The following is a 56,555-nucleotide window of genomic DNA, read 5'->3' as shown; positions in this document are numbered from 1 at the left end:
GCAAAAAAAACCAGCAGGCCCAGGAAGTGGGCGCGCAGTTCAGGGTCCATCGGGTCCAGGAAGAGCACCAGGACCAGTGGGGGCAAAATGGCGGTGAGGCCATGGATCAATTTGACGAAAACAACAAAGAACTCAACAAAACCGGCGCGCGTTAGAAACAGGCTGTCAACGGACGACTTTTCTCGCATACAAACATCCCTCATTGCACTCCAGGCATCAGTGTTCGAGTGTTTGTTCAATTAAGCAGAAGGCTGCTTAGAACACGGGTCGAACGACTACGCTGGGTAATACGCAACTTTCCGATCCAAATGCACAATCCAAATGCAGTTATCCATTTGAGTGGATTTCGCGGGTGTAGTGGCTTAAGGAGTGTTTCCTTTGGGTGTTCAGTCAACTAATTGACGGTGGTGCGGAGGCGGCATGCTAGACAGGTTAATCAGTCTTTTTTGCGGCATTTTATTGACGTTCCTTGTCCGGACACTCGGTCATTGGCTGTGTTTTTGAGTGTAGGAACAAATGTGAGATTTTTCCTGCTTAAAGGAAAAACCTTTTTTGAGGCGAGGTAGGAAAGGGGGACAAAGAGGGTGTGGCAGGGCGCACTTAGTGCCCTGCCACCGGGGCTTTCGCCGGATCAGAAGTTGCCTTTCAAACTAACGGTGAAATTGCGTGGTTCACCGTAGAAGTTGCCCCAGGAGGCGGTGCCGACCGTGTTGTAATAGCTTTTGTCGAACAAATTGTTGCCGTTTAGCGCGACCGTCCAAGTGTCGTCGATGCGGTATGCCACGCGAGTGCTCCAGGTCGCGTAACCGGCCTGTTCCAGCTTGATGGTCTGCACGCGGTAGTTGCTGCTCTGGGCATTGACCCCGGCACCGACGCTCCATTTCGACAGCGTACCGTCAAGCTGGTAGTCACCCCACACGCGCAGCATATGCCGAGGCACGTAGGTGTTGGATGAGCCGCCTTCGACCTTGCTGTCGATGTTTTTCAGGGACTTGGTCTGGGTGTAAGTGTAGCCGCCGAAAAGCTGCAGGCGTTCGAGCAATTCGCCGCTGATTTCGGTCTCCACACCTTGGGCGCGCACCTTGCCCGTGTCGGTGTAGCAATAGCCATCGGCGGAGGTCGGGCACATCGTGGTGTAGTCGGACTCGGCGCCGTTTTTCTCGATGGCGCGGAACAATGCCAGGGAGCTGTTGAGGCGCCCGTCAAACCATTCACCCTTGATCCCCAGCTCGTAGTTGTCACCGATCTTGGGCTTGAGCGCCGCGCCATCGACGGTGGCGTAGGAGCTTTGCGGTTGGAAGATATCCGCGTAGCTGGCGTACACCGACAGGTGCTCGTCAAGGTCGTAGATCAGTGCGGCAAATGGTGTGACTTCGCCGGTTTCCTTGGTTCGTGCGTCCTGCACAGCCCATTCGCCCCAGGCCAGGTTGTTGGACTGGCGACGGTTTTCGTACCAGCTCACGCGGCTGCCGACGATAAACATCAAGGGCTCGGCCAGGCGCAGGCGCAAGGTGGCGTAGGTGCCGTATTGCGTGGCGGTTTCCTTGACCGTGCCACCGCGGTACATGTTCGGCCAGAAGGTGTTGTCGGCCGGTTCCGGGAAGTGGTGGTCGGGTTGGTAGATGCTCTGGCGCTTGGGCAGGTTCTGGATCGCGTATACGTCGTCCTGGGTGCCACGGCTGCCGTTGGCGCCGAGGATCAGTTCGTGTTGCAGGCCGAAGGCTTCGAACTTGCCGTCCACGTAGGCGTCGAGGCCGAAATCCTTGTGGTCGTAGTCCATCAACGCTGCATAGGAGTTGGCCGTGGGCGCCGGGTTGCCATAGTTGATGGTGCCTTCGCTGGCGGCATACTTGGTGTCTTGCAGGTTGCGGCTGTGGACCGCCGCGACCTTGAGTTTCCAGTCATCGTTGAAGTGGTGGGTGACGTCGGCGAAGAATGTGGTGCGCCGGCTCTGCCAGTCATTCCAGGATTGGCCCAGGCAGGTCGAGCGGCTCAGGTTGGCGCTTTTGCCATCGGCATAGCGCGGCAGGCCGCCCCAGCACGGGGTCGCGTCGACATCTTCATAGCTGGCACCGACGCCCAGGGTGGTGTCCGGCGTGAGGTCGAAATCCAGCGCGCCATAGAAAGCCTGGTCCTGGCGCTTGGCGATGTCCATGTAGGAGCCGCGCGTCTGCTGGCTGACGGCCGCGCGTCCACGCAGGGTGCCGCTGTCATTCAGCGGGCCGCCGGTGTCGACGTCGGCGCGGTAGTTGTCCCAGGTGCCGGCGGACAACGACAGGCTGGTGGTGGGCTTGGCCTGTGGCCGCTTGCGCACGAAGTTCACCGCGCCGCTGGCGGTGCCGGCCCCCTTGAGCATACCGGCGGCGCCCTTGAGCACTTCCACGCGGTCATAAATCGCCATGTTCGCGCTGAAACTGTCGGCTTGGACGTAGTCTTTGCCCATGTCCAGGGGGACGCCGTCGTACTGGTACTGGCCGAGCATCTTGAAACCACGGGAATAGAAATACTTGCCGCCCATGGGCGACTCGTAAGTGGTGATGCCGGGTGTGCGTTCCATCACGTCATCGATGGTGGTGACGTTCTGGTCGTCCATGAATTGGCGGGTCATCACGCTGACCGATTGCGGGGTTTCCCGCAGGCTGTGTTCGCCCTTGCCAATAGTGACCGCGCCGGTGGTATAGGAACCGGTGCCGTCGGTGGTGGCGCCCAGGCGTTCAGCGTTGATGAGGGTGGCGCCGAGGTTCAGCGAGCCGCTGTCGGCCACTTGCGGCAATAACAGCCATGTGCTGTTGCTCTGGCGCTGGGCTTGCAGGCCCTGGCCGCGCAGCAACTGTTCGAGTGCCTGCTGAGCATCGAAGCGGCCGCTCAAACCCGGGCTGGTCTTGCCGGCAACGCTGGTGGCATCGTACGACAGGCTGATGCCGGCCTGGCGCGCGAACTGGTCCAACGTACTGGCCAGGGGGCCCGGCGCGATGGTCCAGTCGCGGGCCTGGGTGTCGCTGGCCGGTGTGTCGGCCATCACCGCCAGTGGCGCGGCGCCGCTCAGGCAGACGCCAAGCAAGGCGGCCTGTACCGCGCGCTTGAGGGGAGAACGGGGGGAGGGGAACGCTTGCATGACCGCGGAATGCTCCTGAAGGAAGTGGACAGATCCGGCCTGTTGATCGGCCTTTCCTTACAGGTCGAGCGGCAATCGGCATTCACCTCATTTATTTTTGAGAAATTACACGCGCGGTGAAACGGTCACCCAGTAGCGGCTGCGGTAGGTGACATCAAGCTTGAGCGATTGCGCCACCAGGCCCAGTACTTGATCGGTGTCCTCCAACTGATAAGTCCCCGACACGCGCAAGCCGGCCACGGCTTCGCTGCAGCGCAACAGGCCGTTGCGGTAGCGGCCCAGTTCGGCGAGGAAGTCGTCCAGGCGCATGTTGCGGGCGCTGATCACGCCGTCGCTCCAGGCCCATGGATCAAGGCCATTGGCGACTGCCGGGCGAATGCCGTTGCGGTTGAACACCACGTGCTCGCCGGGATTGAGTACCTGGCGGGCGTTGGTTTCATTGCCATTGGCAAACACCGCCACCGCGCCCTGTTGCACCGCCAACAGCGTGCCCTGGGCCTCCTCGCGTACCAGAAAACGCGTGCCAAGGGCGCGCAGGTGCCCGTCGCGGGTCTGCACCCAGAAAGGGCGTTTGTCGACCCCGGTATCCACGAGTATTTCACCCTGGCGCAACTGCACCAGGCGGCGTTCGGAGGTGAACGCCGTGTCGATCGCACTGGCGCTGTTAAGCTGGATCCGGCTGCCGTCGCTCAACCCCACCCAGCGTCGCTCGCCGGTGGCGGTGCGGTGCTCGGCCATCAGGGCGGGCAGGGGCGTGTAGTCGCGGCCAAGCCAGGTCAAGCCGGCGGCCCCGGCAACCAGACCCAGCAGTTTCAGGCCTTCACGGCGGCTGATGCGTTGGCGCGCGCCGCGCAGGGCATGCCGGCCGACCTGCGCCGGCAGTTGATTGAAATCGTCATTCATGGTCGCCACCCGCTGCCACACCTGCTGGTGCTCGGCGCTGGTGTGCAGCCAGCGCTCGAACGCGGCGGTGCTGGCGTCGTCAGCCACATTGAAGCGCAGCGTGATCATCCACTGGATGGCCTGGTCCACCAGGCGTGGGTCAGCATTCGGCATAACGCAACCGGTAACAGGCGTGCAGCGCTTTGGACAGGTCGCGCTCCACCGTGGCCTTGGACACCCCGAGGCGCAGGGCGATCTGCGCGCAGGTCAGGCCGTCCAGTTGCGCGAGCAGGAAGGCTTCGCGCACCCGAGGCTTGAGCTGGTCGAGCAGACGGTCGATGCGCTCCAGGCTATCGAGGATCAGCAGGCGGGTTTCTTCCGACGGCACCTCGACTTGCGGGAAATGCGCGAGGCTTTCCAGGTAGGCGCGTTCCAGCTCACGGCGCCGGTATTGGTCGATCATCAAGCTGCGGGCGATGCTGCTCAGGTACGCGCGCGGTTGCTGCAAGCTCTGTTGCTTGCGCGCGTTGAGCAGGCGCACGAAAGTTTCCTGGGCCAGGTCGGCGGCGTGTTCACGGCAACCGGTGCGCCGGCTCAGCCAGCCGCGCAGCCATGAATGATGGGCTTGGTAAAGCTGGCCGATGGCGGCATGGTCCAGTGGGTGATCGCTCGACATGGGCATCCTGGCGCAGCTGTCTTAATTGATAATGTTTCGCATTCTAGTCGTTGCTCGTGACCCTTCGCAATTGCCGCAGCGCAATGTATCCAGCACAATTTTCTGTCAGCCCTGGATGCTCGGACTAATCTGCAGGCTTTTCCCGGTGGAAGGCTTGAGCATGATCGACTTGGCGACCCTGGCGGTTTTTTCCGGTGCTGTGCTGTTGTTGCTGTTGTTCCCGGCGCCGAACATGGCCTTTGTGATCAGCCATGGCGTCACCCACGGTTGGCGACGGTGTTGACGGTGTTGGCGGTGCGTTTGGCGGTGATGTCTCGCCCGGCCTGATTTGATGAGCGTACGACTGATCAAAATGTAGGAGCTGGCTTGCCTGCGAAAGCGGCCTGACAGCCGACCACAATCTAACTGTCACCCGCAATTCAAATGTGGGAGCTGGCTTGCCTGCGAAAGCGGCCTAACAGCCGACCACTCTCTAACTGCCACCCCGCGATCCAAAATGTGGGAGCTGGCTTGCCTGCGAAGACGGCCTGACAGCCGGCCGCTCTCTAACTGTCACCCTGCGATCCAAAATGTGGGAGCTGGCTTGCCTGCGAAAGCAGCCTAACAGCCGACCACTCTCTGACTGTTGCCCCGCGATCCAAATGTGGGCGCTGGCTTGCCTGCGAAGACGGCCTGACAGCCGACCAATCTCTGACTGTCGCCCCGCGATCCAAAATGTGGGAGCTGGCTTGCCTGCGAAGGCGGCCTGACAGCCGACCTGGATGTTGGATCTGATCGAGTACATATCCGTTATTTGGGTAACGGCCGCTTATGGTTCCGCCCTTACGGCGGCTCACTTTTGAAAAGCCCAAAAGTAAGCAAAAGGCTCTTGCCCCAACACTCGGCACCTCGCCTAGGCTCGGTGTGCCCGTAATCCGACAGGTATTTGGGGGGCCGCCGCCACGCGCCATCCATGGCGCGGGGCGGCTAAACCGGCATCCCTGCCGGTTTACCCCCCAAATCCCTGTCGAATTCCGGCCAGCGTGTTTGACGGGGCGCCTGAGATCAAAAGCAAGTCAAGATCAAGATCAAGATCAAGATCAAGATCAAGATCAAGATCAAGATCAAGATCAAGATCAAGATCAAGAGCGGCTCGCTTCGCATCGTGGTTAGCTTGGGGGATGCGTGTCTAACGCCGGCAGGTGCTTTGCAGAATCAGCCCAACCGAGCAGCCGCGCGTGCGACGATCTCGCCGCGCACTCTGCGCGATTCGGCGGTGCGTTTGTTGGCTTCTTCCAGTACGTGCTGGGGCGCGGTGTCCGGGCGGCCGGAGTCGAAGGGGGGCGCGGGGGCGTATTCAATCTGCAACTGCACCAGTTGCGCCGCCGCTTCGCTGTACAACTCGGCCGCCAGGGTGAGGGCGAAGTCGATGCCGGCGGTGATGCCGCCGCCGGTCAGCAGGTTGCCGTCACGGACCACGCGTTCCTGGACGGGGATGGCGCCGAGCGGGGCGAGCAGGTCGTGGTAGGCCCAGTGTGTCGTCGCCTTGCGTCCACGTAGCAAACCAGCCGCACCCAGCACCAGCGCGCCGGTGCACACCGAGGTCACGTAGCGCGCGGTCTGTGCCTGGGCCTTGAGGAAGTCCAGGGTCTGCGGGTCTTCCATCAGTGCGCCCACGCCGGAACCGCCGGGTACGCAGATCACATCCAGGCGCGGGCAGTCGGCGTAGGTCATGGTCGGGGCGAACACCAGGCCAGTGCTGGAGGTCACGGGTTCCAGGTCTTTCCACACCAGGTGCAGTTTCACCTCCGGCAGTGAACCCAGCACGTCGTAGGGGCCCGTGAGGTCCAGCTGCTGGATGCCGGGGAACAACAGAAAGCCGATCTGCAAGGTCATGAATGAAGCTCCGTGAAAGGGGTGGACGGCTTCACTCTAGAGGCCTAGGCTTTGGCGAATACGCCATTGAACCCACGAATCACGCCAATCATGCCTCGAATCGTTCACGTCCTCGCTTTCGATAACGCCCAGGTGCTTGATGTGACCGGGCCGCTGCAAGTCTTCGCCTCCACCAATGACCTGGCGCGCCAGCGCGGTGAACCCTTGCCTTACGCGGTCTCGGTGATCGCCGCTCAAGCGGAGCCGGTGAGGACCTCCGCCGGCCTGGCCCTGGTGGCCGAGCCGTTGCCCGCTGCGGACGCGCCGTGCGACACATTGGTGATTGCCGGCGGTTGGGGTGTGTACGGTGCTGCCGAAGACCCGGCGCTGGTGGACTGGGTGCGCGAGAAAGCCAGGCACACCCGGCGCATGACGTCAGTGTGCACCGGCGCGTTCCTGCTGGCCGCCAGCGGCATGCTCGACGGTTGTCGCGTGGCCACTCACTGGACCCGTTGCGAAGAGCTGGCGCGCAAATTTCCGTCGCTGACGGTGGAGTCCAACCCGATTTTCATCCAGCAGGGCGCCGTCTGGACGTCCGCCGGTGTCACCGCTGGTATCGACCTGTGCCTGGCGCTGGTGGAGGAAGACCTGGGTCGCGCCGTTGCCCTGGAAGTGGCGCGGCACCTGGTGGTGTTCCTCAAGCGCCCCGGCGGCCAATCGCAATTCAGCGTGACCTTGTCCCTGCAAAAAGACGACAGCCGCTTCGCCGAACTCCACGCCTGGATGGCCGAAAACCTGACCCTCGATCTGAACATCCCCACCCTGGCCGCCCAGGCCGGCATGAGCGAGCGCAGCTTCGTGCGCCACTACCGCGCCGAAACCGGCCAGACCCCGGCACGCGCCGTCGAGTTGATCCGGGTTGAAACCGCGCGCCGCCAACTGGCGGACAGCACGGCGTCGATCAAACGTATTGCTGTGCAATGCGGGTTTGGCTGTGAAGAGACCTTGCGACGCAGCTTTCTGCGCGCGCTGGACGTCACGCCCCAGGCCTACCGCGAGCGCTTTTCGCCAAGCAGTTCCAGCAGCGCATCAAGTGTGGCCTGCGGCGCTTCCTGAGGCATATTGTGGCCCACGCCCGGCAGCACTTGGCGCCGGTAAAACCCGCTGAAATGCTCGATGTCGTCATCCACGTCGGACGGCGGACCCACGCCATCATCGGCGCCGCACAACGAAATGCTCGGCACTGAAATTGCCGGTTGCAGGGCCAGCGCGGCTTCAATGGATTCCAGCGCCGGGTCGCCGGGCGCGTACATGAAACGATGGCGATACGAGTGAATCACCACCTCGACAAAATCCGGGTTATCGAACGACGGCGCCGTCTGGTCATACAGGCTCGGCCCCTCGGCCCAGGACGGCGACCACAGTGCCCACAACAGCTTGCACAGTTCACGCCGGTTGGCGGTCAAGCCGTCCACGCCGCGCTGGGTATGGAAGTAGAACTGGTACCACAAGCGATGCTCCGTGACAGGCGCCCGTGGCTTGAGGGATTTGGCAATGTCCTGGATGTTGTAGCCATCCGCGGTCACCAACCCGCGCACCCGCTCGGGCCACAGCGCTGCGACGATACACGCGGCACGCCCACCCCAGTCATAGCCCGCGAGGGTCGCCTGGGGAATGTGCAGCGCGTCCATGAAATCCAGCAAGTCCTTGGCCAACGCCGCCTGCTGTCCGGAACGCATCACCTGCGCATTGATAAAGCGCGTCGGGCCATAACCGCGCAGGTACGGCACCAACACCCGGCACCCGCGCGCGGCCAGTACCGGCGCGATCTCATCATAGCCGCGCGGGTCATAGGGGAAGCCATGCAGCAGGATCACAGGCGTACCGTCGACGGGGCCGTGGGCTTCATAAGCCACGTCGAGCATGGAGGTGCGCACGAAGTGCAGGGGGAAGGCGGTGGTCATGGTGGGCTCCTGTCAGGTGCTGGAACTCTAGTCGAAGGGCGTGACGGGATGGGGTGGGATTGAAGGCAGTGGGGTTACTTGTCCAGGCCGAGGTCGGCGCGGCTTGCCACGTGCTTGAAGTGATGCCGCCACAAATCCACCCCCAGTTGCCCCGACCGGTCCAGTGACGAGCCCACTGTCAGGTCGCTGATCAAGGTTGGCTGCAGCCCCGCATCAAACAACGCAAACCCTGCCGCCAGCACGCAGGTTTCGGTCTGGATGCCGCACACCAGTACGCGCTCTGGCCCGAGGCTTTTGAGGTAGGCAACGGTCTCGGGTGTCGGCGCGTAGCCGTGCTTGATGAAGATGCGGTCGGCTGCAATCAGGCTCTGGTCATTCGGCGCCGGCTGCCAGCCGAGTTGCCGGACGAAGGGGGTGACGCTTTCGTCATGGCGCTCCACGGTGGCGACTGACGGCATGCGACCCAGCAGGGAGTTGATGCCGTCCACCAGCCACGCCGGCGGGTTGAAGGAGGGTTGCACGTCGATGATCAGCAGTACCTGGCGCATGGCGTTCCTGTCCGTGGTCGAGGGGCTGCCCATTGTGCACACGCCTCCTCAGGGTTGCCAGGTGGTTTTCTCGCCGCTGAGCTTGCGGTCCAGGAACGTCGCCGCGCTGATCAACGCCAGGTGGCTCAAGGCCTGGGGCGTGTTGCCCAAGTGGCGGGCCTGGCTGTCGAATTCCTCTGCGTACAAACCCAGGGGGTTGGCGTAGCGCAGCAGTTGTTCGAATTCCAGGTGAGCTTTTTCCACTTGGCCGGCGCGGGCCAGGCATTCGACATACCAGAAGGAGCAGGCCGCGAACGCGCCTTCGGTGCCTTGCAGGCCGTCGATCTGGCTGTCGTCGTTGCGATAGCGGTAGACCATGCCGTCGCGTACCAGGCTTTTCTGGATGGCTTCCAAGGTCGAGAGCCAGCGCGGATCGCTCGCCGCGACAAACCGCACCAACGGCATCAGTAACATCGAGCCGTCGAGCGCGGTGCTACCGGTGTGCTGCACGAAATGCCCGCGTTCCTCGTTCCAGAAGTTGCTCCAGATATCGGCGTAGATCGCTTGGCGGGTCTGGTCCCAGCGCGCGAATGGCGCCGGCAGCGACCGCTTGGACGCCAGGCGGATGGCACGGTCCAGCGCCACCCAGCACATCAGCCTCGAGTGCAGGAAGTGATGCTGCTCGCCGCGCATTTCCCAGATGCCCACATCTTGGGTATTCCAGATCTCGCAAACCTGGTCGGCGACTTCCACGGTGTGTTTCCAGCCTTCGTGGGAAATGGCTTCCCCGTACTTATTGACCAAGTACACCGCGTCCATCAGCTCGCCGTAGATGTCCAACTGGATCTGGTCGAACGCCTCGTTGCCGATGCGTACCGGCTTGGCGCCGCCGTGGCCGCTGAAGTGATCGAGTTCGGCCTCCGGCAATTCCTGGCGGCCGTCGATGCCGTACAGGATATTGATCTTGGTCGGCTGGCTGCAGCAGTCGCTGACCCGGCCTTTGAGCCAGCGCATATAGGCGTTGGCTTCTTCGATAAAGCCCAGGCGCATGAAGGCGTAGACGGTGAACGATGCATCGCGGATCCAGGTGTAGCGGTAGTCCCAGTTGCGCTCGCCACCGGGCGTTTCGGGCAGGCCGAAGGTGGCGGCGGCGATGATTGCGCCGTGTTTGCGCGAGGTCAACAGCTTGAGGGCCAGCGCCGAGCGGTTGACCATTTCGCGCCAGCGTCCGCGGTAATTCGATTGCGCGATCCAGCCGCGCCAGAACTTCAAGGTATGGGCCAGCGCCAGGTCGGTGCAGCCGCAGTCCACGCGTTCATCCTCCTGGCCGCCGAGAACGAACTCGGCACCTTCTTCCTGGCCCAGGGCAAAACTGGCCACGGCGGCGTTGTCCTCGATTTGCAGCGCGTGGCTGCCGGACAGGCGCAGTCCGGGTTGGCCGTCGGCACTGAAGACAACGGAGCCGTTATCCATGTCGGCGTGCGTCGGCGTGCGGGCGTAGTCATGCCGCACCGCGCAGCGCAGATGAAGCGTGGCCTTGCCACTGACCACCCGCACGCGGCGGATCAGCAGGGGCAAGTCATCGATTTCTTCGCTGATGACCAGCAGGTCGGTGATCTCGACCACGGCGTCGTCGCTGAGCCAACGGGTCTGCAGCACGTTGGTGTCGGGCAGGTAAATCTGTTCGCGGCGCGCGTTGGGCAGGTCCGGGGTGAGCTGGAAGATCCCGGCGTCGGGGCTGTCCAGCAGTGCGCAGAAGATCGACGGGCTGTCGAATTCCGGCCAGCAGAAAAAGTCGATACTGCCTTTGTCATTCACCAAGGCGGCACTGCGCATATCGCCAATAATGCCGTGGGCATCGATGGCGCTCTGTTGTTCGTTCTTCAAATCAACCATTGCCACGAAACTCCGGATATAGACTCATGCCGCCGTCAATAAAAAGCGTGCTGCCGACGACATAGTCGGACGCATCACTGGCCAGCCACACAACGGCGTTGGCCACATCTTCCACATCGCCTACTCGACCGTAGGGGATCAGCTTGAGCAGTTCCTGTTCCGCCGCGCCTTGGGTGGCCGCCCGGTTAATCGCCGTACGGATCGCCCCCGGCGCAATGCCGTTGATGCGGATGCGCTGTTCGCTGACTTCCTGGGCGAGGGTTCGCATCAACATTTCCACGCCGCCCTTGGATGCTGCGTAATTCACGTGCCCGGCCCAGGGGATCAACTGGTGCACCGAGCTCATATGAATGATTTTGCCGGCAGCCCGCGACACGCCTTCGCGCACGCCCTGGCGGTTGAAAATGCGCACGGCCGCACGGGCGCACAAGAACTGGCCAGTGAGGTTGACGCCAATCACCGTATTCCAGTCCTCGAGACTCATGTCCACCAGGTTGGCGTCCTTCTGCATACCGGAGTTGGCCACCAGGATATCGAGGTGGCCGAAGGCATCCAGGGTCTGGGCAAACAGCCGTTCCACGTCTTCTTCTATTGATACGTTGGCGCCGATGGCAATCGCTCGGCCACCCTCGGCGTTGATCTGCTCGGCCAACGCCTCGGCCGGGGCGGCCTGGCTGTTGTAATTCAGCACCACGGCCGCTCCGGCTTGCGCCAGGGCCTTGGCCGCGCCGGCGCCGATTCCGGAACTGGCGCCTGTCACCAGGGCCACTTGTTTCTCCAACGAGATACGCATTGCTCACCGACCTTAAAATTCGTGAGTTCAAGTAGCTGACTGACGGCGCGCAAGGGAAGTTCATCCGTGTGAATTTAGCGACTACAACCATGGTGAAAAATGGAATAAAAGAACTATAAAAAATAACCATAAGATACTAAAAAACCGCTCAAAAGCGTTTGACAGGCTTTTTCGTCGCGTGTCTTATAGGCACACCTCAGCCCGCTCCGTTGGTAGTTCGGAAGTCATCGCGGGGCCACCTATAAGAGATATCTATGTGCCATTCGGCCGATATAGGGGAACTACCAGGTCAGGTAAAAACAGCAGCCTTAGTTGGCGTGCCTAAGTTAGTCATCTTCGATTGCGACGGTGTGCTCGTGCAAAGTGAAGAGATAACCCTGTCTGTGTTGATCGCCATGCTTAATGCGCTTGCTCAGCGCGAGACGATGCTTGATGTCACCCGTTTTATTGAGCACTTTCGTGGGCGCAAGATTGCCGATTGTTTGCGTGAGGCTGAACAGCTTTTAAATATCAGCCTGGAGGCTGAGTTTGAACAGCACTTTCGCCAGCAGGCATGGGAAGCGCTGACACTCAGTTTAAAAGCCACAGAGGGAATGATTGAAGTACTGGAAGGCCTGGCGGTTCCTTATTGCGTTGCGTCGAGTGCGCCGCGCAATAAGATCGAACACTGTTTGCGTATGACCGGGCTGCTTCCTTATTTCGAAGGGCGAATATTCAGTTGTTATGAGTTGGGTCGTTGGAAACCGGATCCCTTGGTGTTTCTGACCGCCTGTGACACCTACGGTGTTGATGTCAGTGATGCCGTGGTGGTTGAAGACAGTGTTACCGGCATTCAGGCGGCGGTTGCCGCCCATATAAGTGTCATCGGTTTTGGCCCAGCCCATCGGCATTCGCAGTTGGCCGCCGCCGGCGCAGTGCCCATTACCGATATACGTGAATTACTGGCCATTTTTAATTGATCTCATTACTCAGGGAGGAGGCGTCGTGAACACACTTGGTTACCCGGAGCGGCTTAAACGCAACGATCAAAGCTCGCAAGTTTGGTGGGATTCATCGCCTGCCGTGTACCTGCCCTACAAACAACACCTGCTGGAAAAGTACCCGGCGGCGGCCACTTATATAGAAGCCTTGATGCCGGATGAATTCTCAGCGCCTTGGGGCTTGTGCAGCGTGACCACCAACCCCCGGTTGGTGACGGCCGTAATCCTCGAAAAGCGCGAGTATTGGTCTTCACGCTTCAACCTGGCCAGCCTGTCTCCAGCTGAGTTGCGCAAGCAGTTGTACAACGAGGTCATCCTCGAAGGGGCTGCGACGCTCAAGCCGCGCTGGGTTCAATCGGCCCAAGCCGAAGGCTGGATTTCCGCGCAAGTCGACCCGGTGGACGTGCGCTGCACCGAGCGCATGACCGCCAGGGGCCTGGAGCTGCAGCGCCTGGCGCCGAACGTGATGGTCAAGGTGCCGGGCAGCCTGGAAGGCATGGCAACCGTTGAACAACTGGTGGCCCAGGGCGGGTCGGTGAATATCACGTTCTGCTTCACGGTCGCCCAGTTCCAGGCGGGTATCCAGGCCATCGAGCGCGGCAGGGCGACCGCGCGCAGCAACGGGATCGACACCAGCCACTGCAACTACGTCATTACCTTCATGATTGGGCGCTTCGCCTGCCAGCCTGAATTCACGCTGCAAGCGGCGGAACGCGGCCTGGCATTGAGCGCCGAGGAGCTGCGCTGGGCCGAACTGATGATCTACGAGCAGATCCAGGCGCTGGTGGCGGCCTCGACCGTGCCGGTCAAAACCCTGCTCTCGAGCATAAAGGTCGACGTGGACGAGCGGGGCAACAAGCACTGCTGGCACCTGGAAAAAACCGGGCAGACGGCGACCTGCTATACGCTGACCCCGGAGGTGGTGGAGTTTCTGATCGAGCGCGAAAGCCACGGCAAACCGGTGGCGCCCGCCGTGCAGCCGCAGAAGCCGCCGGCGGCAACCTTCGCCAAGCTGATTCGCATCCCGTATTTCTACGAAGCCTACTTTGTCGACAGCATCGAGCCGTACGACTTCGGCAACCACGAAGCCTTCATCAACGCCTGCAACGAGGCCAACAGTGCGCACCGACGCCTGGCCGACTTCTGCGTTCGGCTTTGCCCGGTGACCAAACCCTTCAAGCGCGCACTCAATGCGTTGCTCGCCGCCGAATTCGGGGTGATCGCATGAACCGTATGATCGGGTTATGGGCCCATCCACGTTCGCGCTCCACCGTGCTGGAGCGTGTGTTTATCGAGCGGGGGGACTTCGAGGTCTTTCATGAACCCTTTGCGCACATGGCCTTTTCCGAGGACTCGGCGATTCCTTCGGATGAGTGGGATCACAGTTTGCCCACGACTTACGAGGGTATAAAAGAGCATCTTCTCAAGGCCCGCGAGCGCACTAACGTGTTTCACAAAGATATGTGCTACCACTGCCTGGATGACTTGAAAGTGGATGTCGGCTTTCTTGCGCAACAGGACAATGTCTTTCTGATTCGCGAACCCGCCAGCAGTATTATTTCTCATCATCGGGTGCACCCCGATATGCCGTTGCAGGCCATTGGGCATAAAGCGCTGTATGACATCTTTTGTGTGGTCACCAAACTAACCGGCAAAGTGCCTTATGTGATTAATGCCGATGATCTGGCGGCCGACCCGGAGCGAGTTATTCGCAAACTCTGCGATCACCTGGGTATTGAGTTTTTGCCACAGGCCATGACATGGAAACGTGAATGTCCACAACAATGGAAAACCTGGCGCAGTTGGCATGTGGCGGCAGAAAACAGTGAGCGTATTGTGTCGCCGGATAATCAACCGGTTGATGTGCAGGCATTCGAACAGTTTCCGAAGTTAAAAGCGATGTATGAATACCATCGGACCTTTTACGCGCGCATGAATGAGTTTTGTCAATAAGGATTGTTGTATGAAGAAGCTGATTGTGACCGGGGCGGCCAACGGAATTGGTCGGGCAACTGTTGAAATGGCGATACAGCAGGGCTACTTCGTTATTGGTGCGGACAAGGATGCCGAGGGGCTTGAAGTGTTGCAGGGACTTTATGGCCCCGATGTATTCGACGCGCAGGTTGCCGACTTTTCCGATATGGCCGTTATCAAGGGTTTTATTCCGGCCCTGTATGAACGCCATGCGACTATTTACGGGTTAGTCAATAATGCCGGTATTTATCACGGCAAAAGTGTCTATGCCTATTCCGATGAGCAGATAGACGAGATCCTTACCGTCAACCTCAAGGCCCTGGTCTATCTCTCCAAGGACTTCGCCGAGCGGGAAATGCAGCACGAAGCCCCACGCAGCATCGTCAACATCGCTTCGGTGGCCGGTGAGGTGGGCAGCTGCGACGCCCTCTACGGTGCCACCAAGGCGGCGGTGATCGGCCTGACCAAGGCCAACGCCTGGAACTTCGCCCCGTTCGTGCGGGTGAACGTGGTGTCCCCGGCACTGATCCACGAAACCGCCATCTACGGCACCATCCCCGAATACCGCCGCGCCGAGTACGCCCGCCAGGAGGTCCTCAAGGACCCGATCCTGCCCAGTGGGGTGGCCGAGGTCATCTTGCTGCTGGTCGGCGATGCCATGCGTCACATCACCGGCCGGGTGATTCCGGTCGACAACGGAGCCTACCCACGGTGAGCCATTCCATGCGCAAGAAAAAGCTGCTGCTGGTGGGCGCCGGCAACCTGTGCCTGCAGATCCTCAAGATACTGGGGCCAAAAAACGCCTTCGAGTTTGTGGTGCTGGGCCGCAATGAAGAGGCGACGCTGCGGTTGTGTAACCTGGTGGCGCTGTCGTGTGCGCAGCTGGGGCAATTCATCGCGATCAAGCCGGTGATTGCCGACCTCACGGACATTGGCAAGGTCGCGCAGCTGCTGCGCGAAGAGGCGCCGGACATGCTGGTGAACTGCGCGTCGCTGCAGTCATGGCGGGTCATCACCGGGTTGCCCAAGCTGTCATTCGAAAAGCTCGACCAGGCCCAGTTCGGCCCCTGGCTGCCCATGCACCTGACGTTGATGCACTGCCTGATGCAAGCGGTAAAAGCCTCCGGCATCACGACGAAGACCGTCAATGCAGCGTTCCCGGATGCGGTCAATCCGATCCTGGCGCGCATCGGCCTGGCGCCGGACATCGGCGTGGGCAACGTGGCCAATCTGGTCCCGGCGGTGCGTCTGTCCATTGCCCGTCTGCTGGAATGTGCGCCCGCCGATGTGCAGGTGCAGCTTTATGCCCAGCATTACTTCAGCCACTACGTGCCGCGCGGTGGGCTACCTCCACGTGCCAGCTATCGCCTGTTGCACGAGGTGCGCGACCGACCGGACGTGGCGCGCCTGCCGGCCGAGGCGATTTTCTCAACGGTGAAGTCCGAGTACCGCCGCCTGGGCGGGGTGGACGGGCAGTTTCTCACCGCGTGTTCTGCGGTCACGGTCATCGAAGGGCTGTTCTCGCCCACGCCGGTGCTGGTGCATGCGCCGGGTCCTCTCGGGCTGCCGGGCGGGTACCCGGTGCGGCTTCACGATGGACGGATCGAGGTGCAGTTCTCCGAGGCCTGCCCCCAGGACGATGCGGTGCGCCTCAATACCATCTGCCAGAGCCAGGACGGCATCGACGAAATCCACTGCGATGGTTCGGTCACCTACAACCCGCAGTGCATGGCCGTCATGCAATCGATGCTGGGCTATGCCAAGCACACCATGTCCATCGAGCAGTCCGCCGAGTTTGCCCGCGAGTTGGCGAGCAAATACTTGTCCTTCAAAAATTCAACCTGGTAGGTGTGTGATGAATCAGATGTCGGGGCGCAAGCACAACGAAGTTGCCAGTTATGCCACGCAGTATTCGGCGGATTTTGTCGAGCGTTGGGATGAGTTGATTGATTGGGAAAAACGCAAGATAGGGGAGGACGGCTTCTTTGAACACTTGCTGCGACGTCACGGCGTGCAGTCGGTGATCGACGTTTCGACGGGCAGTGGCTTTCATGCTGTGCAGCTCAAGCAGGCGGGGTTTGATGTGGTCGCCACCGATGGCAGCAGCACCATGTTGACCAAGGCGCGGGCGAACTTTCGCAAACATGGCCTGGACATCCAGTCCCATTATCGGGACTGGCACTCACTGGACGCCCAGGAGCTTGGCCAGTTCGATGCGGTGGTGTGCCTGGGCAGTTCGCTGTGCCATGTGTTCGCCGCGCACGACCGGCTGCAGGTGCTGGCGAAATTCAGGGCCTTGCTCAAGCCGGGTGGCCTGCTGATTGTGGACCAGCGCAATTTCTTCGCCATCCGTGCCGGCAAATTCAAAGCCAGCGGCCATTACTACTACTGCGGTACGAACGCTTCGGTGAGCCTGGGACAGGTCGATGAGCACCTGTGTGAGTTCATCTATTCCTTCGATAACCAGGAGCAGTACAGGCTGCAGGTTTATCCGCTGTTGCCGGGGGAGTTGAAGGGAGAAGTACTCAAGTCCGGATTTACCGACCATGAGAGCTACGGTGATTTCGAACGTGACTACGACATGATGGATTGTGATTTCGTCATCCACACTGCGCGCGCCGAATAAGGAGGCTAGATGAGCACACTCGTACAGAGCAATGCCCGCCCACTGGACAGCGTCGTGCTGGCGATCGTCCTCACCGGGTTCGTGGCCAGTACCTATGGCTTCGGGGTTTACCTGTTCGCCAACCTGGTGGTGGACATGCGCCGCGACATCGGCTTCGACTACACCACGGTGGGCCTGATCACCGGCGGCGCGCAGATCGGCTTCCTGCTGTTTTCATCGGTCACCAGTGTCATCAGCCGATATTTCGAGGGCTGGAAAATCAGCCTGGTCTCCACCGTGATGACCTCCCTGGCGTTGCTGGGCCTGAGCATCAGTCACAGTATCTGGTTGTCGGGCGCTTTGTTGATCCTGCTCGGCGGCTGCTCCGCGTCGGTGTATATCCCATTGGCGGAGATCGTCACCAAGGGTTTCAGCCCGGGCAATCGCTCGCGGGTCATGGGGCTGATCTCCAGCGGCACCAGCTATGGCGTGTTCATCAATGGCTTGCTGGTGTCGTTCCTGACCTTGAATGGCGGCTGGCGCTCGATCTGGCTCACCGCCGGGCTGATCTCGGTAGCCCTGTGCGTGGTGGCCTGGTTTCTGTTGCGCAACCTGTCGGCAAGCCAGGACACCGGGTTCGCCGGGGAGCGCGCCAGCGCGTCGGACAGCCACCAACCGTGGCTCAGTCGCTCGTTGTACCTGACCTGGGTCATCGCTTTTCTCAATGGCATGGCGCTGCTGCCGTTCCAGACTTACCTGGCGCCGTTCCTTCGCGATGAATTGGGCGTGTCGGTACGGGATGCCGGCTTTGTGTGGACCACTATCGGTGCCGTGGGCATGGCGTCGGGGTTCCTGGTGGGATGGATTGCCGACAAGGTGGGCGTGCGGGCGTCGCTGGCGATGTGTTTCCTGAGCGCGGGGCTGGCCGCCACGCTGGTGTTCAGTTTCAACAGCCTTGCGCTGTTCTACCTGGCCGCGTTTTTGTTTGCGTTGGCGTTCTACCCCATCTTCGGGCTGGTCCCCAGTTACATCGGGCAGATCGTGCCGGTCAGCCGGCTGACCCAGGCCTTCGGCATTGCCAACGTGTTGATCGGCCTGGGTGGCGTGTGCGGCAACTTCCTGGGCGGTTTTTCCAAGGACCTGACCGGGTCGTTCTCGACGGTCTACTGGGTGGTTGCGCTGTTGCTGTTCGTGCAATGCGTGATGGTGTTCATGTTGGGTAAACAGCCTGTTCCAGTGAGGGAGGGTGAGCGGCCATGAGTTATTTTCCTGAGCGTCCAAACCAGAATCTGCACGCGTTTGCGTTCAGCCACCGGCGTGGCGAACACGCGCGGATACAGCACAAGCCGGCGGTGATCTGGATGACCGGCATCTCCGCGTCCGGCAAGTCGACCATCGCCGATGCGCTGGACCTCGCCCTGCAGGAACAGGGGCGGATCACCGCGATTATTGATGGCGACTCGGTACGTGGCGGGCTGTGCCGGGACCTGGGTTTTACCGACAGCGACCGTGACGAGAATATCCGGCGGGTCGCCGAGGTCGCGCGATTGATGCTGGAGGCGGGGCTGATCGTGATCGTGGCGCTGATCTCACCGTCGTCGGCCAGCCGCCACTACGCGCGCTCGATCATCGGCAATGAGTTTTTTGTCGAAGTGCACGTGGACGCGCCCTTGGCAACCGCCGAACAACGCGACCCCAAGGGCCTGTATAAAAAAGCCCGCGCGGGGTTGATCAAGAACTTCACTGGTATCGACTCCCGCTATGACGTGCCGGTGTTTCCGGAAGTGCACCTGAATACCCAGGCGCTTTCAGTGGAAGAGTCGGTCGCAACGATTCTTGACTGGGTGGCGCATAACGACGATCGCAACTAGCCGTCTGTCTTTGCGTCGTGGGGGCAGTGTTTGCAACGCGAAAAAACAAGGTAATCTGCGCCATCGCACGGAGAACGCGTTTTTTCAGGAGCAGGCATGACACATTTTACGGGCACTGCAAAATCGATCCGTCTGATTGGTGGGGCCCGGGTATTGGACTTTATCAATACCACCAACGGCCGTCGTCCCGGTACGGCGCTCAAGGTCATGGAAGAACGGCTCACCAGTTTTCAGTTCTTCTTTGAATGGGCGTTGCATGCCGCGCTGATCTCCCCCCGGGAGTTTGAAGACTATAAGCCGATGGTGTTTGAGCCATCGATGGCGTACCAGCCGAACCTTGACGCGATCATCGCGTTCAGGGAATGCCTGTACGCCGTTTTCTACCCGTTGTCGTTGCAAGGTGCTGCGCCCGATGGCGCCTTGCAACAGGTCAACGAGACTTTCCAGGAGGGCGTTGCCCGTCGGGTGCTGCGTTCTGTCGAAGGCAAGCCTGCCTGGGGGTGGATGCCCTGCACCACTACGCAAGAGCTGACGGCCATGGTACTGGGGCGCCTGGCGATAGAGGCCACGCAATTACTGGTATCCGGTGATCTGCACGCGTTGCGCAGTTGTGGCGCCACGGACTGCGATTGGGTGTTCCTCGACATCTCCAAGAATAAACAGCGCAAGTGGTGCCAGATGAGCGTGTGTGGCAGCCGGGAGAAGCTCAGCCGTCTCAAGCAGGTGGCGAGCCCGCAATAGATTCAACGCGGTGCGCGTACGACGGGTAGCAATTGCTCCACTTAATAGGAAGCATTACTATTCACGCCCCGCCTCCCCAGTGCTCCCGCGATGATCCCTCAGCCGCCCCGCAGAACAGGCTTTTTCGAACACTACGAAGAGTTGATCGGGACCTGGACGCGCCGCCTGAGAAACCGTCAGCAGGCCGAAGACCTGGCTCACGACACCTTTGTGCGGGTGCTGGAGTCAACCTCCTCTGAAGTAGAGCAACCGCGTGCCTATCTGCATCAAACGGCGCGTAATATCGCAGTGGACGCTTATCGACGCGAAGACCGTCGGGAAGCGATCACGCTGGAAGCCTTTGATCAGAGTTCGCCCCACAGTGGCGACCCGGAGCACTTCATGCACGCGATCCAGTTGGCGGACTCTATCGAGCGGGCCCTGGCCGAACTGCCACTCAACTGCCGCAAGATTTTCATCTGGCAGAAAATCGAGGGCCTGACCCAGCAGGAAATCGCCGCACGCCTGGGGCTGTCTAAAAACATGGTGGAAAAGTATATGATCCGCACCCTGCGGCATCTGCGCGACCGCCTGGACGCGATGGCGCCATGACCGCCCGCCATGAAACAGGACCTTCCATGATGGATAACCGTGCCCGAGACGAAGCCGCGCAATGGTTTGTGCGCCTGCAAGACGCCGAGTTGAGCGTTGCCGAGCGCCAGCGCTTCGACGCATGGCGCCTTGAGCATGCCGACCATCAATATGAGTTCGACGTGCTGCAAGGCCTGTGGAGTGCCACCGACCTGCTGCCCAAGGCGCGCCTGCAGGCACTGTGTGAAGCGCCGGTAGAGCGCCCCAGACGTCGGGCTGTGTTGCGTTATGCAGTGGCTGCCAGCGTGGTGGCCATTGCCCTGGGGCTGGGCCTGTTCAGCGGGCTTGATCATCCCAAGCCCTACAGTGCCGAGTTCAGCACGCGCCTGGGCGAGCATCGCCAGGTGGCATTGCCCGATGGCTCGGTGATGGACCTCAACAGCCGCAGCATTGTCGCGGTGCACTTTGAAAAAGGCCGGCGCGGCGTGGAGCTCAAGCAGGGCGAAGCGATGTTCAGTGTCGAGCACGACACCAGCCGGCCTTTTGTCGTGGCCGCCGGGGCAGGGCAGGTGACAGTCACCGGCACGCGGTTCGATGTGCGTCGTGATGACGACCAGACCCGCGTCATGGTCGAGGCCGGTACCGTGAAGGTGCAAGGCCGTTCCCCGGACAAAGTGGTGACGCTCACCGCAGGCCTTGGGACCCATGTCGACAACAAGGGCCTGGTGGCGGCGGCCTACGGTGTGAACACCGAAGAGTTGACCGCCTGGCGCACGGGCAAGCTGGTCTTCAACAACGCATCGTTGGGCGAAGTGGCCCGGGAAGTCTCGCGGTATCGCGAGCAACCGCTGCGGGTCAGCACGCCGACGGTGGGCAACCTGCGCCTGACCAGCGTGTTCAAGGCCAACGATACCGATGCCTTGCTCAAGGCGTTGCCGCACATCCTGCCGGTCGCCGTGCGCACCTTGCCGGACGGCAGCCAGGAAATAATTTCACGCTGACATTCAGGTTTTTTTCGAGTTCTTCGTCTTCTCCTGCAACTGCAACTGGTTTGCATTAACAGCCGCATACTTTTGCGATCACAGGACTAGGTTCGACGTGAAAAAACTTGCCGTTAACAACAATAAAATTTCCCGCTGGGCGCCGCTCGCCCTGGCGCTTGCGGTGAGTGCCGCGCTGCCCGTGGCCTACGCCGCCGAGGCCATTCACATCCAGGCCCAGCCTTTGGGCGCGGCCCTCAGTCAATTGGGCCAGCAGACTTCCCTGCAAGTGTTCTTCAGCCCTGACATGGTCGCCGGCAAGCAAGCCCCTGCGGTAGACGGCAACCTTTCGCCAGAACAAGCTCTGCGCCAGTTGCTGCAAGGCAGTGGCCTGGACTACCAGATCGATGCCGGTTCCGTGACCCTGCGCCCGCTGAGCGGCGGCACCGGTGAAGCCGGCTCGCCCCTGGAACTGGGCGCCACCGACATCAAGGTTGTCGGCGACTGGCTCGGCGATGCCAACGCTGAAGTGGTGCAGAACCACCCCGGCGCGCGCACGGTGATCCGTCGCGAAGCCATGGTGGAGCAGGGCGCAATGAACGTCGGTGATGTGCTCCGGCGTGTGCCGGGTGTGCAAGTGCAGGAATCCAACGGTACGGGCGGCAGCGATATTTCCCTCAACGTCGGCGTACGTGGCCTGACGTCGCGCTTGTCGCCACGCTCCACCGTGCTGATCGATGGCGTACCGGCGGCGTTTGCGCCCTATGGACAACCACAATTGTCGATGGCACCGATTTCCGCCGGTAACCTGGACAGCATCGACGTGGTACGCGGTGCCGGTTCCGTGCGTTATGGGCCACAAAACGTCGGTGGTGTGATCAACTTCGTGACCCGCGCCATCCCCGAGAAATTCTCCGGCGAAGTCGGCACGACCCTGCAAACCTCCGCCCACGGTGGCTGGAAGCACGTCGATAACGCCTTTATCGGCGGCACCGCCGACAACGGCATCGGCGCTGCCTTGCTGTACTCCGGCGTCAACGGCAACGGTTACCGCAACAGCAACAACTCCAACGACATCGACGACGTGATCTTCAAGACCCACTGGGCACCGACCGACCAAGACGACTTCTCGCTGAACTTCCACTACTACGACGCCAGCGCCGACATGCCCGGTGGCCTGACCCAGAAGCAGTTCGACGCCAACCCGTACCAATCGGTGCGTGACTGGGACAACTTCAGCGGGCGCCGCAAGGACGTGTCCTTCAAGTACATCCGCCAGATCGACGACCGCACACAGGCCGAAGTGCTGACCTACTACTCCGACAGTTTCCGTGGCAGTAACATCGCCAACCGTGACCTCAAGACGATCGGCTCTTACCCGCGCACCTACTACACCTTTGGCATCGAGCCGCGGGTGTCCCATGTGTTCGACGTGGGCCCGAGTACCCAGGAAGTCAGCCTGGGCTATCGCTACCTCAAGGAAGGCATGCATGAGCAGGCCACCAGCCTGAACCTGGTCAACAATGTGCCGACCCCGGGTGGGCAGAGCGATGGTCACGTCTACCAGGACCGCACCGGGGGGACCGAGGCCAACGCGTTCTATATCGATAACAAAGTCGATATCGGCAAGTGGACCATTACGCCCGGTATCCGTTTCGAGGACATTCGTACAGAATGGCACGACCGCCCGGTGGTTGCCTTGAACGGCACGCGCACCCAGGAAAAACGCCGCGAAATCCACAACAACGAACCGCTGCCGGCCCTGAGCGTGATGTATCACGTTTCTGATGCCTGGAAACTGTTCGCCAATTACGAAACCTCGTTTGGCAGCCTGCAATACTTCCAGTTGGGCCAGGGCGGCACAGGCGACCAGACCGCCAATGGCCTGAACCCGGAAAAAGCCAAGACCTACGAGGTGGGGACGCGCTACAACGACAATGTCTGGGGCGGTGAGCTGACGTTCTTCTACATCGACTTCTCGGATGAACTGCAATACGTCAGCAATGACGTGGGCTGGACCAACCTCGGCGCGACCAAGCACACCGGTATCGAAGCCTCGGCCCACTACGACCTGTCGAACCTGGACCCACGCCTGGATGGCCTGACCGCCAACGCCGGCTTCACCTACACCAAGGCCACCTCCGAAGGCGACGTGCCGTTCAAGGGCCGCGACCTGCCGCTGTATTCCCGTGAAGTCGCCACCCTCGGGCTGCGTTACGACGTTAACCGCTGGACCCATAACCTGGATGTGTACGCCCAGTCCGGCCAGCGTGCGCCCGGCACCACGAGTACCTACATCACCCGAGGCACCGCCGATGGCCAATTTGGCGATATCCCTGGCTACGTCTCGGTCAACGTGCGCAGCGGCTATGACTTTGGCGAGCAGTTGTCCAACCTGAAACTGGGTGTCGGCGTGAAAAACGTTTTCGATCAACAGCACTACACCCGTTCCAGCGACAACAATGCCGGGCTGTACCTCGGCGAGCCACGTACGTTCTTCGTGCAGGCCAGCGTCGGGTTCTGATCCACGCCACGGTGTCAGGAAAAGTCGCAGCCCCCTTCAGGGCTGCGATTTTTTTTGCCCGTTTCCTACACCTCTACAGCGCGTTCGGCGGTCTGCTCCGGAACTGATTCCGACGCAAGCCCCACACAGGGGCATACCTGATGGGCTTCGACGCTACGTTGGCGCCTCAGTCTGAAGGTCACGCTCACTGTATTGGAGAAACTCATGTCGATATCGACCCACGATGCATCCGTACCTGCTTCAACCACGCCCAACCGAGCGTTGGCAGACGACAAGCCTTTGGTCAAACCCGACGGCCCGGCGCCTGCTGGGCTTTCCTTCAAGGACCATGCCACCGTAACTGTCAGTTTTCACTCCCATGAGAAAAAGTCCGGGCCCGTGTTTAGTGATCCTCATGCAGCCGTGGAACGTCAAATGCCGGGTCAGAACAAGGTGTCCATGCTGCACAGTTTCCTGAATGGTCTCAAAGACTGGATAACCAGTTTGTTTAGTGGTTTCCGGCCACCGATGCACCCAGGGTGTGGTAGTAAACCGCCACCCAGGCCGAATCCTAGTGAGAGCAGCCCACCACCGCGACCTACTCCCACGGTCGGCAGGCCGTTCCCGACCCCGCCAGGCGGCGTTGACACCCAGTACTCCTTGAAGAACAACGAACAGTTGGCGCAGCAGTTGCTGGACAACTTCAGGGCCTTTCGGGACCCCAAGAACCCAGGTTATATCAGCGCTGACAGTATTCATGAGATGGCGAATAAAAAGTGCTCCAGTGATCCCGTCATGAACGAGAACATTCGCCTGGCCAAGGAAATGCTGCGACGTCCGGAGCTGATGAATGCCATCGACCGTCACAGCTCCACCGGTGCACTGGATGGTTTGATCGACCGAGAAAATCTGCGCCTGGTCATCAACGGGGACAACTATTTCAAATACCACAGCGACAAAGACGTGGTCCAAGAGCTGCTCGAGCATTTCAAAGAATTGCGGGGCAGCCAGTGGGACCTGTCCCTGCAGGTCAACGACCTCAAACAGTTGGCTGCCAGCACGCTGACGGGGGATTCTGGGAAGGACCATCTGATCCAGTTGGCGCAGGAAATGCTCAAGCGCAGCGATTTAGTAACGAAATTGGACAACCTCGCGAGTCAAGACCGTGATGGCCGAATCAGTCTCCTGGCGCTTTTACTGGCGTCTCGCTGATCACTGTTCAGGCGCCGTAACCTGCTATGGCGCCACCTCCATTGCATGCAAACGGTGTGCGTCAATGTGCCACTTTCCTCCCAGCCAGCAGCTTTGATCACAACGGTCACTCTTCAGACAAAGCGTGAGAGCTAACCAATGACTTCAACCTCCTTCAAGTGCCCGCACCTTGGCGGCCAGGCGTTCAAAAGCAATAGCCATGAGCCGGCTCCTCCGGCAGCAGGGCGGGGCGTCGCTATGCAGGATTCGCAGGAGAATCCGTATACACATGACGTCGAAACCCGCCGAATGAAGGCCTTCGCTGGCCAGAGCACATTCCAGACACCGGTCGCCGATGACTTTTCCCGTAGCTTGGTCGAGTCTGGACTGTACCCGGTGGATGATTCCAAAGCGCTAGGGCGCGCCGGGGTCTTCGACGGCTTGAAGACCTGGTTGCGTCGACAGCGGTGGAATTGATTCCGGATGGCGGCATCGATTTACATGCTGTCATGGGTAATTACCGATCTGACGGAACTGCCCTATTTATCCAGCCACACATCAGGTACCCGTTTGCCTGGAATTCATTCGATGATTTCGGCGATTGCGGTGGCATTCACCGGACCGGTGTGTTTTGAAAAAGTTGGAGAAAATGAATGACTATCGAGGGTGTATCAAGACTCGGCCCGCCGGCCCTGGATTTCGCAACTGAGCGATCAACTACGCCACAACCGACCGCCCAGCCTAACACCTGGAATGAGGTCTATGCTGCGCAGGCAGACGTGACGCACAGGCCACGGATGTCGCGAATGGCGCAACCCGGGCTGAGTCACTTGAAGCTGCAGAATGCGCCCACGGCACGCCCGAGCATTAGCGAACCCGATGCAACATGGTCCGATGGTGAGTTGGTGGATGCGTTGAAAAGAGACTACGGTTCGCTGCATGCGTATCTGAAAGAGGGGCGATTGACGTACTCGGTATTGCGTCGGGTGGCCGCTGAATGATGGGGAAAAGCGAAGAGCTGAATAGAGTCGTCAGCGTCGTCCGCGAAATGCTCAAGCGTCCAGCACTGATTGACGCGATCATGAACCGCGACGGTGATATCACGCGAGACAGCCTCAGGGCCGCCGCCGCTGCGTTAACGGGCAACAGCTCGCCAAGCGAATTCAGCCAGGACCCCTTCCATGCCCAAGACAACGACTGTGTCGTCCAAGCTTTGCAAAAGCTGTTTGAGCAACTGAGGGATCCGACCAAGGACCGCACATTCCTTTTCGAACCGTACCAGTACCTCGCCATTGAAACGCTCATGAAGGTCATGCAGGACCCCTACGAGGTTGATCGCAAAGGCGCACCTGTACTGGAACTGTCTACCGGCATGCCCAAGCCCAAGTACAGCGAACTCTGCGTCTACACAGCGAAGAACATCATCGAGCGGCCGGGACTGCTGACCTCATTGGAGCGTGTCAACAGCCCGCGATTGTTCGGTCCGCCTCATTACGAAGGCTACCTCAGTAACAAGAGCCTTGAACTCTGGCGGGAGCGGTACAGGGCTCGCAAAGCACGCTGACGTTCACACCCTGAGGATTTTGCCGCTGATGGCCACCGCCGCCAGCAGCACAGCGATCAGCACAAAGGCGGTGCTCAGGCTGCTGCCATGGGCGATAAAGCCAATCAAGGCGGGGCCAGCAAGAATGCCGGCGTAACCCAAGGTGGTGATGGCTGGCACCGCAATGTGTTCCGGCATGACAGTTTGCTTGCCGACGGCGGTGTACAGCACCGGTACGATATTCGAACAGCCGGCGCCGACCAGCGCATAGCCGAGCAGCGCGGTTTCCCACGCAGGAAACAAGGTTGCCAGCAACATGCCTGCGGTGGCCAACGCACCACCTATCACGATGACGCGCGTGGCACCCAGGCGCCGCACAATGGCATCGCCGGTCAAGCGTCCCGCGGTCATGGTCAGGGCGAATGCTGCATAACCCAGGCCTGCATAAGCTTCATCCAGGCCGCGCTCGGCACTGAGGAACACGGCGCTCCAGTCGAGCACCGCCCCTTCGGCCAGAAACACGATAAAGCACAGGCAACCGATAAACAGCACCACACCGTGGGGCACGGCAAACGCCGGGCCAGAGCTTTCACTGCCATACGGCAACAGGTGCGGTGCAGCCTTGAGCAGCGCCGCCAGCGTGATGACGATCACCACCAGGGTCGCCTGCAGTGGCGACAAGCCCAGGCCCAGCAAGCCCGAGACGCCCGCCGCCCCGACAATCCCCCCGAGGCTGAACAGCCCGTGAAATCCCGACATCATGGTTTTACCGCTGGCGCGTTCAACGATTACTGCCTGCAGGTTGACTGTGGAATCCACCGTTCCCAGGCCGGCGCCAAACAGGAACAAGCCGGCCATCAGTAAGGGAATCGAACTGACCGTCGCCAGTATCGGCAATGCCAGGCAGATCATGATTGTCCCGGCGCTCAATACGCGTCGGCAGCCGAAACGCGAAGCCAATGCACCTGCTGCGGGCATGGCGATGATCGAACCGACGCCAAGGCACAGCAGCAACAGGCCCAGCGTGCCTTCACTCAGCCCGGCACGGGCCTTGGCATAGGGCACCAACGGCGCCCAAGCCGCGATGCCGAACCCGGCAATGAAAAAAGCGATACGGGTCGACATTTGCTCCAGCCGCCCGGGAACCACGGGCGCTGAGGTGGGGATGGCAGTCATGAAAAATCCTTGGTTTTGCGTTCAACGAACGATGTCCGGCGCGACATCCTTGCACATCAGGCCTTGGTGTGCGAGCCGGGTTCCCTTGGGATTCCGGCTGCCCTTAATTTTATTTTTACAACGTGGAACGCCAGGGCGGTTTGCGGCCACATAGGCAGTACCAAGTTGTAGGAGGCGGTCTGGAAGGTGCGTAATCCCAGCGGGAGCGTTTGAACCCCAGGGTTCTCGCGGTGGATTACCACCTTCCAGGCCGCTTCTGAAACCGCGTCAGTCAGGCATCGGTCTATAGGCGGTGACCTCAACGACTTGGGTGTTTGCCACCCGTACCAGCAGCATCCCTTGGGGATTGGTTTCTGTGCCCTTGTAACTCTCCAGTTGTTCACCTCCACCGGGTACCAGCCCGATGAATGTCTTGCGCCCTCTTCGTACAGCACTTCAACAGGCGCTTTTTGAAACGAGAGTCTTCATGGTTGCATCCTCCAACGTGAGAGGACGGCGTTTGCTCGACCGCACACGGACTTCGGCCTGATGAAAACGTCCATCCAGGGGAACTGAGAGTGTAGTGTTGCGTAGGATGTGTGGTGCCGAAATCCCATACAGTCGAAGACCCTTTTTTGATTTCGATCATCAACGCATTGTCTGGTGGATGACTCATGACCCTCTTCTACGACGCCCGCGGCAATATCTATGGCGTGGTCAGCCCGACCTCTTTGAGAGACAAGGGCATTGATATACCCGAGCGCGCTGACTTGGCTGCGGGCACTCGCAACCATTGGACAGCATCGGCCATTGCCTCTGAATGTGAGTGGGACTCTGCATCACGCCCGGCCGGTGGCAAGGCTCACCGCTGTGATGGCCTGCTGGTCGGGCCGTTCCAGGCCGAGCCACCGTTCGACCTGCTGATCGTCAACACCGACGGCTCCCTGGCCGAGCGCAGTGGCAATGGCTTGACGATTTTCGCCCAAGCCCTCACCGATCAGGGCCTGATGGACGCGGCCTGTGAGTTGCGGGTCCATCACGACCAAACGGATACGCTATCGCCAGTTGCCACGCGGGTGGAGCCCGCCGTTCGTGAACGGGTCGCGGGGTTCTGGCTGGAGCTGGGTGCGCCGGCGTTTGGTCCGACGGCGGTGGGTGCGCAGGCGGTTGGCCAGGTGTTTCTGGACCGGGCCGAACTGAGCCATGTCAGTGCGCTGGCGGCGATCAACCCTCAGTGGGCGACCAGTCAATTTGTTCGGGTAGGTAATCCGCACTGTGTGACGTTGGTCCAGCAACTATCAGCGTTGCCAGACAACGCCCAGATGCTGCAGCCAGCGCTGTTCGACCCCTTGAAGGCGATCGCCTTTGCGCCCCCGGTCGGTGGCGGCCAGCCATGTGCCGCGGGAGTCAACTTGCAATGGGCGGCGCGCCAGCCCGGCAACCGCGTCATTGCACGGGTGTTCGAGCGCGGAGAGGGGCCCACGGCGTCTTCCGGAACCAGCGCCAGTGCGGTGGCATGCGCGGCCTGGCGTGCGGGCTGGGTCGAGCGCGGTGAAGTCGCGGTGGTGATGCCGGGTGGCATTGCGCCGGTACGCTTGCACACTCAGGGCGATACGGTGCTGAGCGTCAGCCTGTTCGGTACTGCACGGTTGCAAGCATAAGCCTGTTGAACAGTTGACGCCGTGATTGGGTGTCAGCTGTTTCTCTTTTAGTTAGTTGCTCTTGCGAACGTTAATGTAGGGCATTTCTTGTTATTAAGAAGTGGCACATTGACTCGTTTTATTATTTTGTAAAAGACACTTCCAACTTTGCTGTACGAAACTTCTTTTTTATTTTAAAGCGGTCGATTTCCGCCCGTAATCGCTAAGCTTTGAAGCGTTGAGGCGCTTTTTCTCGGTGACGTGTTCTTTAACGAGAAAGAGTAATCCAGGGTGATCATTCATTAGCGGCGGGTAACAAAGGATGGTTAACGCGTTTGTTTCGTCACGTTTCAAACTGACACTTACAAGTATCAACATTGACTTCCAAGTGCTGGCATTCAAAGGCAGCGAGTTCCTTGACCAGCCGTTTTCCATGCGGGTGCAGGTGGTGAGTGAAGACCCTGCCCTTGACCTGCAAGCGTTGCTCCACCAACCCGCGTACCTGGACTTCGGTGAGGCGAATGGCGGCCTGCATGGACAGGTTTACGCCATCGGCCGCGATGGCCCCGGCCGGCGTGTCACGCGCTATCACCTGACCTTGGCGCCCCGCCTGGCTTGCCTTGCACACCGACGCGACCAGCGAATCTTCCAGCAGCGCAGCGTGCCACAGATCATCGCGGCAGTCCTTGAGCAACACGGCATCCTGGCAGACGCCTACGTGTTCGAGTTGGGCCCCGTGGTTTACCCGCCGCGCACATTCTGTGTGCAGTACGCGGAAAGCGACCTGCACTTTATCCAGCGGCTGTGTGAAGAGGAGGGCATTCACTACCATTTTCGTCACAGCGCGAACGCCCACTTGTTGGTATTCGGTGACGACCAGACGGTGTTTCACCGCTTGCCCGTGCAGCGCTATTGCACTGCGGGCGGGCCACCGGCCGATACCCAGGTTATCCAGCGTTTCGATGTGCGACTGGGCACACGCAGCCAGATGACGGTGCGCCGCGACCATGACTTCGAACACCCTTCGTTGCGCCTGCAGGACGCCGCCGGCTCTGATACTGCGCAAGTGCTTGAGGACTATCGCTACCCTGCAGGCTTCACCACTCATTCGCGGGGCAAGCGATTGGCGCGGCGGGGGTTGGAACGTCACCAGCGCGACCGTCTTCGGGCACTGGGCAGGAGTGATCAACCCGCGCTGCGCAGTGGGCATTTCCTTGAATTGCGCGATCACCCCGATCCGTCCTGCAACGACTTGTGGCTCATCACGTCGGTGCGTCACGAGGGCTATCAGCCGCAAGTGCTGGAAGAGGCAACACCGGCGACCGATGCAGGCCTTAAGTACCGCAATCGCTTTACCGCGACGCCTTGGCAAGCGGTGCATCGACCGCCCCTCAAGCACCCCAAGCCGACTATCAATGGCAGTCAGACTGCAACCGTCACCGGGCCGCCGGGTGAGGACGTGCATTGTGACGCCTATGGCCGGGTGAAGGTGCGTTTCCACTGGGACCGCCTGGACAAGGCGGATGATAAAAGCAGTTGCTGGGTTCGGGTTGCATCCGGATGGGCCGGCGATGGGTTCGGCGCAATGATGATCCCGAGAGTGGGCATGGAAGTGCTGGTGACCTTCCTGGAAGGCGACCCGGACCGGCCGTTGATCAACGGCTGCCTGCCGAATGCGTCGCACAGGCCCGCCTATGCCTTGCCACAACACAAGACCCGCAGTGTCCTGCGCAGCCGCAGCACCCTCGGCGGCGCAGGGGGCAACGAGCTGTACCTGGAAGACCGCCGTGGCGAGGAGCTGATTCACCTGCGTGCGCAACGGGACCTGGAGCAGCAGGTTGGTCATGACAGCCGCTTGGAAGTGGCGGGTGAGCGGCGGGAAGTCATCCAGGGGATGAGCACGACGCACCTGGGCAGCGAAGAACATCGCGAGGTCGGCGGTAATCGTCGCGTCGTACTCAAAGCGAGCGACCACCTCGACGTACAAGACGACAGCCGGACGCGCGTTGGCGGGACCCTGTTCGTCGAGGCGGGGCAGCAGCTTCACCTCAAGTCCGGTGCCAGCCTGGTGATCGACGCCGGGGCGCAACTAAGCCTCAAGGCGGGTGGCGAGCACCTCGTCATCCAGGCGGGCGGCATTTTCAGCAGTCGTCCCATCACCCTGGGTGGTTCGCCGGCCATCGCCCAAATGGCGAACGCCTCCGTGCCGGCTGACTGGCCAAAGATCTCCACGGTGCAGGTCACCATCATGAACCTGGCCAGGCGGCTGGGCGCCGATTACTGCGCGGTATGCGAGCGCTGCCGCGAAGGCCTGTGTGACCTGCCAGGGAGGGCCGCGTGATGCCGAACATGCCAGGCCAATGGATGGACCAACAGCAACAGGCAGGGCAGCGACTGTGCCTGATCCTTGAGGGGCAAAATGTTGCGCGTCAGTCGCTGCTGGCGGTACGCGACTTGCCAGCGTATTGCAGCCTTTATGCCGAGACCGCCGTGGCGGAGTTACAAGCACAAGGCCCGGTGATCCTGTTGCTGGAACAGATCAATGAGCCCGAATTACTCGGCCTTCTGCAACAGCCCGAGACGAATTGGGGATGGCTGGGCAGTCTGCCCAACGAGGACCTGGCGGCCGTGACTCGACACTGGCGTGACAGGCTGCTGGTGGGCTCGGAAGGCGCCAAGTCGATGTACCGTTTTCACGACAACCGCACCCTGGCGCGTGCGCTGGTCCACCTGGATCCGGAGCACTGGCCGGCCTTTCTCGGACCATTGATCAGCGTGTGCTACTGGCACGAGGGCCGCTGGCGCACGGCTGACAATCCAGCTCCCGGCGAGTACCCGGTGCCGGCCCCCGCGCCCTGGCTGGACACGCCCAACCCCAACGCAGCGGCCATTCTGCACGCCAATATCCTGCGTTACCTGTTGACCGAGCACAGCGAAGACCTGGTCGCGCTGGCGGAGTTTCAGGATCCAAGGATCTGGCTGGTGCAGGTACTTGAGCAGGCCCGCGCCTGGCAATGGCGGGGGCCGGAACAGCTGGAGTTTCTGGTGGTTAGACGGTTGGAAGAGGCCACGCGCAGCACTGTCATTCGGTGGCAGCCATTGGTGGGGGAAGCACCAGGCGACCACTATGAACGGGTGGTAGCGCAGTGGACATCAATGAGGGGAAAGGATGAGTAGGCGAAGGTGGGGTGTGTGGATTGCATTGGGGTTGGTGGGGCTGACGGGGTGCGCGAGGACGCCAGTTGAGCGGTTTACATTGGAGGTGGATTTGCCGGCGGAATTTCGCTTCATCGGTGGCGCCAACTATGGGCCCGCGACGGGGGAAACCTGCACGTTGCCTAGGCGTCGAGGTAAGCGACCCGAGAGGAAGATCTTTATTGCGCGTTACAAACCGGTGGCTGAGCGCGTGAGTTTTGAGCTACCGCTGAGTGAGGTCATTGAAGGGTGCCCTACGGTTTTGCGCAGTGTGGATTTTGATATTTATGCGAAGTGGGGAAAGAGAGATACGGATGTCGGTGGGTACATTGCTGGCTTCTCAATTAGAGATCCCTCGAATGCAGATATACCAGGGATGCCCGAAAGCGGTGTTCAGGAATTGCATAAGCAATGTCAGTGGTTGTTTCGGACGGTGGGGAAACAACACGCGATCGTCAAGGTTCTTACATGCAAGGCCTTTGAGTTAATCCGCCAGCCATCTGGACAGCGGTCAGGCTTAGTGGTGCAAAGGGATCAGTTGCCGGGAAAAACACTCAGGTTGGCGCTGACTTTAATTGACGAGGAAGAACCGTATTTTGACGGTAGCTGGGTGGAGGTTCCCGGCGGATGGAAGCGTTGTAAGGGTCAAAGTTTCGAGGATCTAGACGCCTTTTGCAACGGAAATACCACTGACTTCAAGCCTATAAAAATGCCGGATGGCCGTATTTGTGACGTCTACCCATCTTGCCGTTAACAAGGAGCACGCGCATGCAACTGGATGCAAGGAAGCAGTCTTTTTTCAGTGAAAATAAGCCGGCCTGTCCGTTAAGGGGCCATTGGGTGAGCTTTCGCCTGGTTGATGAACTAGGTAGTGGCACGGCATATGGTGGTCTGCCTTACACCGTCTACGATAGTGCAGGCCAACAGTACAAAAGCAGGCTGAATGGTGATGGCTTTGCCGAGCTTAGCGATATTTACTGCGGACCCGTGGTCCTTGTTTTTGACGACCTCTACTCGGGAACGGAGCAGCCGTATCAGCGGCTGATGTTGCGCCACGCTTATAAGCTTCCTATCACCGAGCTTCAAATTCGCGCTGAGAGGACTCGATTTACTCGCCCCGACGGTCTGCGCACCGGAGGTAATCCGGCACAAAAAAAGGCCAAACGGTTCTATCAGGTTGAAGTGCGCGACTTGGTTTGCCATGTTGCCCACTTACCGCCTGTGGAGCCGCGAACTCATCAACCCCGAGGCCATGCATTGAAAATGTTGGCCGACCTTGGATTCGGACCGCCCCAACAGACCTTGGCGGGGATCGTATTGTTTCCAAACGACCATACCGTTTTGGAGGTTCGGCCACTGCGAGCGTTTCGTCCGATGCTTTCAATTGGAGACAGCTTCTGTGCCTTGAACCTGTATCAGCTGGCTTTGATGGCCACGCTGAGCTACTGCAATTTCGGCCAGGAGCCACCTCAACGGCCTCAAGACCAAGTTCGATTTTCCCTCGACCCCAGCGTCGGTCATTTTTTTGCTGAAAAACTCTCGGGTTATCACGAGGCCTGGCGAGTCGATGCAGAGCAGCAGCACTGTTTCTACCCCCTCTACGAAGAAGTCCCGTACTCCAGGCGCTTCGAGATACTGCCCTTCGATCCTGCGTTGTACCCGCAAAACCGACCGGAGTTGGGGGATAAGCAGGAGCACCCGGCGCGTTTGCACTTTTTCGATGATGAGGAGTTCGGTACGGATACCCAGGCATTTATCAGCCACCATGACGAGGTAATCCTGATTGCAGTACGTGGTACCGCCAGCGCAACGGATGGGTTACGGGATGCCAATGCCCATCAGGTGGCTTTCGCCGAAGGCGTCGGCAAGGCACACGAAGGCTTTTATCAGGCTTACAGAGCCATGCGCGATTTTGTGCTGCGTTACCTAAGCCAATTTCACTCAGGCCAACGACTAATCATTTGCGGCCACAGCCTGGGCGGCGCAATTGCTTTGCTCCTTGCAGAAGGCCTGCGCCGAGCACCGGAGGGGGACTACAACATCCTCCTCTACACCTACGGCGCCCCTCGCGCCGCCGACGCCGAATTTACCCTCGGTGCCTCAACCCTGGTCCACCACCGCATCGTCAACCACAACGACCCCGTCCCCAGCGTGCCCGCCCCGTGGATGAACACCACCGCCAAACTCTGGGTCCCAGGCGCCGTCACACTGTTCAGCGCCCCCGCGCCGGGTGGACTGCTGTTTGCCGCCGGCCTGGTACGTTTCGGCGGCAACCCTTACCAGCACCATGGCGAACAGCAACACTTCATGCCGATCGTGCTCGCCGATGGCACGCATTCCTCGGTGTTGTGGAAGCCGGGTTGTGAATCCATCCAGGAAGCCGGCTGCAACCGAGCGTTGCAACTCCACGGCGACATGCCCAATCGTGACAACCTGCTCCGGCAGCTATTCCAGGCCAACCAGCACTTTATGACCGCCAGCTACATCCCGGCCGCTTGGGCGACCCTCCGGCGTTGGCAACAAACCCTGGAAAGCAGCGGGCCCCTGATAACGCCGAGGGAGTTCGAACTGGTCGACGGTGCCCTCGAGACCATGCGCCAGCAACTGCGCAACAAGCGCCGTGAACTGTCCCGCCTGAGGCCGGCCAACGACCGTGGCTACGAGCACAACGAAGCCTTGAACGCCGAGATCGACCGCTTGCACACCAGTCGCGAACGCCTTGCAAGCCTGCGTTGGCGCCGTCTGGAAGCCCGAGACGTCTATGGCAGTCACGCCCACAATGCCAACTTGCAATCGAGCCTCAAGCGTTGGTTCAGCCACCGTGAAAACCGTGAGCCGGCCCAGGTCGCCAGCATCCCTCCCGACCTGCCACACGAATGGGGGAGGGCGCAGACGCTGGATATCGACGCGATCGTCTGAACCAGGCCTCTAAACGAACTCAACCTGGGCTGGCTGGCGCTTCATCAACACCTTGCCGTCACGGATCGAATACAGCGGCAGGCCCTGGCTGCGGATCACCTCGTAGTCGCTGTCCGCCGAGAGGATCAACAGGTTGGCAGGTCGTCCAGGCTCCAGGCCGTAGCGGTCACCCAGGGCCATGGCCTTGGCGCTGTTGTCGGTGACCAGGTCGAGGGCATTCTGCAGGTTGCGGTAGCCGAGCATGTGGCAGATGTGCAAACCGGCTTCGAGCACCCGTAGGATGTTGCCGTTGCCCAGGGGGTACCAGGGATCGACGATGGAGTCCTGGCCGAAGCACACGTTCATGCCGGCCTCCAGCAGTTCGTTGACCCGGGTGACGCCACGGCGCTTTGGGAAGGTGTCGAAGCGGCCTTGCAGGTGAATGCTCTCGGTGGGGCAGGAGACGAAGCTGATACCGGAGTGCCCCAGCAGGCGAAAGAGTTTGGCGCAGTAGGCATTGTCATAGGAGCCCATGGCGGTGGTGTGGCTGGCGGTGACGCGTGCGCCCATGCCACGGCTGCGAGCCTCTTCGGCCAAGACTTCGAGGAAGCGCGAATGCGGGTCGTCGGTTTCGTCGCAGTGCACGTCTACCAGGCAGCCGGTGCGTTCGGCCAGGTCCATCAGGAACTTCACCGAACTCACGCCCTGGTCGCGGGTGTATTCAAAGTGAGGAATGCCGCCGATCACGTCGGCGCCCAGGCGAATGGCCTCTTCCATCAGTTCGCGGCCGTTGCGGTAGGACTCGATGCCTTCCTGGGGGAACGCAACGATTTGCAGGTCGATCAGATGCGTACTTTCCTGGCGGACCTCCAGCATGGCCTTGAGCGCCGTGAGGTCCGGGTCGGTGACGTCGACATGGGTGCGCACATGCTGGATCCCGTGGGCGGCGAGGGCCTGGATCGTCTTCTTGGCGCGGGTCTTGGTGTCTTCCTGGGTGATGGTGGCCTTGCGTTCGCCCCAGCATTCGATGCCTTCGAACAGGGTGCCGCTCATGTTCCAGCGCGGCTCGCCGGCGGTCAACGTGGCGTCGAGATGGATATGGGGTTCGACGAAGGGCGCAATCACCAGGTTGCCGGCGGCGTCCAGGTCGTCGGCCGCCGCAATCGGTGACCCCGTTTGTGTGGTGATGCTGGCGATCCGGCCATGTTCCAGGTGCAGATCATGCAGGCCTTCACGGTTGCGCAGGCGGGCGTTGATGATGTGCATGGGCAAGTTCCTCTTGGCTAAAAACAATCAGGCAGACAGTCGCCAGATCATCAGCGCGATACCGATGTCCAGGCGATCATAAGCGTTATCCAGCGTCAGGCCACACAGGGCTTCGATGCGCTGGACACGGTGCGTCAGGGTGTTGCGGTGCACGGCCAACCGCTGTGCGGCGGCCACAAGGTTACCATTCTCGTGAAACCAGGCTTCCAGGGTGGGCATCAGGCTGGGGCCGTGGTGCGCGTCGTGGCGCAGCAACGGGCCGAGGCGTTCGTTAAGGAAGTGATCGAGCAGGGCGCGATCGCGCACGCCGCTGAGCAATTTGAGCACGCCCAGTTCGTCGTACACGCACAGCCCGGCACGCTCGCTGAACCGCCGCGCAGCCGCCAGTGCCTGGCGCGCTTCATCCTGCGCCTGGGCCAGGCGTGCCGGCGGGTGCGCGGCGGCGCTGAGGCCGATAAACAATTTGAGTGGCGCCAGGCGCAGGTTCAGCGGGTTGAGCCAACCGGCCAATTGCTGGCGATTGGCCAAGGCGGCGACAGCATCCGGCGCCGGCAGCAGCAGCGTCCATTGCCCGGCCCGCCCAAGTACCGGCAGCCCCGCCGACAACTGGCGCAAACGCCGGCTGATAGCGTCATGCTGTCGGGCCAGTTGCGCCTCGACATACGCGGCATCGCCCTGGGCAAACAGCAACTCGCTGCCTTCCAATTGCAGCTGCACAACCTGCCAGTGGCCGGCCAGCATCAGGCCCAATTGCACGCCACGGTGCAGCAGCAAATCCAGGGATTGGTAATCGCCAGTCAGCAAACGCTCCAGCACATCGTGCCGCGAGCGCCCCAATTGCTCGGACTGGATCAGCGCCGAGCCAATGGCCTGGGTCACCAGCACCATCTTCAGCGAATAAGGCTGCTCGATCAGCGGCATGCCAGCGGCCTCGGCGGCCTGGAGCAAGCGCTGGGGGATCGCCTGGATATACGCCGGCCCCGTGAGAATCACCAACCCGGCCACCTGGCGCTGACAGGCCTCGTCCAGCAGTTGCAACAAGTTGGCCTCATCCCGCGGGTGATTGATCCCGGTGACGAACACCAGTTCGCCGCCCAGCACCCACTCGGCAATCCCGCTGTTTTCCGCCACGTAGGGCCAGCGCACGCCATTCTCCAGGCCTGCCGCACCGGCGCGCAGACACATGGACTCCAGGCCCGGCAGGGCCAACACCTCGGCAATGGTCAGGTTCATGCCTGGGCGTCAGCCAAGGGCACACGCACCCGCAGTACAGCGGTGAGCACGATGTAGGTCAGCGATGCGGCAACAATGCCCACCAACGGCGCGACCCAGGGCGAGTTGAACGCCAGCACGGTGCCCACCGCATAGGCCACCAGCCCTGTCCAGTTGAACGCTGGCAGGCGTGCATCGGCCAGGCGTGGATAGTGGCCGCGATAGCGGTAGAAGAAGTCAGCCATGATCACCCCGCCAATCGGTGGGATCACCGTGCCCAGCAGAATCAGGTACGGCACCAGCATGTCGTACATGCCGAGTAACGCCAGCAGAGTGCCGATCACCGCACCGGCCAGGGTCACGGTCTTGCGCCGCTTGGTGCGCAGCAGGTTGCAGCCGGCCACCGCGAAGTTGTAGATGGTGTTGTCCTGGGTGCTCCAGATGTTGAGCAGCAACATGGCCATCGCCGCCATGGCAAAGCCTTGCAGCAGCAACACTTCGACCACGTCCGGTTGTTGATAGACGATGGCACCGTAAGCGCCGATCAGCACCATCAAGCCGTTGCCGATAAAGAAACCGATCAGGCTGGCCAGCACCGCGACCTTGGCCGAGCGCGAAAAGCGCGTCCAGTTGGTGGCCTGGGTCGCGCCACTGACAAAGGTGCCGAACACCAGGGTGATCGCCGTCGACACGTCCAACTCACCGGTCGGCACCACGGCGAGCAATCCTTCCAGCCCGCCGACCTTCACCGTGGCGACCCACATCGACAGAAACAACAGGATGCCCATTGCTGGCACCGCGATATAGGACAAAATCTCCAACCCGCGATAGCCGATGTAGGCCGTGGCGCAGAACACCAGGCCGAACAGCACCATCAATGCCAGCACGCTGCCCTGGCCCAGCTCGAAGTACTTGCCCAAGACCACGGCGGCCGTGGCGGTACCCCAGGCGTACCAGCCGATCTGGGTAAAGCCAAGGATCAAGTCGCTGAGCTTGCTGCCCACTTCACCGAAGCAGAATCGGCCCATGAGCACCGAATTCAGCCCGCTCTTGAACGCGATGTAACCCAGGCCTGCGGCGTAGATACCCAGCAGCAGGTTGCCCAAGGCCACGACGCCGAGCATGTCGGTGAAACTGAACGCCACCCCCAGCTTGCCGCCGGCAAACATGGTCGCGGTGAAAAACGTAAAGCCCAGCAGCACCATGGCGGTCGACGCCAGGCCCTTGCGCGCATGCATCGGGACTTCGCTGAGGGGGTAATCGTTGCCCGGTTCTTGCTGCGTCATGTGCCTTGCTCCCTGAATGAGTGACGCAGGCCTATTGCACCGCGCGTGCCAAGCCGACAGCAGTGACGCGCGCACGGTCAGCGCTGTGCACCGTGCACAGTATTCATGGCCAAACAGAGGGGAAATGGCGGCAGGGATGTTCGCAGTGCCCAATCGGGCACGAAAGCGGTGCAGCGGTGATACAAAATGGATCAGTCGAACAGCGTGGAGGTCGTCTCGCCACGATGGAAGGCGAATGCAGCCTCCAGATCACTTTCGATGGTGCGCCCACGGGACAGCGGCGGCAGCTCATCGAGGCGGAAAAAGCCCACTTCAGTGGTCTCGAAACCCGCCATCGGCGCCGACTGATCCACCGGTTCACACAGGAAGTACAGCTTGTAGAAGTCCCGCACGTCCGGCCGATACAAGCCCTTGGCCTTGTGCGTGACGCTGTACAACGCCCGCGCTGTCACCGTCAGCCCGGCTTCCTCGCGGATCTCCTTGACGATATTTTCCGCCGCAGACAAGCCGATGTCGGCATACCCGCCCGGCAACGCCCAGCAGCCATCGGTCAATTCGCGCACTAGCAGAATCCGGTCGCCCTCAATGACCGCACCGCGCACGTCGATCATCGGCGTCGAATAGCGCTGGGCAAAGTCGGTGACCAACCCGGTGATACGCTCCAAGGGCACATTGCCCAATTGCGCGAGCATGCTGTGGGCAATCTCGGCAATTTCTTCCAGGCGCTCGCGTTCGAAATCATCGGTGCAAAAGTGCAAGCCCGTGGAGGCCAATGCCTGCAAGCGTTTGGCCTGGGCCAGCCAGGTGTTTTCCATGATTACTCCTACAGGTACTTGGTCATATACACCCGACGCAGGCCGTGTTCTTCGGCGCGGTGGGTCTCGACATAGCCACGCCGGGTGTACAGCGTGATGTTCTCGGTCATGGCTTCGTTGGTGTAAAGGCGGATGGCGGCGAAGCCAGCGCCGAGCGCCCGTTGTTCGGCGAAATCCATCAGCAACCGACCGAAGCCTAGGCCCTGGGCGTCCGGGGCGACGGCGAGGTTATCCAGCAACAGCGCGCCGTCTGTGTCCCGCAGGACAATAAACCCCCGGACCCGCCCGCCATGCTCCAGCACATGCACGCCACCGGCTTCCACTTGCTGGTGATAATCCTCCAGCATCGGCCCGGGCTTGCGGCCGATCCGTTCGATGTATGGCGCGTAGGCTGCCTGGACGATAGCCTCGATAGCAGCAACATCATGGCTCGTGGCGGGGCGCATCATTGCAGCGGGCTCCTTGTGGGTAGGGAGCCATGACTGTAAGGGAGCCAGGCACAAAAAAACCACCGCAAGGGTGGTTTTTTCATCGCGCCGGCTTATTCGCCGCGATAGATGCAGCCGCTGGTGCAGGTCTCGTGGATGCGGATCGCACTGAGCTCGGGCAGCAGGGGTTTCAACTCATTCCAGATCCACTTGGCCAGCACTTCGCTGGTGGGGTTTTCCAGGCCTGGGATGTCATTGAGGTAGTTGTGGTCGAGACGTTCATAGAGCGGCTTGAAAATCGCCTTGATCTCCGAGAAGTCGCGAATCCAGCCGGTATGGGGATCCAGGTCGCCGCTCAGGTGGATTGCCACCTTGAACGAATGCCCGTGCAGGCGCCCGCATTTGTGGCCTTCCGGTACGTGGGGCAGGCGGTGGGCGGATTCGAATGTAAATTCCTTGAAGATTTCCACAGTGTTTTCAGCTCGGTCGATGTCTGGCAGGCGGCGAGTTTAACAGCTTGATTCGTTGCTGCGCATACCGTCCCTCTGTAGGGGGCGGCTTGCGGGCGAAATGGCGAAATGTAGATGGCAGGTGGCGAGGGGGCTTGCCTGCAAAGGCGGCCTGACAGCCGACCACTCTCCAACTGTCCCCCCGCGATCCAAAAATGTGGGAGCTGGCTTGCCTGCAAAGGCGGCCTGACAGCCGACCACTCTCCAACTGTCCCCCCGCGATCCAAAAATGTGGGAGCTGGCTTGCCTGCAAAGGCGGCCTGACAGCCGACCACTCTCCAACTGTCCCCCCGCGATCTAAAAATGTGGGAGCTGGCTTGCCTGCGAAAGCGGCCTGACAGCCGACCACTCTCCAACTGTCCCCCCGCGATCTAAAAATGTGGGAGCTGGCTTGCCTGCGAAAGCGGCCTGACAGCCGACCACAATCTAACTATCACCCCGGGATCCAAAAATGTGGGAGCTGGCTTGCCTGCGAAGGCGGCCTGACAGCCGACCTGGATGTGGGATCTGGCGGGGTACATATCCGTTGCTGCGGTAACGGCCGCTTATGGTTCCGCTCTTACAGCGGCTCACTTTTGGAAAGGCCGGAATGCCGGCCCAGCCAAAAGTAAGCAAAAGGCCTTCGCCCCAACACTCGGCACCTCGCCTAGGCTCGGTGTGCCCGTAATCCGACAGGTATTTGGGGGGCCGCCGCCACGCGCCATCCATGGCGCGGGGCGGCTAAACCGGCATCCCTGCCGGTTTACCCCCCCAAATCCCTGTCGAATTCCGGCCAGCGTGTTTGACGGGGCGCCTGAGATCAAAAGCGAGATCAAGATCAAAAGCGAGATCAAGATCAAAAGCTGGATCACGAGCGGCTCGCTTCGCATCGTGGTTAGTGGGGAGGTGGCGGCTACAGGGGCTGTAGGCGCTCGCCCAAGCGGCCGTTATCGGCCAATGCCAGGAATTCGTCTCCCAGCCGTTGGCTTTCGCTCATCGCGGTCTGCCAGTATTTGTTGCGGCTGGGGTCGTCGCCCATGAAGCGCTTGAAGTCGCTGCGGTCCGGGAGTTTGCCGTGAGGCAGGCGGGCCAGGTAGTCCTTGGACGGCGCCAGCAGTAACACGTCCTGCAGGCCCTGTTGGTTGCTGCGCCGCCACGGCAGGCCTTTGTCGAACCAGCCGGGGATGACTCGGTCGGTGAAGTGGGGGTACAGCACGATGTCATCGCCGTGGTAGGGCAGGTCGAGGTGGTAATCCAGCAGGCCGCCATCGCGGTAGGTACCGGCGCCGGCGCCCGGCAGGTCGCGCACGCCTTGCATGACCATGGGGATCGAGCCCGACGCCAGCAGTGCCTGGCGCAGGTTGCCCAGTGCCAGGGGCAGGAAGCGTGAAGGGAAGTCCTTTAACGGATGCACGGGCGGCGCCTGGCGCGGGTCGTGGATGATCAGGCGTTCGAAATGCCGCGACAGCCGCGCGCGGCCTCGCAGGTTGTCGGCGATCACCGACGACAGGCCCAGCCCGAGGCGTCCACGGTGGTCATCGGCAAGCAGGCCATGACTCTTGACCACCATGATATTGAGGCGGTAGTCCGGGTTGTCCAGCACCCGTGCATCGCGGCCGGCCAGCAGGTCGTCGAGCATGCGCTGGCAACTCTGGCTGACCTCGGCCATGGTCACGCCTTTGGCAAAGCGTTGTTCGTTGTACAAGCGGCCGAGGTCCAGCAGGCCTTGCACCGGGTCGGGCAGGCAGGCGCTGGCAAACCGCCAGGAGCCGATGGACGCGCCGATCAGCGCCCGTTCCCGTGGCGCGCGGGGCAGCCAGTCGCCGAACAGTGCCAGGTCCAGTCCCTGGATGCCCAGCGCCTTGGGGCCACCGGCCGCGCCGGGCAGGATGCCGACATCGGCAGGCTTGAGGCCTTGCTCACGAATGCGCGCAAAGGCGCGTCTGCCGGCCTTGAGGGTAAGGGCGGGAAACTTGATGTGGATGGCTGTCATACCGGTCTCTGGTCGAGCGAGCGGGGCATTATAGAAAATCTCGTGGGCAGTGGGGAAAAGGCCTTGGCGGAAATTGCCATGGTGGCAATTCAGTTTCAGTTAAGTTGCAGGGCGTACGGTGGCTGGCGTAGGAAAACATCCTGTAACGGAGACATATCATGAAGCGCCTCACTGCTCTGGTCGCCACCGGTATCATCGCCCTCACGGCGACCCAGGCCCGAGCCGTGGACCCCGACAAACCACTGATAGTGCCGGCCACTGTTACTATTGTCGCCTTTGACCAACTGGAAGCTGCGGCCCTGGCCCTGCACCCCGGTTCGACACTGCTGGATACCGACCTGGACGAGGCCTACGGCAAGTACGTCTACGAGGTCGAATTGGAAGATGCCCACGGCATCGAATGGGATGTTGAATTGGACGCGCTCACCGGGCAGGTTCTCAAGAATCATCAGGATACGTAATGAAGGTAAATTTACGCGCCGGCAGTCGCGTGGCGCTGGTGCTCATGGCATTTTGCTCCAGCCTGGCGGCCCGCGACCTCAACCAGGATGAAGCCTTGGCATTGCGCCAGCAGGGGGTGATCCTGCCGCTGGAGCAACTGTTGCAGCAGGCCATGGCGCGCTATCCCGGCTCGCGCCTGCTGGAGGCCGAGTTGGAAAAAAAGCACGGCCAATATGCCTATGAAGTGGAACTGGTGACCACCGAAGGCGTGGTGCGCGAGATCAAGCTGGACGCGACCACCGGTGTGTTGATCAAAGATGAGGAAGACTGATGCGCCTGCTTTTGGTGGAAGACAACGTACCCCTGGTCGATGAACTGCTGGCCGGTCTGCAGCGCCAGGGCTATGCCGTCGATTGGCTGGCCGACGGGCGAGACGCCGTGTACCAGGGCCGAAGCGAGCCCTACGACCTGATCATCCTCGACCTCGGCCTGCCGGGCCTGCCTGGGCTTGAGGTGCTGGCGCAATGGCGCGCTGCTGCGCTGACCACGCCGGTCCTGGTGCTCACCGCCCGCGATTCCTGGGCCGAGCGCATCGAAGGGCTCAAGGCCGGCGCCGACGATTACCTGGCCAAACCCTTTCACCCCGAGGAGCTGCACCTGCGCATCCAGGCGCTGTTGCGTCGTTCCCACGGCCAGGCAAACCAGCCCACGTTGCAAGCCGCCGGCCTGCACCTGGATGAGGGTCGCCAGTGCGTGCTACGCGACGGCGCGGAGATCCAGCTGACCGCCGCCGAATTCCGCCTGTTGCGCTATTTCATGCTGCACCCCGAACAAATCCTGTCAAAAAGCCACTTGGCCGAGCACCTGTACGACGGCGAGACCGAGCGCGACTCCAATGTGCTGGAAGTCCACGTCAACCACCTGCGTCGCAAGTTGGGCCGCAGCGTGATCGAGACCCGGCGCGGCCAGGGTTACCGGTTTGGCGCCAGCCCTGCATGAGGTCGATCCAGCGACGCCTGAGCCTGGGGCTGATCAGCGTGATGGTGATCGTCGGCGTGGTGTTGGCACAAACCAGCCTGTGGCTGTTCGAAGCCGGTCTGCAGCGCTACCTGGAAGCCGGCTTGCGCAATGACGCCGAAAACCTGCTGGTGGCGCTGGTGCGCGGGCCCAACGGCGTGCAGCTGGATGAGCAGCGCCTGTCGCCGGCTTACCAGCGGCCATTTTCCGGGCACTACTTCCGCATCGATTTTGCCGACACCCACTGGCGCTCGCGCTCGTTGTGGGACCAGGAGCTGCCGCGCCTGCCCGAGGTCGGCCTGAAGGGCAACCTGCAATTGGGGCCCGAAGGCCAGCAACTGCTGGTGCTGCGGTCGGACTACAAGCGTTTCGGCCAGCCGATTTCCATCAGCGTGGCCCAGGACTACACCCCGGTGCGCGAAAGCTTCCGCCTGATGCGCCAGATCGGCCTGGTGCTGGGGCTGGCGGCGCTGTTGCTGGTGCTGGTCCTGCAACGTGTCACCGTGCGCCGCGCCCTGCGCCCGCTGGAAACTGCGCGCAACCAGATCGCCCAGTTGCAACAGGGCCAGCGTTCGCAACTGGACACCCAGGTGCCCCTGGAGCTGGAGCCGCTGGTGGCGCAGATCAACCACCTGCTGGCCCACACCGAAGACAGCCTCAAGCGTTCGCGCAATGCCCTGGGCAACCTCGGCCATGCGCTCAAGACCCCATTGGCGGTGCTGTTGAGTGCGGCGTCGAGCGAAGCACTCAAGGATCGCCCCGAGCTCAGCACACTGCTGCGCGATCAACTGGAGCAAGTGCAGCAACGCCTCAACCGCGAGCTCAACCGCGCCCGCCTGGCCGGGGAAACCTTGCCGGGCGCATTGTTCGACTGCGAAAAAGAACTGCCCGGCCTGCTCGCTACCCTGAACATGATCCACGGTGAACACCTCGACCTGAGCTACCACGTCGCTCCCGGCCTGCAACTGCCTTGGGACCGAGAGGATTTGCTGGAACTGCTCGGTAATCTTTTGGATAACGCCTGTAAATGGGCGGATGCCGATGTGCGCCTGACCGTCACCGAGACTGAGCGCAGCTACCTGTTGGCGGTGGAAGACGATGGCCCTGGCATTCCTGAAAGTCAGCGCGACCAGGTATTCAGCCGTGGCGCGCGCCTGGATGAGCAGATTGACGGGCATGGTCTGGGGTTGGGGATCGTGCGGGATATTGTCGAGGTATGGGGCGGGGTGTTGCAGTTGCAAGAAAGTGAGTTGGGTGGCCTCAACGTGCTGATTGAATTGCCCAAGCGATGATGCAAAACCTGTGGGGGGCGGCTCGACGGCGATGGCGGCCTGACAGCCGACCACAATCTAACTGTCCCCCCGCGATCCAAAAATGTGGGAGCTGGCTTGCCTGCGAAAGCGGCCTAACAGCCGATCACAATCTAACTGTCACCCCGCGATCCAAATGTGGGAGCTGGCTTGCCTGCGAAAGCGGCCTGACAGCCGACCACAATCTAACTGTCCCCCCACGACTCAAAAATGTGGGAGCTGGCTTGCCTGCGAAAGCGGCCTGACAGCCGACCACAATCTAACTGTCCCCCCCCGCGATCCAAAAATGTGGGAGCTGGCTTGCCTGCGAAAGCGGCCTAACAGCCGACCACAATCTAACTGTCACCCCGCGATCCAAATGTGGGAGCTGGCTTGCCTGCGAAGGCGGCCTCACAGCCGACCAAGATGTTGGATCAGACCGAGTACATATCCGTTACTTGGATAATGGCCGCTAATGGTTCCGCCCTTACGGCGGCTCACTTTTGAAAAGCGCAAAAGTAAGCAAAACGCTCTTGCCCCAACACTCGGCACCTCGCCTAGGCTCGGTGTGCCCGTAATCCGCCAGGTATTTGGGGGGCCGCCGCCACGCGCCATCCATGGCGCGGGGCGGCTAAACCGGCATCCCTGCCGGTTTACCCCCCAAATCCCTGTCGAATTCCGGCCAGCGTGTTTGACGGGGCGCCTAAGGTCAAAAGCTAGATCAAAAGCCAGATCAAGATCACGATCAACAGCGGCTCGCTTCGCATCGTGGTTAGCGATGGGAGTGCAACGTTGTGTAGGTACCTATGCGGCGATGGGGCCTTGAAGGCCCCATCACCAGCAAGCCGGCTCCGACAGGTGTGCGTTTTTACACGAGGAACTGGTCCATCAATCCCTGCTGCTGATTCGCCAGGCTATTCAACGCCTGGCTCACCCGCGCTGATTCATTCGCTTGCTCGGACAGCGACTCGGTCACGTCGCGAATGGTCGCTACGTTGCTGTTGATCTCCTCGGCCACTGCGCTTTGCTCTTCGGCGGCGCTGGCGATTTGCAGGTTCATGTCGCTGATGACTGTCACCGCGTCGCCGATCTGGCGCAGGGCGGTCACGGCCTGGCCAACCTGTTCGACGCTGCCCTGGGCCTGGCGATAGCTGTTGCCCATGGCGCCGACCACTTCTTCGGTGCCGCTCTGCAATTGCTCGATCACCAGGCGGGTTTCTTCCACCGACTCCTGGGTGCGCCGCGCCAGGTTGCGCACTTCATCGGCTACCACCGCAAAGCCACGGCCCGCCTCACCGGCGCGGGCGGCTTCGATGGCGGCGTTGAGCGCCAACAGGTTGGTTTGCTCGGCGATGCCGCGAATCACTTCCAGCACCGAGCCGATTTTCTCGCTGTTGGCAGCCAACCCTTCCACCTGGGTCATGGCCGTGCTCATGTCCGCTGCCAGCTCGCCGATGTTGCGGGTAGTGCGGTCGATCACTGTGAGGCCGTCGCGGGTGGCCTGGTCGGCATCCCGTGCGGCTTGCGCCGCCTGTGCGGCACTGCGGGCCACGTCTTGGGCGGTGGCGCTCATTTCATGGGAGGCGGTGGCCACCTGATCGACCTGGCGATATTGCCGTTCCATGCCCGCGCTGGTTTCAGTCGCAATGGCGGCAGATTGGTCGGCAGTGCCACGGGCGTCCTGCACCGAGCGTTTCACCTCGGCGATGATCGGTTGCAGCTTGTCGAGGAAGCGGTTGAACCAGCCGGCCAACTGGCCCAGCTCGTCTTTTTTGTCGTAGGCCAGGCGGCGGGTCAGGTCGCCTTCACCGCTGGCGATGTCTTCGAGCATGTCCGCCACGCCGAGGATCGGCCGCGTCACGCTGCGCGCCATCAGCCACACCAGGATCAGGCCGACCACGGCGGCAATCAGGCCCAGGCTCAGTTCCAGCAGGGTGCCCTTGGCATTGTCGGCATCCAGTTGGGTTTTCAGTGCTTCGGCGGGGGCGACCAGGACGCTCTCTGGTACATCCAGCAACACGCCCCAGGGCTTGCCCTCCGGGATTGGCGCGAACGGCGCCAGTACCTTGAGCTGATGGTCGGTGCGCAGGCTGCGGATCTGTGTACTGCCGGCCAGGGCGCTGATCAACTGCGCGCCGTTGGCGGTGTCGACCTGGTCCAGGCGCTGGCTCAGCTTGCTGGCATCCGCGCTGTAGCCGGCCAGCAGGCCCGTGGGGCTGAGGATGCTGACCTGGGTCTGGCCGTCATACAGTTTGTGGCTGGCCTGTTGGCTCACCGCCTGCAGGCTGTTGAGGTTGATGTCCACCGACAGCGAGGCAATGACTTTGCCGTTGACCATCAGCGGGAAGACGATGCTGGTCATCAGCACGTTTTGCCCGTTGATCGTGTAAAAGTAGGGCTCGATCACGCACGGCTTGAAGGTGCTGCGCGGGCAGGTGAACCAGGCGTTGGCCTTTTCGCCACTGGGGCTGAGGCTGGTGTCGGACATGTCGCTTTCGGGCAGCGCCATCGAGGTCAGCGTGCCCGGCGTCGGTTGCGACCAGTACAGGGCGAAGCGACCTTTGTCGTTACTGCCCAGCTCCGCCTGGCCCGCGAACAACTCGTCCTTGCCATCCAGGGCATTGGCTTCGAACACCAGGGACAGGCCGAGCAAATCCGGGTTGGCCTGTAACGCGGCCTTGACCTGTCGGGTCAGGTCTTCGCGGGTGTCGAAGGCGTCGAGAAAGCGCTTCTCGGCCTGCTCGCGCAAGAACAGCACCTGGCGCGAAAAGCCATGGCCGTACTGATAGGCGTCCATGAACTGGCGGCGGATGCCCAGCGCCTGCACTTCACCCTGGGCCTCGATCCGCGCCTGGGCGGCTTCATCCAGCATCTGCATGCTGGAGGCCTTGACCTGCTGTGAACTCTGCTCCATGCGATACAACGACAGACCCACCAGCAGGGTCACGATTCCCAGCAGGCACAGGCCGGCGAGCAGGGTGATTTTCCATTGAATGGAGAGCTGCCTAAGCGACATCGGTACATCCTTACCTGAAAACACATAGAGGCTCTGTTATCGGCGGTTTTGGGGTTTTCTTTATTCAAACGATCAATTTAAACCTGCTTTTGTGGTGAGCGAGCTGACTCGCGCTGGAGTGCGCAGCGCTCCCCTTGATTTTGGCGCCGCTGCGCAGCCCAGCGCGAGCAAGCGCGCTCACTACAAGGTTCGTTTTTTGACATGTGAACCTGCGTCCGGCAAAGTGCCCGCCCTCTAATAAGACCTCCTTCAAGCCTGCACGCTGGTTGCCACCCGATGGCCGCCTAGGCGCGGGCATGCCTGTTTTTTATGTTTCTGCTTGAGGTAACCATGATTAACGCAGTCATTGCCGCGGTCGGCACCATGCTGGTGCTGAGCCTGTCCCGCGTGCATGTGGTCATCGCCATCATCGTCGGCGCCCTGGTGGGCGGCCTTAGCGGTGGCCTGGGTATCGAGGCCACGCTCAAAGCCTTCAACGGCGGCTTGGGCGGGGGGGCGACGGTGGCGTTGTCCTACGCCTTGCTCGGCGCGTTCGCCGTGGCGATTGCCAAGTCCGGCCTGGCCCACGCGCTGGCCGATAAGGCCCTACTGCTGGTGGACCGCCAGGAAGCCACTGGCGGCAGCCACGTCAAATGGCTGCTGATCGGCCTGCTGTGGGTGGTCGCGATTGCTTCGCAGAACATCCTGCCGATCCATATCGCGTTCATTCCGTTGCTGGTGCCGCCGCTGCTGTACGTGCTGACCAAGCTGCAACTGGACCGCCGCCTGATCGCCTGCGTGATGACCTTCGGCCTGATCACGCCGTACATGTTCCTGCCGGTGGGCTTCGGCAATATCTTCCTCAACCAGATCCTGTTGGCCAACGTGGCCAAGAGCGGCGTGGACATCAGCCAGGTCAACGTCACCCACGCCATGAGCCTGCCGGCGCTGGGCATGGTGGTCGGCCTGCTGGTGGCGGTCTTTATCAGCTACCGCAAGAAACGCGTGTACGACTTGGAGAAAATCGAGCGGGTCGAACAGGTAGCCGTGCAGTACAACCCGCTGACCCTGCTGGTGGCCGGCTTGGCGATTGCCTCCGCGTTCATCATTCAGTTGTGGTTGGACTCGATGATCATCGGCGCCCTGGCCGGGTTCCTGATCTTCTCGGTGTCGGGCATCGTGCGCTGGCGCGACACCGACGACCTGTTCACAGAAGGCATGAAGATGATGGCGATGATCGGCTTCATCATGATCGCCTCGTCAGGGTTTGCCGAAGTGCTCAAGGCCACCGGCGATGTGCGCTCGCTGGTGGAAACCTCGGCGGTCTTTATCGGCCATAGCCGTGGGGTAGGGGCACTGCTGATGCTGTTGGTGGGGCTGCTGGTGACCATGGGCATCGGCTCGTCGTTCTCCACGGTGCCGATCCTGGCCGCGATCTTTGTGCCGCTGTGTGTGCAACTGGGCTTCAGCCCGCTGGCCATCGTGTGCATCGTCGGCACGGCCGGTGCCTTGGGCGACGCCGGCTCGCCCGCCTCGGACTCGACCCTTGGTCCAACCTCCGGCCTGAATATCGACGGCCAGCACCACCATATCTGGGACACCGTGGTACCGACGTTCCTGCATTACAACCTCCCGCTGCTGGCATTCGGCTGGCTGGCCGCCATGACCCTCTGACACCCCGCGAACTGTAGGAGCCGGCAACTGGCGATGGCGTCCGTGAGACCGCTATCGCCGGCAAGCCGGCTCCTACAGGTATTTGGCAACTGGCCGATAAACTCTCAGGTCGCCACTAATAAGAGAGAGAAAAGCCATGCGTCTGAGCCTCAAGGCCAAAGTCCTGTCCCTCGCCGTAGTGCCGGTGCTGCTGTTTGCCGTGGTCATCAGCCTGACCACCGTGTGGATCCTGCAGGGCCAGGCCCGCAATGAGGTGGAAGAAACCCGCCAGCGCCTGCTCAATGACGCCAAGGCCACCTTGCAAAGCTACGTCGAAGTGGCCATGACCACTATCAAGCCGCTCTACGACGCGGCCACACCCGGTGACACCGCCGCGCGCGCCCAGGTGGTCAAACTGCTGTCCAACACCAGCTACGGCAAGGACGGCTACTTCTTCGGCTACGACTCCGAGACCATCCGCCTGTTCAAGGGCAACAGCCCCGATGGCGTCGGCAAGAGCTTCAAGGACAACCGCGACCCCAACGGCGTGTACGTCAACCGTGACCTGGTCAAGGTCGGCAAGGACGGCATCCACTACCTGCAATACAGCTCGACCCAGCCGGGCCAGACCGAATTGGTGCCCAAGATGGGCTACACCGAATACCTGCCGAAGTGGGACATGGTCATCGGCACCTCGGTGAACCTGGATGGCATCGAAGCCCAGGTGGCGGTGGTCGAAGCCAAGGTGCAAAAACGCATGGAAGGCGTGCTGCTGAGCATCCTCGGGGTGGCCGTGGTGGTGCTGTTGGTGATCGCTGCCGTCGGCATGCTGCTGGCCAATACCATTTTGCGTCCGTTACACCTGATGAAAGCCAACCTCGACGACATCGCCGCCGGCGAAGGCGACTTGACCCGCCGCCTGGCCATCACCAGCCAGGACGAACTCGGCGACCTTGCCGGCGCGTTCAACCGTTTTGTCGACAAGATCCACGGGCTGGTGCGCCAGATCACCGAAATGACCACCCAACTCACCGGCCTGGTCAGCCAGGTCTCCGACCAGGCCCAGCGCTCCGAGCAGGCCATGGAGCGTCAGCGCCACGAAACCGACCAGGTCGCCACCGCGATCAACCAGATGTCCTCCGCCGCCCAGGAAGTGGCGCGCAGTGCCCAAGGCGCGTCGGTGGCGGCCCAGCAAACCGACGCCGAAGGCCAGGCCGCCAAGCGCGTGGTGGACGGCAGCATCGCGCAAATCCATGCGCTGGTGAACGACATCCGCAGCAGTGGCGTGTCCCTCGACAGCTTGCAGCAGGACGTGTCCTCCATCGTCAGTGTGCTCAGCGTGATCCGCTCCATTGCCGAACAGACCAACCTGCTGGCGCTCAACGCCGCCATCGAAGCCGCGCGGGCAGGGGAGGCCGGACGTGGTTTCGCGGTAGTGGCGGATGAAGTGCGCGCCCTGGCCAGCCGCACCCAAACCAGCACCCAGGAAATCCAGGGCATGATCGACCGCCTGCAAAAAGGCACCGAAGCCGCCGTGGATGCCATGCGCCGCTCCAGCGATGCCGGCGACGGCACCTCGGCCCAGGCCAACGAAGCCGGGGCGTCCCTGGACACCATGGCGCAGTTGATCGGCACCATCAATTCGATGAACGCCCAGATCGCCAGCGCCGCCGAAGAGCAGACCGCCGTGGCCGAAGAGATCAACCGCAGCGTGCACCAGATTGCCGTGGCGGTGGACAGCGTCGCCGATGAGACCCAATTGGGTGCCCAGACCTCCCGCAGCCTGGCGGACCTGGGGCAGCGCCTGGGACAGTTGGTCGGCCAGTTCCGGATCTGATCAACCATAGCATGGGCGTATGTTGGCCTAACGTTAATACGAATATACCGATCACAGCCCCTTGTCGAACCGCGCCTAGCGCCTCGGGTACTGACGATGAACGGTGTGTCCAAGGCCCACGCCCTGCTCGACGAGGCCGATGTGGACGTGGTGCACGGCAGCGCGTTCGGGCTGGCGCCTTACCTGCGGATCGCCTACGCCCTGGATGAGGCGTCGTTGCGCCAGGCTTGCGCGACGATCCACAGGTTCTGCGCGGCGACCCGTTAGACGTCGCGCATCAGCAGGCCAAAGCGCAGGTCCAGCTCGGCCGGGAGCGGCACATACACGGTGTGCCCGTCCCCCGGCGCCACGTCAATGGTCTCGCCCTTGGCGTCGTGCAAGGTGGCCAGGTCAAAGTGAAAGTTGCCGGCGGGGGTCATCAATTCCAGGTGATTGCCCACGGCGAAACGGTTCTTCACCTTGACCTCGGCCAGTTCGCCCCGGCGCTCGCCGGTCAGCTCGCCGACGAATTGCTGGCGTTCCGACACCGAACTGCCGTTCTGGTAGTTCTGGTATTCATCGTGCACATGCCGGCGCAGGAAACCCTCGGTGTAGCCGCGCTGGGCCAGGGATTCGAGGTCGGTCATCAGGGTGCGGTCGAAGGCGCGGCCGGCCACCGCATCGTCGATGGCCTGGCGATACACCTGGGTGGTGCGCGCGCAATAGAAGTGCGATTTGGTGCGGCCTTCGATCTTCAGCGAATGCACGCCCATGTGGGTCAGGCGATCCACGTGCTGCACCGCGCGCAGGTCCTTGGCGTTCAGGATGTAGGTGCCGTGCTCGTCTTCGAAGGCGGGCATCTGTTCATCGGGGCGGTTGGCTTCTTGCAGCAGGAACACCTGGTCGGTGGGCGCACCGATGCCCAGGGTCGGTTCCGGCTGGAACGCTTGGACGATATCCCCCGTGGCGTTTTCCACCGCCGGCGTCGCCTGGTACTTCCAGCGACAGGCGTTGGTGCAGGCGCCCTGGTTCGCATCGCGCTTGTTCATATAGCCCGAGAGCAGGCAGCGCCCGGAATAGGCCATGCACAAGGCGCCGTGTACAAATACTTCCAGTTCCATGGCGGGCACTTGCTGGCGGATCTCGGCGATTTCTTCCAGGGACAACTCCCGCGACAGGATCACCCGGCAGATCCCTTGTTGCTGCCAGAACTCCACGCTGGCCCAGTTCACCGTATTGGCCTGTACCGAGAGGTGGATAGGCATCTGCGGAAAGTGCCGGCGCACCAGCATGATCAGCCCAGGGTCGGACATGATCAGCGCGTCCGGGCCCATGGCGATCACCGGGGCCAGGTCCTTGAGGAAGGTCTTCAACTTGGCGTTGTGCGGCGCGATGTTGACCACCACGTAGAAACGCTTGCCCAAGGCGTGGGCCTCCTGGATACCCAGGGCCAGGTTGGCATGGTCGAACGCGTTGTTGCGCACCCGCAGGCTGTAGCGCGGCTGGCCGGCGTACACCGCATCGGCGCCGTAGGCAAAGGCGTAGCGCATGTTTTTCAGGGTGCCGGCGGGGGCGAGCAGTTCGGGGGCGAGGATGGGAGGCATGGGCACGGGTCGCAAAAGGTCGCGAAGGTAGCCGAGCGGCGAGGGCGGTTTATTGATCCAGGTCGTCCTTTGGGCTTTTTGTATCGCTGTGTATCGGCCGGGGCTGTGGATACGTATCGATTTATCCGCGCGGTTTTCCGACACAGGCGCGATACCTCAGGGGCTTTTAATTGATTCCAACGAGGCACACCGCCTCCAACCCTGAGAACCTGGAGTCAACCACCATGAACACCAAAGCCATCTACGCCGCCTGCCTGTTTGCCGCCCTGAACATCTGCACCTTGTCGGCCCGCGCCGAAGCCGCCGTTACCGCTCAGACCTACAACTACGGCACGCACCTGGACATCAAGCAAGTGGTATCGATGAGCCAGGACTCCAAGTCCACCTGCGGCGTGGTGAATGCGCGCATGACCTACCTGGACTCCCACGACAAGACCCAGGTGCTGGATTACCTCAAGTTCGGCGACGGTTGCGTCGGCGATAACTGAGTCCCGCTGTCCCCTCCCATTGTTTGCCACAGGAAGACCGCCATGAACCCGCTGACCCGCTTTTTGACCGCCACCGCCTTTGCCCTTGCCGGCACTGCCGTGCACGCCAACGCCGCCGTGGAGAAAAGCAGCTGCGCCGCCAGCACCTGCTTCCAACTGACGCCGGTGCAACACGCCGCCGGCCATGACCTGCTGGTAGAGGACGGCAGCCGCCGCACACCGCTCGGCCAGGCGCTGGACCACCAGACAGCGTGACGCCGTCTCCCCACTCGATAAGGTGAACACCATGCTACTCATCGCATTCCTGGGCGGCATCCTGACCGTCCTCAGCCCCTGTATCCTGCCGGTGGTGCCGTTTCTGTTCGCCGGCGTCGACCGCACCCGCCGATCGATCCTGTTGACCCTCGGCGGCATGGTCCTGACCTTCGCGCTGGTGTCCAGCCTGGCGGTGGTCAGCACGGAGTGGGTGATACAGGCCAATAACACCGGCCGCCACCTGGCGCTGATCGTGATGGGGCTGTTTGCGCTGTCGCTGATCTCGGCGCGGGTCGGTGGCTGGCTGGCGCGCCCCTTCGTGTTGTTGGGCAACCGTATCGATCCTGACAGCCGCACGCTGTCCGGTCCGCTGAAGTCAGTGATGATCGGCGTCGCCACAGGCCTGCTGTGGGCGCCCTGCGCCGGGCCGATCCTGGGTGTGATCCTGACCAGCGCAATGCTGCAAGGCGCCAATGGGCAGACCAGCCTGTTGCTGGTGGCCTACGGCCTGGGCAGCGCCTTGTCCCTGGGTGCGCTGATTTTTGCCGGGCGTGGCCTGGTCAATCGACTCAAGGCCTCTATTCCAGTGACCGGTTGGCTGCGCCGTGGTGCCGGGGTGGCGGTACTGGCGGCGGCGGTGGTGATTTCCACCGGAGCGGACAAGACCCTGCTCGCCGGCACATCGTCCGAAGGGGTCAGCAGCCTGGAAAAAGGCGTGCTGGAAAACGTGCCCAAAGTGGTGGATTACGTGGTGAGCAAGGTCAAGGCCGACCCGGCGCGGGACAATACCAAGGGCGCCATGCCATCGCTGGCCGGTGCGGTCGAGTGGCTCAACTCACCCGAACTCACCCGCGAATCCTTGAAAGGTAAAGTGGTGCTGGTGGATTTTTGGACCTACGACTGCATCAACTGTCAGCACACCCTGCCGTATGTGAAGCAATGGGCGAAGAAATACGAGAAGGACGGTTTGGTGGTGATCGGCGTCCACACCCCGGAATACGGTTATGAGCGCATCATCGGCAACGTCAAGGACCAGGTGCGCAAGCTGGGTATCACCTACCCGGTGGCCATCGACAACAACTATGCGATCTGGCGCAATTTCGACAACCAGTACTGGCCCGCCCATTACCTGATCGACGCCAAGGGGCAGGTGCGTTACACCCACTTTGGCGAAGGTCGTTATGACGCGCAGGAGCAGATGATCCAGACGCTGTTGAACGAGGCCAAGGCCCCTCAGTGACTCAATGCAGCGGCTTTGCCAGCAAAGCCGCCATCTTGACCAGGTCCGCCAACGAGCGGGCCTTCATTTTGCGCATTGCCTTGCCCCGATGGGCCTTGACCGTGATCTCGCTGATCGCCAGGTCGCAGGCAATGACTTTGTTCATATGCCCCGCGACGACCCTTGTCATCACTTCCTGCTCCCGTGGCGTCAGGGTGGCGTAGGCCGCCCGCAGGACGCGCAATTGATCCTGTTGGTCCAGCAGGGTGCGGCTCTTTTCGAGGGCACCGGCAATCGCGGTCAACAGCACGTCATCATTGAACGGCTTGGTCAGGAACTCCACCGCCCCCGCCTTCATGGCGCGCACCGTCAGAGGGATGTCGCCGTAGCCGGTGATGAAAATGATCGGCGTGTCCGGGCGTTCGTTGGCGATGGCGGCTTGCAGGTCCAGGCCGTTGAGGTCGGGCAGGTTGATGTCCAGCACCAGGCAGGTGGGCACGTCTGCACGCGGCTGGCTCAGAAACGCCTGGGCCGATTCGAACAGCCGGGGCTGCCACTGGGCGAACCGGATCAACAGCTCCAGGGATTCGCGCACAGAAACATCGTCATCGACAACGAATACGATCGGCTGGGTGTCGGTCATCGGCGCGGCTCTGCGTGCATGGGCGATGGGGTGAGTCGAATACATCATGATAGCTCCTTCAAGATAGCTCCCTGCTGGAGCGGTTCAGACGACT

51 protein-coding genes and 5 pseudogenes (2 of these 56 cut by a window edge) are annotated in these 56,555 nt (G+C 61.3%); 34 read left to right on the top strand and 22 right to left on the bottom strand.

Annotation, left to right across the window (positions count from 1 at the left end):
• From CWC48_RS00545 to CWC48_RS00530, 4 genes are all read right to left on the bottom strand, one after another.
• On the bottom strand, window positions 1–188 hold the 5' portion of the coding sequence (locus CWC48_RS00545) for an undecaprenyl-phosphate glucose phosphotransferase (protein ID WP_078047743.1). It extends 1,252 nt beyond the left edge of the window; only the first 188 of its 1,440 coding nucleotides appear in the window; its start codon is at window positions 186–188; its stop codon lies beyond the left edge, outside the window.
• Between the two features lie 443 nt (window positions 189–631).
• A complete protein-coding gene (locus CWC48_RS00540; RefSeq protein ID WP_100491132.1) occupies window positions 632–3,115 on the bottom strand; it encodes a TonB-dependent receptor in 2,484 nt (827 codons plus the stop codon).
• Between the two features lie 105 nt (window positions 3,116–3,220).
• Window positions 3,221–4,171: a FecR domain-containing protein gene (locus CWC48_RS00535; protein ID WP_078047745.1), complete on the bottom strand. Its 951-nt coding sequence runs from the start codon at window positions 4,169–4,171 to the stop codon at window positions 3,221–3,223.
• Window positions 4,158–4,673, bottom strand: a complete 516-nt coding sequence (locus CWC48_RS00530; protein WP_078047746.1) for a sigma-70 family RNA polymerase sigma factor — start codon at window positions 4,671–4,673, stop codon at window positions 4,158–4,160. Before CWC48_RS00530 ends, CWC48_RS00535 begins: the two co-directional genes overlap by 14 nt.
• 160 nt (window positions 4,674–4,833) lie before the next feature.
• Between CWC48_RS00530 and CWC48_RS00525 the strand changes: the two are divergent.
• Window positions 4,834–4,947 (top strand): annotated as a pseudogene (locus CWC48_RS00525) (LysE family translocator); the annotation flags it as partial.
• Between the two features lie 920 nt (window positions 4,948–5,867).
• On the opposite strand, the gene inhA reads toward CWC48_RS00525, so the two are convergent.
• Window positions 5,868–6,548 carry an isonitrile hydratase gene (gene inhA, locus CWC48_RS00520; RefSeq protein ID WP_100491131.1) on the bottom strand — a complete coding sequence of 227 codons (681 nt, stop codon included), beginning with the start codon at window positions 6,546–6,548 and terminating at the stop codon, window positions 5,868–5,870.
• A gap of 90 nt (window positions 6,549–6,638) precedes the next feature.
• On the opposite strand from inhA, the gene CWC48_RS00515 reads away from it, so the two are divergent.
• Window positions 6,639–7,643: a GlxA family transcriptional regulator gene (locus tag CWC48_RS00515; RefSeq protein WP_078047748.1), complete on the top strand. Its 1,005-nt coding sequence runs from the start codon at window positions 6,639–6,641 to the stop codon at window positions 7,641–7,643.
• On the opposite strand, the gene CWC48_RS00510 is transcribed toward CWC48_RS00515, so the two are convergent.
• The 4 genes from CWC48_RS00510 to CWC48_RS00495 form a co-directional block, all read right to left on the bottom strand.
• A complete protein-coding gene (locus CWC48_RS00510; protein ID WP_100491130.1) occupies window positions 7,577–8,491 on the bottom strand; it encodes an alpha/beta fold hydrolase in 915 nt (304 codons plus the stop codon). The genes CWC48_RS00515 and CWC48_RS00510 overlap by 67 nt on opposite strands.
• A 74-nt stretch (window positions 8,492–8,565) precedes the next feature.
• Window positions 8,566–9,039: an isochorismatase family protein gene (locus CWC48_RS00505; protein WP_078047750.1), complete on the bottom strand. Its 474-nt coding sequence runs from the start codon at window positions 9,037–9,039 to the stop codon at window positions 8,566–8,568.
• 48 nt (window positions 9,040–9,087) lie between these two features.
• Window positions 9,088–10,914, bottom strand: coding sequence for a glycoside hydrolase family 15 protein (locus CWC48_RS00500; protein WP_100491129.1), 1,827 nt, complete (start codon window positions 10,912–10,914; stop codon window positions 9,088–9,090).
• Window positions 10,907–11,707, bottom strand: a complete 801-nt coding sequence (locus CWC48_RS00495) for a glucose 1-dehydrogenase (protein WP_100491128.1) — start codon at window positions 11,705–11,707, stop codon at window positions 10,907–10,909. The genes CWC48_RS00500 and CWC48_RS00495 overlap by 8 nt, the downstream gene beginning before the upstream one ends.
• 254 nt (window positions 11,708–11,961) lie before the next feature.
• On the opposite strand from CWC48_RS00495, the gene CWC48_RS00490 reads away from it, so the two are divergent.
• From CWC48_RS00490 to CWC48_RS00415, 16 genes are all read left to right on the top strand, one after another.
• Entirely contained in the window at window positions 11,962–12,666 is a 705-nt protein-coding gene (locus CWC48_RS00490; protein WP_078047753.1) for an HAD family phosphatase, read from the top strand.
• Between the two features lie 25 nt (window positions 12,667–12,691).
• Complete coding sequence (locus CWC48_RS00485) at window positions 12,692–13,915, top strand: transaldolase family protein (RefSeq protein WP_100491127.1); 1,224 nt, start codon at window positions 12,692–12,694, stop codon at window positions 13,913–13,915.
• Window positions 13,912–14,640 (top strand): sulfotransferase family protein, encoded by a 729-nt coding sequence (locus tag CWC48_RS00480; protein ID WP_078047755.1) that lies wholly within the window; start codon window positions 13,912–13,914, stop codon window positions 14,638–14,640. The genes CWC48_RS00485 and CWC48_RS00480 overlap by 4 nt, the downstream gene beginning before the upstream one ends.
• 10 nt (window positions 14,641–14,650) lie before the next feature.
• A complete protein-coding gene (locus CWC48_RS00475) occupies window positions 14,651–15,376 on the top strand; it encodes an SDR family NAD(P)-dependent oxidoreductase (RefSeq protein ID WP_078047756.1) in 726 nt (241 codons plus the stop codon).
• Complete coding sequence (locus CWC48_RS00470; RefSeq protein WP_100491126.1) at window positions 15,373–16,509, top strand: hypothetical protein; 1,137 nt, start codon at window positions 15,373–15,375, stop codon at window positions 16,507–16,509. Before CWC48_RS00475 ends, CWC48_RS00470 begins: the two co-directional genes overlap by 4 nt.
• A 7-nt stretch (window positions 16,510–16,516) precedes the next feature.
• Window positions 16,517–17,287, top strand: coding sequence for a bifunctional 2-polyprenyl-6-hydroxyphenol methylase/3-demethylubiquinol 3-O-methyltransferase UbiG (locus CWC48_RS00465; protein WP_078047758.1), 771 nt, complete (start codon window positions 16,517–16,519; stop codon window positions 17,285–17,287).
• A gap of 9 nt (window positions 17,288–17,296) precedes the next feature.
• Window positions 17,297–18,526, top strand: coding sequence for a nitrate/nitrite transporter (locus CWC48_RS00460; RefSeq protein WP_100491125.1), 1,230 nt, complete (start codon window positions 17,297–17,299; stop codon window positions 18,524–18,526).
• Entirely contained in the window at window positions 18,523–19,137 is a 615-nt protein-coding gene (gene cysC, locus CWC48_RS00455; protein ID WP_078047760.1) for an adenylyl-sulfate kinase, read from the top strand. Before CWC48_RS00460 ends, cysC begins: the two co-directional genes overlap by 4 nt.
• 96 nt (window positions 19,138–19,233) lie before the next feature.
• Entirely contained in the window at window positions 19,234–19,878 is a 645-nt protein-coding gene (locus CWC48_RS00450; protein ID WP_100491124.1) for a CGNR zinc finger domain-containing protein, read from the top strand.
• A gap of 90 nt (window positions 19,879–19,968) precedes the next feature.
• Complete coding sequence (locus CWC48_RS00445) at window positions 19,969–20,469, top strand: sigma-70 family RNA polymerase sigma factor (RefSeq protein ID WP_100491123.1); 501 nt, start codon at window positions 19,969–19,971, stop codon at window positions 20,467–20,469.
• A 26-nt stretch (window positions 20,470–20,495) separates the two neighbouring features.
• Window positions 20,496–21,449 (top strand): FecR family protein, encoded by a 954-nt coding sequence (locus tag CWC48_RS00440; protein ID WP_100491122.1) that lies wholly within the window; start codon window positions 20,496–20,498, stop codon window positions 21,447–21,449.
• A gap of 97 nt (window positions 21,450–21,546) precedes the next feature.
• Window positions 21,547–23,952 carry a TonB-dependent receptor gene (locus CWC48_RS00435; RefSeq protein WP_100491121.1) on the top strand — a complete coding sequence of 802 codons (2,406 nt, stop codon included), beginning with the start codon at window positions 21,547–21,549 and terminating at the stop codon, window positions 23,950–23,952.
• 204 nt (window positions 23,953–24,156) lie between these two features.
• The gene (locus CWC48_RS30310) at window positions 24,157–25,143 is read left to right on the top strand and encodes a type III secretion effector protein (protein ID WP_177409463.1); all 987 of its coding nucleotides are present in this window, start codon (window positions 24,157–24,159) and stop codon (window positions 25,141–25,143) included.
• 462 nt (window positions 25,144–25,605) lie between these two features.
• Complete coding sequence (locus CWC48_RS30090; RefSeq protein ID WP_157806791.1) at window positions 25,606–25,779, top strand: hypothetical protein; 174 nt, start codon at window positions 25,606–25,608, stop codon at window positions 25,777–25,779.
• On the top strand, window positions 25,776–26,123 hold the full coding sequence (locus CWC48_RS00420; RefSeq protein WP_078047766.1) for a hypothetical protein: 348 nt from the start codon (window positions 25,776–25,778) through the stop codon (window positions 26,121–26,123). The genes CWC48_RS30090 and CWC48_RS00420 overlap by 4 nt, the downstream gene beginning before the upstream one ends.
• Window positions 26,120–26,686, top strand: coding sequence for a type III secretion effector protein (locus CWC48_RS00415; protein ID WP_250883761.1), 567 nt, complete (start codon window positions 26,120–26,122; stop codon window positions 26,684–26,686). The genes CWC48_RS00420 and CWC48_RS00415 overlap by 4 nt, the downstream gene beginning before the upstream one ends.
• A gap of 3 nt (window positions 26,687–26,689) precedes the next feature.
• On the opposite strand, the gene CWC48_RS00410 is transcribed toward CWC48_RS00415, so the two are convergent.
• A complete protein-coding gene (locus tag CWC48_RS00410; protein ID WP_078047767.1) occupies window positions 26,690–27,841 on the bottom strand; it encodes an MFS transporter in 1,152 nt (383 codons plus the stop codon).
• A 653-nt stretch (window positions 27,842–28,494) separates the two neighbouring features.
• On the opposite strand from CWC48_RS00410, the gene CWC48_RS00405 reads away from it, so the two are divergent.
• The 5 genes from CWC48_RS00405 (at window position 28,495) to CWC48_RS00385 (ending at window position 35,574) form a co-directional block, all read left to right on the top strand.
• Window positions 28,495–29,481 (top strand): diaminopimelate epimerase, encoded by a 987-nt coding sequence (locus tag CWC48_RS00405; protein WP_100491120.1) that lies wholly within the window; start codon window positions 28,495–28,497, stop codon window positions 29,479–29,481.
• Between the two features lie 301 nt (window positions 29,482–29,782).
• The gene (locus tag CWC48_RS00400; RefSeq protein WP_100491119.1) at window positions 29,783–31,801 is read left to right on the top strand and encodes a type VI secretion system tip protein VgrG; all 2,019 of its coding nucleotides are present in this window, start codon (window positions 29,783–29,785) and stop codon (window positions 31,799–31,801) included.
• A complete protein-coding gene (locus tag CWC48_RS00395) occupies window positions 31,801–32,637 on the top strand; it encodes a DUF4123 domain-containing protein (protein WP_100491118.1) in 837 nt (278 codons plus the stop codon). The genes CWC48_RS00400 and CWC48_RS00395 overlap by 1 nt, the downstream gene beginning before the upstream one ends.
• The gene (locus CWC48_RS00390; protein WP_100491117.1) at window positions 32,630–33,409 is read left to right on the top strand and encodes a hypothetical protein; all 780 of its coding nucleotides are present in this window, start codon (window positions 32,630–32,632) and stop codon (window positions 33,407–33,409) included. Before CWC48_RS00395 ends, CWC48_RS00390 begins: the two co-directional genes overlap by 8 nt.
• 14 nt (window positions 33,410–33,423) lie before the next feature.
• Window positions 33,424–35,574: a lipase family protein gene (locus CWC48_RS00385; protein WP_100491116.1), complete on the top strand. Its 2,151-nt coding sequence runs from the start codon at window positions 33,424–33,426 to the stop codon at window positions 35,572–35,574.
• Between the two features lie 9 nt (window positions 35,575–35,583).
• On the opposite strand, the gene codA is transcribed toward CWC48_RS00385, so the two are convergent.
• From codA to CWC48_RS00345, 7 genes are all read right to left on the bottom strand, one after another.
• Window positions 35,584–36,819: a cytosine deaminase gene (codA, locus tag CWC48_RS00380; protein ID WP_100491115.1), complete on the bottom strand. Its 1,236-nt coding sequence runs from the start codon at window positions 36,817–36,819 to the stop codon at window positions 35,584–35,586.
• Window positions 36,820–36,846: 27 nt separating this feature from the next.
• Entirely contained in the window at window positions 36,847–38,052 is a 1,206-nt protein-coding gene (locus CWC48_RS00375; RefSeq protein WP_100491114.1) for a PucR family transcriptional regulator, read from the bottom strand.
• Complete coding sequence (gene codB / locus CWC48_RS00370; RefSeq protein ID WP_100491113.1) at window positions 38,049–39,317, bottom strand: cytosine permease; 1,269 nt, start codon at window positions 39,315–39,317, stop codon at window positions 38,049–38,051. The genes CWC48_RS00375 and codB overlap by 4 nt, the downstream gene beginning before the upstream one ends.
• 191 nt (window positions 39,318–39,508) lie before the next feature.
• A complete protein-coding gene (locus CWC48_RS00365; RefSeq protein WP_078047776.1) occupies window positions 39,509–40,132 on the bottom strand; it encodes an NUDIX hydrolase in 624 nt (207 codons plus the stop codon).
• A gap of 8 nt (window positions 40,133–40,140) precedes the next feature.
• Complete coding sequence (locus tag CWC48_RS00360) at window positions 40,141–40,581, bottom strand: GNAT family N-acetyltransferase (protein WP_078047777.1); 441 nt, start codon at window positions 40,579–40,581, stop codon at window positions 40,141–40,143.
• A 92-nt stretch (window positions 40,582–40,673) separates the two neighbouring features.
• Window positions 40,674–41,030, bottom strand: a complete 357-nt coding sequence (gene queD / locus CWC48_RS00355; protein ID WP_003190259.1) for a 6-carboxytetrahydropterin synthase QueD — start codon at window positions 41,028–41,030, stop codon at window positions 40,674–40,676.
• Between the two features lie 931 nt (window positions 41,031–41,961).
• Window positions 41,962–43,041: a patatin-like phospholipase family protein gene (locus CWC48_RS00345; RefSeq protein ID WP_078047778.1), complete on the bottom strand. Its 1,080-nt coding sequence runs from the start codon at window positions 43,039–43,041 to the stop codon at window positions 41,962–41,964.
• Window positions 43,042–43,199: 158 nt separating this feature from the next.
• On the opposite strand from CWC48_RS00345, the gene CWC48_RS00340 reads away from it, so the two are divergent.
• The 4 genes from CWC48_RS00340 to CWC48_RS00325 are packed head-to-tail and all read left to right on the top strand — an operon-like array spanning window position 43,200 to window position 45,791.
• Window positions 43,200–43,502: a PepSY domain-containing protein gene (locus CWC48_RS00340; RefSeq protein ID WP_078047779.1), complete on the top strand. Its 303-nt coding sequence runs from the start codon at window positions 43,200–43,202 to the stop codon at window positions 43,500–43,502.
• Window positions 43,502–43,813 (top strand): PepSY domain-containing protein, encoded by a 312-nt coding sequence (locus CWC48_RS00335; RefSeq protein WP_078047780.1) that lies wholly within the window; start codon window positions 43,502–43,504, stop codon window positions 43,811–43,813. Before CWC48_RS00340 ends, CWC48_RS00335 begins: the two co-directional genes overlap by 1 nt.
• Complete coding sequence (locus CWC48_RS00330; RefSeq protein WP_078047781.1) at window positions 43,813–44,481, top strand: response regulator transcription factor; 669 nt, start codon at window positions 43,813–43,815, stop codon at window positions 44,479–44,481. Before CWC48_RS00335 ends, CWC48_RS00330 begins: the two co-directional genes overlap by 1 nt.
• Complete coding sequence (locus CWC48_RS00325) at window positions 44,478–45,791, top strand: sensor histidine kinase (protein WP_099490963.1); 1,314 nt, start codon at window positions 44,478–44,480, stop codon at window positions 45,789–45,791. Before CWC48_RS00330 ends, CWC48_RS00325 begins: the two co-directional genes overlap by 4 nt.
• Before the next feature lie 865 nt (window positions 45,792–46,656).
• Here the strand turns inward: CWC48_RS00325 and CWC48_RS30740 are convergent.
• A pseudogene (locus CWC48_RS30740) lies at window positions 46,657–47,166 on the bottom strand (methyl-accepting chemotaxis protein); the annotation flags it as partial.
• A gap of 348 nt (window positions 47,167–47,514) precedes the next feature.
• Window positions 47,515–48,585: pseudogene (locus tag CWC48_RS30735) on the bottom strand (HAMP domain-containing protein); the annotation flags it as partial.
• 552 nt (window positions 48,586–49,137) lie between these two features.
• Between CWC48_RS30735 and CWC48_RS00315 the strand changes: the two are divergent.
• The 4 genes and pseudogenes from CWC48_RS00315 to CWC48_RS00305 form a co-directional block, all read left to right on the top strand.
• Window positions 49,138–50,457: a Na+/H+ antiporter family protein gene (locus CWC48_RS00315; RefSeq protein WP_177409520.1), complete on the top strand. Its 1,320-nt coding sequence runs from the start codon at window positions 49,138–49,140 to the stop codon at window positions 50,455–50,457.
• A gap of 136 nt (window positions 50,458–50,593) precedes the next feature.
• Window positions 50,594–51,415, top strand: a pseudogene (locus CWC48_RS30730) (cache domain-containing protein); the annotation flags it as partial.
• A gap of 36 nt (window positions 51,416–51,451) precedes the next feature.
• Window positions 51,452–52,273 carry a methyl-accepting chemotaxis protein gene (locus CWC48_RS30725; protein WP_371857058.1) on the top strand — a complete coding sequence of 274 codons (822 nt, stop codon included), beginning with the start codon at window positions 51,452–51,454 and terminating at the stop codon, window positions 52,271–52,273.
• A gap of 114 nt (window positions 52,274–52,387) precedes the next feature.
• Window positions 52,388–52,540, top strand: a pseudogene (locus tag CWC48_RS00305) (aspartate transaminase); the annotation flags it as partial.
• On the opposite strand, the gene yegQ reads toward CWC48_RS00305, so the two are convergent.
• Complete coding sequence (gene yegQ, locus CWC48_RS00300) at window positions 52,537–53,856, bottom strand: tRNA 5-hydroxyuridine modification protein YegQ (protein WP_100491108.1); 1,320 nt, start codon at window positions 53,854–53,856, stop codon at window positions 52,537–52,539. The pseudogene CWC48_RS00305 and the gene yegQ overlap by 4 nt on opposite strands.
• Before the next feature lie 224 nt (window positions 53,857–54,080).
• Here yegQ and CWC48_RS00295 point away from each other — a divergent pair, with 224 nt between their 5' ends.
• The 3 genes from CWC48_RS00295 to CWC48_RS00285 are packed head-to-tail and all read left to right on the top strand — an operon-like array spanning window position 54,081 to window position 55,839.
• On the top strand, window positions 54,081–54,344 hold the full coding sequence (locus CWC48_RS00295) for a DUF2790 domain-containing protein (RefSeq protein ID WP_038845122.1): 264 nt from the start codon (window positions 54,081–54,083) through the stop codon (window positions 54,342–54,344).
• 42 nt (window positions 54,345–54,386) lie between these two features.
• The gene (locus CWC48_RS00290; protein WP_078047787.1) at window positions 54,387–54,599 is read left to right on the top strand and encodes a hypothetical protein; all 213 of its coding nucleotides are present in this window, start codon (window positions 54,387–54,389) and stop codon (window positions 54,597–54,599) included.
• Between the two features lie 31 nt (window positions 54,600–54,630).
• Window positions 54,631–55,839, top strand: a complete 1,209-nt coding sequence (locus CWC48_RS00285; RefSeq protein ID WP_100491107.1) for a cytochrome c biogenesis protein DipZ — start codon at window positions 54,631–54,633, stop codon at window positions 55,837–55,839.
• 1 nt (window position 55,840) lies between these two features.
• Here the strand turns inward: CWC48_RS00285 and CWC48_RS00280 are convergent, their stop codons facing one another.
• Together CWC48_RS00280 and CWC48_RS00275 are read right to left on the bottom strand one after the other, a co-directional pair.
• Window positions 55,841–56,506 carry a response regulator transcription factor gene (locus CWC48_RS00280; RefSeq protein ID WP_099494517.1) on the bottom strand — a complete coding sequence of 222 codons (666 nt, stop codon included), beginning with the start codon at window positions 56,504–56,506 and terminating at the stop codon, window positions 55,841–55,843.
• Window positions 56,507–56,545: 39 nt separating this feature from the next.
• Window positions 56,546–56,555: the final stretch of a response regulator transcription factor gene (locus tag CWC48_RS00275; RefSeq protein ID WP_100491106.1), read on the bottom strand. It continues 362 nt past the right edge of the window; 10 of the gene's 372 nt are visible here — the last part of the coding sequence; the start codon falls outside the window, past its right edge — the gene reads right to left on this strand; the stop codon is at window positions 56,546–56,548.

It is taken from the genome of Pseudomonas sp. S10E 269 (assembly GCF_002798465.1).
Lineage (GTDB): Bacteria > Pseudomonadota > Gammaproteobacteria > Pseudomonadales > Pseudomonadaceae > Aquipseudomonas > Aquipseudomonas pergaminensis.
The sequence above is the reverse complement of the archived record's forward strand: the minus strand, read 5'-3'. Positions and strand labels throughout refer to the sequence as shown.

Excerpts from the sequence above, each read along its gene's own strand:
- CWC48_RS00540 (WP_100491132.1), bottom strand. The coding sequence starts at position 3,115 with ATGCAAGCGTTCCCCTCCCCCCGTTCTCCCCTCAAGCGCGCGGTACAG.
- CWC48_RS00535 (WP_078047745.1), bottom strand. The coding sequence starts at position 4,171 with ATGCCGAATGCTGACCCACGCCTGGTGGACCAGGCCATCCAGTGGATG.
- CWC48_RS00530 (WP_078047746.1), bottom strand. The coding sequence starts at position 4,673 with ATGTCGAGCGATCACCCACTGGACCATGCCGCCATCGGCCAGCTTTAC.
- inhA (WP_100491131.1), bottom strand. The coding sequence starts at position 6,548 with ATGACCTTGCAGATCGGCTTTCTGTTGTTCCCCGGCATCCAGCAGCTG.
- CWC48_RS00515 (WP_078047748.1), top strand. The coding sequence starts at position 6,639 with ATGCCTCGAATCGTTCACGTCCTCGCTTTCGATAACGCCCAGGTGCTT.
- CWC48_RS00510 (WP_100491130.1), bottom strand. The coding sequence starts at position 8,491 with ATGACCACCGCCTTCCCCCTGCACTTCGTGCGCACCTCCATGCTCGAC.
- CWC48_RS00505 (WP_078047750.1), bottom strand. The coding sequence starts at position 9,039 with ATGCGCCAGGTACTGCTGATCATCGACGTGCAACCCTCCTTCAACCCG.
- CWC48_RS00500 (WP_100491129.1), bottom strand. The coding sequence starts at position 10,914 with ATGGTTGATTTGAAGAACGAACAACAGAGCGCCATCGATGCCCACGGC.
- CWC48_RS00495 (WP_100491128.1), bottom strand. The coding sequence starts at position 11,707 with ATGCGTATCTCGTTGGAGAAACAAGTGGCCCTGGTGACAGGCGCCAGT.
- CWC48_RS00490 (WP_078047753.1), top strand. The coding sequence starts at position 11,962 with ATGTGCCATTCGGCCGATATAGGGGAACTACCAGGTCAGGTAAAAACA.
- CWC48_RS00480 (WP_078047755.1), top strand. The coding sequence starts at position 13,912 with ATGAACCGTATGATCGGGTTATGGGCCCATCCACGTTCGCGCTCCACC.
- CWC48_RS00475 (WP_078047756.1), top strand. The coding sequence starts at position 14,651 with ATGAAGAAGCTGATTGTGACCGGGGCGGCCAACGGAATTGGTCGGGCA.
- CWC48_RS00465 (WP_078047758.1), top strand. The coding sequence starts at position 16,517 with ATGAATCAGATGTCGGGGCGCAAGCACAACGAAGTTGCCAGTTATGCC.
- CWC48_RS00460 (WP_100491125.1), top strand. The coding sequence starts at position 17,297 with ATGAGCACACTCGTACAGAGCAATGCCCGCCCACTGGACAGCGTCGTG.
- cysC (WP_078047760.1), top strand. The coding sequence starts at position 18,523 with ATGAGTTATTTTCCTGAGCGTCCAAACCAGAATCTGCACGCGTTTGCG.
- CWC48_RS00450 (WP_100491124.1), top strand. The coding sequence starts at position 19,234 with ATGACACATTTTACGGGCACTGCAAAATCGATCCGTCTGATTGGTGGG.
- CWC48_RS00445 (WP_100491123.1), top strand. The coding sequence starts at position 19,969 with ATGATCCCTCAGCCGCCCCGCAGAACAGGCTTTTTCGAACACTACGAA.
- CWC48_RS00440 (WP_100491122.1), top strand. The coding sequence starts at position 20,496 with ATGATGGATAACCGTGCCCGAGACGAAGCCGCGCAATGGTTTGTGCGC.
- CWC48_RS30310 (WP_177409463.1), top strand. The coding sequence starts at position 24,157 with ATGTCGATATCGACCCACGATGCATCCGTACCTGCTTCAACCACGCCC.
- CWC48_RS30090 (WP_157806791.1), top strand. The coding sequence starts at position 25,606 with ATGGCGGCATCGATTTACATGCTGTCATGGGTAATTACCGATCTGACG.
- CWC48_RS00420 (WP_078047766.1), top strand. The coding sequence starts at position 25,776 with ATGACTATCGAGGGTGTATCAAGACTCGGCCCGCCGGCCCTGGATTTC.
- CWC48_RS00415 (WP_250883761.1), top strand. The coding sequence starts at position 26,120 with ATGATGGGGAAAAGCGAAGAGCTGAATAGAGTCGTCAGCGTCGTCCGC.
- CWC48_RS00410 (WP_078047767.1), bottom strand. The coding sequence starts at position 27,841 with ATGACTGCCATCCCCACCTCAGCGCCCGTGGTTCCCGGGCGGCTGGAG.
- CWC48_RS00405 (WP_100491120.1), top strand. The coding sequence starts at position 28,495 with ATGACCCTCTTCTACGACGCCCGCGGCAATATCTATGGCGTGGTCAGC.
- CWC48_RS00400 (WP_100491119.1), top strand. The coding sequence starts at position 29,783 with ATGGTTAACGCGTTTGTTTCGTCACGTTTCAAACTGACACTTACAAGT.
- CWC48_RS00395 (WP_100491118.1), top strand. The coding sequence starts at position 31,801 with ATGCCGAACATGCCAGGCCAATGGATGGACCAACAGCAACAGGCAGGG.
- CWC48_RS00390 (WP_100491117.1), top strand. The coding sequence starts at position 32,630 with ATGAGTAGGCGAAGGTGGGGTGTGTGGATTGCATTGGGGTTGGTGGGG.
- CWC48_RS00385 (WP_100491116.1), top strand. The coding sequence starts at position 33,424 with ATGCAACTGGATGCAAGGAAGCAGTCTTTTTTCAGTGAAAATAAGCCG.
- codA (WP_100491115.1), bottom strand. The coding sequence starts at position 36,819 with ATGCACATCATCAACGCCCGCCTGCGCAACCGTGAAGGCCTGCATGAT.
- CWC48_RS00375 (WP_100491114.1), bottom strand. The coding sequence starts at position 38,052 with ATGAACCTGACCATTGCCGAGGTGTTGGCCCTGCCGGGCCTGGAGTCC.
- codB (WP_100491113.1), bottom strand. The coding sequence starts at position 39,317 with ATGACGCAGCAAGAACCGGGCAACGATTACCCCCTCAGCGAAGTCCCG.
- CWC48_RS00365 (WP_078047776.1), bottom strand. The coding sequence starts at position 40,132 with ATGGAAAACACCTGGCTGGCCCAGGCCAAACGCTTGCAGGCATTGGCC.
- CWC48_RS00360 (WP_078047777.1), bottom strand. The coding sequence starts at position 40,581 with ATGATGCGCCCCGCCACGAGCCATGATGTTGCTGCTATCGAGGCTATC.
- CWC48_RS00345 (WP_078047778.1), bottom strand. The coding sequence starts at position 43,041 with ATGACAGCCATCCACATCAAGTTTCCCGCCCTTACCCTCAAGGCCGGC.
- CWC48_RS00340 (WP_078047779.1), top strand. The coding sequence starts at position 43,200 with ATGAAGCGCCTCACTGCTCTGGTCGCCACCGGTATCATCGCCCTCACG.
- CWC48_RS00335 (WP_078047780.1), top strand. The coding sequence starts at position 43,502 with ATGAAGGTAAATTTACGCGCCGGCAGTCGCGTGGCGCTGGTGCTCATG.
- CWC48_RS00330 (WP_078047781.1), top strand. The coding sequence starts at position 43,813 with ATGCGCCTGCTTTTGGTGGAAGACAACGTACCCCTGGTCGATGAACTG.
- CWC48_RS00325 (WP_099490963.1), top strand. The coding sequence starts at position 44,478 with ATGAGGTCGATCCAGCGACGCCTGAGCCTGGGGCTGATCAGCGTGATG.
- CWC48_RS30725 (WP_371857058.1), top strand. The coding sequence starts at position 51,452 with ATGACCACCCAACTCACCGGCCTGGTCAGCCAGGTCTCCGACCAGGCC.
- yegQ (WP_100491108.1), bottom strand. The coding sequence starts at position 53,856 with ATGCCTCCCATCCTCGCCCCCGAACTGCTCGCCCCCGCCGGCACCCTG.
- CWC48_RS00295 (WP_038845122.1), top strand. The coding sequence starts at position 54,081 with ATGAACACCAAAGCCATCTACGCCGCCTGCCTGTTTGCCGCCCTGAAC.
- CWC48_RS00290 (WP_078047787.1), top strand. The coding sequence starts at position 54,387 with ATGAACCCGCTGACCCGCTTTTTGACCGCCACCGCCTTTGCCCTTGCC.
- CWC48_RS00285 (WP_100491107.1), top strand. The coding sequence starts at position 54,631 with ATGCTACTCATCGCATTCCTGGGCGGCATCCTGACCGTCCTCAGCCCC.
- CWC48_RS00280 (WP_099494517.1), bottom strand. The coding sequence starts at position 56,506 with ATGTATTCGACTCACCCCATCGCCCATGCACGCAGAGCCGCGCCGATG.